General features: G+C 66.0%; 57 protein-coding genes and 1 riboswitch. Of the genes, 32 read left to right on the top strand and 25 right to left on the bottom strand.

Annotated elements, in window-relative coordinates:
- Nucleotides 1-104: 104 nt before the first annotated feature.
- Nucleotides 105-947, bottom strand: coding sequence for a phosphotransferase (locus tag ACPEES_RS15865; RefSeq protein ID WP_435104523.1), 843 nt, complete (start codon nt 945-947; stop codon nt 105-107).
- 27 nt (nt 948-974) lie between these two features.
- Nucleotides 975-1,070: riboswitch (TPP riboswitch) on the top strand.
- Nucleotides 1,071-1,116: 46 nt separating this feature from the next.
- Here ACPEES_RS15865 and thiB point away from each other — a divergent pair.
- Genes thiB through ACPEES_RS15880 form a run of 3 tightly spaced genes read left to right on the top strand, consistent with a single transcriptional unit; the run spans nt 1,117 to nt 4,272 of the window.
- Nucleotides 1,117-2,094 carry a thiamine ABC transporter substrate binding subunit gene (gene thiB / locus ACPEES_RS15870; RefSeq protein ID WP_435104524.1) on the top strand — a complete coding sequence of 326 codons (978 nt, stop codon included), beginning with the start codon at nt 1,117-1,119 and terminating at the stop codon, nt 2,092-2,094.
- Nucleotides 2,070-3,647: an ABC transporter permease subunit gene (locus tag ACPEES_RS15875; protein WP_435104525.1), complete on the top strand. Its 1,578-nt coding sequence runs from the start codon at nt 2,070-2,072 to the stop codon at nt 3,645-3,647. Before thiB ends, ACPEES_RS15875 begins: the two co-directional genes overlap by 25 nt.
- Nucleotides 3,640-4,272 carry an ATP-binding cassette domain-containing protein gene (locus ACPEES_RS15880; RefSeq protein WP_435104526.1) on the top strand — a complete coding sequence of 211 codons (633 nt, stop codon included), beginning with the start codon at nt 3,640-3,642 and terminating at the stop codon, nt 4,270-4,272. Before ACPEES_RS15875 ends, ACPEES_RS15880 begins: the two co-directional genes overlap by 8 nt.
- Nucleotides 4,273-4,675: 403 nt before the next feature.
- Here ACPEES_RS15880 and ACPEES_RS15885 read toward each other — a convergent pair whose 3' ends face one another.
- Both ACPEES_RS15885 and ACPEES_RS15890 read right to left on the bottom strand, forming a co-directional pair.
- Nucleotides 4,676-4,828 carry an entericidin A/B family lipoprotein gene (locus ACPEES_RS15885; RefSeq protein WP_435104527.1) on the bottom strand — a complete coding sequence of 51 codons (153 nt, stop codon included), beginning with the start codon at nt 4,826-4,828 and terminating at the stop codon, nt 4,676-4,678.
- A gap of 816 nt (nt 4,829-5,644) precedes the next feature.
- Nucleotides 5,645-5,851 (bottom strand): hypothetical protein, encoded by a 207-nt coding sequence (locus ACPEES_RS15890; protein ID WP_435104528.1) that lies wholly within the window; start codon nt 5,849-5,851, stop codon nt 5,645-5,647.
- Between the two features lie 223 nt (nt 5,852-6,074).
- Between ACPEES_RS15890 and ACPEES_RS15895 the strand changes: the two genes are divergently transcribed.
- Genes ACPEES_RS15895 through ACPEES_RS15905 form a run of 3 tightly spaced genes read left to right on the top strand, consistent with a single transcriptional unit; the run spans nt 6,075 to nt 8,569 of the window.
- Nucleotides 6,075-7,085, top strand: a complete 1,011-nt coding sequence (locus ACPEES_RS15895) for a methionine ABC transporter ATP-binding protein (RefSeq protein ID WP_435104529.1) — start codon at nt 6,075-6,077, stop codon at nt 7,083-7,085.
- Nucleotides 7,082-7,744 carry a methionine ABC transporter permease gene (locus tag ACPEES_RS15900; RefSeq protein WP_435104530.1) on the top strand — a complete coding sequence of 221 codons (663 nt, stop codon included), beginning with the start codon at nt 7,082-7,084 and terminating at the stop codon, nt 7,742-7,744. Before ACPEES_RS15895 ends, ACPEES_RS15900 begins: the two co-directional genes overlap by 4 nt.
- Nucleotides 7,745-7,783: 39 nt before the next feature.
- A complete protein-coding gene (locus ACPEES_RS15905; RefSeq protein WP_435104531.1) occupies nt 7,784-8,569 on the top strand; it encodes a MetQ/NlpA family ABC transporter substrate-binding protein in 786 nt (261 codons plus the stop codon).
- A 56-nt stretch (nt 8,570-8,625) separates the two neighbouring features.
- Here ACPEES_RS15905 and ACPEES_RS15910 read toward each other — a convergent pair whose 3' ends face one another.
- From ACPEES_RS15910 to ACPEES_RS15925, 4 genes are all read right to left on the bottom strand, one after another.
- A complete protein-coding gene (locus tag ACPEES_RS15910; protein WP_435104532.1) occupies nt 8,626-9,498 on the bottom strand; it encodes a class I SAM-dependent methyltransferase in 873 nt (290 codons plus the stop codon).
- A 741-nt stretch (nt 9,499-10,239) separates the two neighbouring features.
- Nucleotides 10,240-11,622 carry a uracil-xanthine permease family protein gene (locus ACPEES_RS15915; RefSeq protein ID WP_435104533.1) on the bottom strand — a complete coding sequence of 461 codons (1,383 nt, stop codon included), beginning with the start codon at nt 11,620-11,622 and terminating at the stop codon, nt 10,240-10,242.
- 536 nt (nt 11,623-12,158) lie between these two features.
- Nucleotides 12,159-12,845, bottom strand: coding sequence for a tRNA (N6-threonylcarbamoyladenosine(37)-N6)-methyltransferase TrmO (tsaA, locus tag ACPEES_RS15920; protein ID WP_435104534.1), 687 nt, complete (start codon nt 12,843-12,845; stop codon nt 12,159-12,161).
- Between the two features lie 44 nt (nt 12,846-12,889).
- Nucleotides 12,890-13,651, bottom strand: a complete 762-nt coding sequence (locus ACPEES_RS15925; protein ID WP_435104535.1) for a dienelactone hydrolase family protein — start codon at nt 13,649-13,651, stop codon at nt 12,890-12,892.
- A gap of 216 nt (nt 13,652-13,867) precedes the next feature.
- Here ACPEES_RS15925 and ACPEES_RS15930 point away from each other — a divergent pair, with 216 nt between their 5' ends.
- On the top strand, nt 13,868-14,230 hold the full coding sequence (locus tag ACPEES_RS15930; RefSeq protein WP_435104536.1) for a hypothetical protein: 363 nt from the start codon (nt 13,868-13,870) through the stop codon (nt 14,228-14,230).
- 25 nt (nt 14,231-14,255) lie between these two features.
- Here ACPEES_RS15930 and ACPEES_RS15935 read toward each other — a convergent pair whose 3' ends face one another.
- The gene (locus ACPEES_RS15935; protein WP_435104537.1) at nt 14,256-14,465 is read right to left on the bottom strand and encodes a hypothetical protein; all 210 of its coding nucleotides are present in this window, start codon (nt 14,463-14,465) and stop codon (nt 14,256-14,258) included.
- Nucleotides 14,466-14,646: 181 nt separating this feature from the next.
- On the opposite strand from ACPEES_RS15935, the gene ACPEES_RS15940 reads away from it, so the two are divergent.
- Nucleotides 14,647-14,988, top strand: a complete 342-nt coding sequence (locus ACPEES_RS15940) for a hypothetical protein (protein ID WP_435104538.1) — start codon at nt 14,647-14,649, stop codon at nt 14,986-14,988.
- 145 nt (nt 14,989-15,133) lie between these two features.
- On the opposite strand, the gene ACPEES_RS15945 is transcribed toward ACPEES_RS15940, so the two are convergent.
- Entirely contained in the window at nt 15,134-16,081 is a 948-nt protein-coding gene (locus ACPEES_RS15945; RefSeq protein WP_435104539.1) for an esterase-like activity of phytase family protein, read from the bottom strand.
- Nucleotides 16,082-16,285: 204 nt separating this feature from the next.
- Between ACPEES_RS15945 and pdhA the strand changes: the two genes are divergently transcribed.
- The 8 genes from pdhA (at nt 16,286) to ACPEES_RS15985 (ending at nt 23,934) form a co-directional block, all read left to right on the top strand.
- Nucleotides 16,286-17,365: a pyruvate dehydrogenase (acetyl-transferring) E1 component subunit alpha gene (gene pdhA, locus ACPEES_RS15950; RefSeq protein ID WP_435104540.1), complete on the top strand. Its 1,080-nt coding sequence runs from the start codon at nt 16,286-16,288 to the stop codon at nt 17,363-17,365.
- Nucleotides 17,358-18,338 carry an alpha-ketoacid dehydrogenase subunit beta gene (locus tag ACPEES_RS15955; RefSeq protein ID WP_435104541.1) on the top strand — a complete coding sequence of 327 codons (981 nt, stop codon included), beginning with the start codon at nt 17,358-17,360 and terminating at the stop codon, nt 18,336-18,338. The genes pdhA and ACPEES_RS15955 overlap by 8 nt, the downstream gene beginning before the upstream one ends.
- Nucleotides 18,335-19,549: a dihydrolipoamide acetyltransferase family protein gene (locus ACPEES_RS15960; protein WP_435104542.1), complete on the top strand. Its 1,215-nt coding sequence runs from the start codon at nt 18,335-18,337 to the stop codon at nt 19,547-19,549. Before ACPEES_RS15955 ends, ACPEES_RS15960 begins: the two co-directional genes overlap by 4 nt.
- A gap of 131 nt (nt 19,550-19,680) precedes the next feature.
- Nucleotides 19,681-20,715 (top strand): sodium:calcium antiporter, encoded by a 1,035-nt coding sequence (locus tag ACPEES_RS15965; protein ID WP_435104543.1) that lies wholly within the window; start codon nt 19,681-19,683, stop codon nt 20,713-20,715.
- A gap of 101 nt (nt 20,716-20,816) precedes the next feature.
- Nucleotides 20,817-21,341 carry a type 1 glutamine amidotransferase domain-containing protein gene (locus ACPEES_RS15970; protein ID WP_435104544.1) on the top strand — a complete coding sequence of 175 codons (525 nt, stop codon included), beginning with the start codon at nt 20,817-20,819 and terminating at the stop codon, nt 21,339-21,341.
- 138 nt (nt 21,342-21,479) lie between these two features.
- On the top strand, nt 21,480-22,142 hold the full coding sequence (locus ACPEES_RS15975; protein WP_435104545.1) for a LysE family translocator: 663 nt from the start codon (nt 21,480-21,482) through the stop codon (nt 22,140-22,142).
- Between the two features lie 28 nt (nt 22,143-22,170).
- Nucleotides 22,171-22,962: a transporter substrate-binding domain-containing protein gene (locus ACPEES_RS15980; protein WP_435104546.1), complete on the top strand. Its 792-nt coding sequence runs from the start codon at nt 22,171-22,173 to the stop codon at nt 22,960-22,962.
- Between the two features lie 87 nt (nt 22,963-23,049).
- Entirely contained in the window at nt 23,050-23,934 is an 885-nt protein-coding gene (locus tag ACPEES_RS15985) for a LysR family transcriptional regulator (RefSeq protein ID WP_435104547.1), read from the top strand.
- 5 nt (nt 23,935-23,939) lie between these two features.
- Here the strand turns inward: ACPEES_RS15985 and ACPEES_RS15990 are convergent, their stop codons facing one another.
- Both ACPEES_RS15990 and ACPEES_RS15995 read right to left on the bottom strand, forming a co-directional pair.
- Nucleotides 23,940-24,542 (bottom strand): LysE family translocator, encoded by a 603-nt coding sequence (locus ACPEES_RS15990; protein ID WP_435104548.1) that lies wholly within the window; start codon nt 24,540-24,542, stop codon nt 23,940-23,942.
- A 44-nt stretch (nt 24,543-24,586) separates the two neighbouring features.
- Entirely contained in the window at nt 24,587-25,000 is a 414-nt protein-coding gene (locus tag ACPEES_RS15995; protein WP_435104549.1) for a DUF2000 domain-containing protein, read from the bottom strand.
- A gap of 294 nt (nt 25,001-25,294) precedes the next feature.
- On the opposite strand from ACPEES_RS15995, the gene ACPEES_RS16000 reads away from it, so the two are divergent.
- The 3 genes from ACPEES_RS16000 to ACPEES_RS16010 are packed head-to-tail and all read left to right on the top strand — an operon-like array spanning nt 25,295 to nt 27,008.
- Nucleotides 25,295-25,732, top strand: a complete 438-nt coding sequence (locus tag ACPEES_RS16000) for a YbjQ family protein (protein ID WP_435104550.1) — start codon at nt 25,295-25,297, stop codon at nt 25,730-25,732.
- Between the two features lie 8 nt (nt 25,733-25,740).
- Nucleotides 25,741-26,190, top strand: coding sequence for a YbjQ family protein (locus tag ACPEES_RS16005; protein WP_435104551.1), 450 nt, complete (start codon nt 25,741-25,743; stop codon nt 26,188-26,190).
- Entirely contained in the window at nt 26,187-27,008 is an 822-nt protein-coding gene (locus ACPEES_RS16010) for a M48 family metallopeptidase (protein WP_435104552.1), read from the top strand. The genes ACPEES_RS16005 and ACPEES_RS16010 overlap by 4 nt, the downstream gene beginning before the upstream one ends.
- Nucleotides 27,009-27,018: 10 nt before the next feature.
- Here the strand turns inward: ACPEES_RS16010 and ACPEES_RS16015 are convergent, their stop codons facing one another.
- Entirely contained in the window at nt 27,019-28,428 is a 1,410-nt protein-coding gene (locus ACPEES_RS16015) for an MATE family efflux transporter (protein ID WP_435104553.1), read from the bottom strand.
- A gap of 116 nt (nt 28,429-28,544) precedes the next feature.
- On the opposite strand from ACPEES_RS16015, the gene ACPEES_RS16020 reads away from it, so the two are divergent.
- The gene (locus ACPEES_RS16020) at nt 28,545-29,102 is read left to right on the top strand and encodes an NUDIX domain-containing protein (protein WP_435104554.1); all 558 of its coding nucleotides are present in this window, start codon (nt 28,545-28,547) and stop codon (nt 29,100-29,102) included.
- A 4-nt stretch (nt 29,103-29,106) separates the two neighbouring features.
- On the opposite strand, the gene ACPEES_RS16025 is transcribed toward ACPEES_RS16020, so the two are convergent.
- Entirely contained in the window at nt 29,107-29,466 is a 360-nt protein-coding gene (locus ACPEES_RS16025; RefSeq protein WP_435104555.1) for a DUF4332 domain-containing protein, read from the bottom strand.
- 251 nt (nt 29,467-29,717) lie between these two features.
- On the opposite strand from ACPEES_RS16025, the gene ACPEES_RS16030 reads away from it, so the two are divergent.
- The 3 genes from ACPEES_RS16030 (at nt 29,718) to ACPEES_RS16040 (ending at nt 31,803) form a co-directional block, all read left to right on the top strand.
- Nucleotides 29,718-30,086, top strand: a complete 369-nt coding sequence (locus ACPEES_RS16030; RefSeq protein WP_435104556.1) for a DUF6164 family protein — start codon at nt 29,718-29,720, stop codon at nt 30,084-30,086.
- 81 nt (nt 30,087-30,167) lie between these two features.
- Nucleotides 30,168-30,746, top strand: coding sequence for an NADPH-dependent FMN reductase (locus tag ACPEES_RS16035; protein WP_435104557.1), 579 nt, complete (start codon nt 30,168-30,170; stop codon nt 30,744-30,746).
- A 55-nt stretch (nt 30,747-30,801) separates the two neighbouring features.
- A complete protein-coding gene (locus tag ACPEES_RS16040) occupies nt 30,802-31,803 on the top strand; it encodes a cysteine synthase A (RefSeq protein ID WP_435104558.1) in 1,002 nt (333 codons plus the stop codon).
- 93 nt (nt 31,804-31,896) lie between these two features.
- Here ACPEES_RS16040 and ACPEES_RS16045 read toward each other — a convergent pair whose 3' ends face one another.
- The 8 genes from ACPEES_RS16045 to ACPEES_RS16080 form a co-directional block, all read right to left on the bottom strand.
- Nucleotides 31,897-32,376, bottom strand: coding sequence for a YbhB/YbcL family Raf kinase inhibitor-like protein (locus tag ACPEES_RS16045; protein ID WP_435104560.1), 480 nt, complete (start codon nt 32,374-32,376; stop codon nt 31,897-31,899).
- A 154-nt stretch (nt 32,377-32,530) separates the two neighbouring features.
- On the bottom strand, nt 32,531-33,391 hold the full coding sequence (locus tag ACPEES_RS16050; RefSeq protein ID WP_435104562.1) for a class I SAM-dependent methyltransferase: 861 nt from the start codon (nt 33,389-33,391) through the stop codon (nt 32,531-32,533).
- A gap of 182 nt (nt 33,392-33,573) precedes the next feature.
- Entirely contained in the window at nt 33,574-34,557 is a 984-nt protein-coding gene (locus tag ACPEES_RS16055) for a LuxR C-terminal-related transcriptional regulator (protein ID WP_435104564.1), read from the bottom strand.
- A gap of 1,092 nt (nt 34,558-35,649) precedes the next feature.
- Nucleotides 35,650-37,740, bottom strand: coding sequence for a bifunctional metallophosphatase/5'-nucleotidase (locus tag ACPEES_RS16060; RefSeq protein ID WP_435104565.1), 2,091 nt, complete (start codon nt 37,738-37,740; stop codon nt 35,650-35,652).
- A 219-nt stretch (nt 37,741-37,959) separates the two neighbouring features.
- A complete protein-coding gene (locus tag ACPEES_RS16065) occupies nt 37,960-39,153 on the bottom strand; it encodes a branched-chain amino acid ABC transporter permease (protein ID WP_435104567.1) in 1,194 nt (397 codons plus the stop codon).
- Nucleotides 39,154-39,157: 4 nt separating this feature from the next.
- Nucleotides 39,158-40,222 carry a branched-chain amino acid ABC transporter permease gene (locus ACPEES_RS16070; RefSeq protein WP_435104568.1) on the bottom strand — a complete coding sequence of 355 codons (1,065 nt, stop codon included), beginning with the start codon at nt 40,220-40,222 and terminating at the stop codon, nt 39,158-39,160.
- A gap of 1 nt (nt 40,223) precedes the next feature.
- Complete coding sequence (locus ACPEES_RS16075; protein ID WP_435104569.1) at nt 40,224-40,931, bottom strand: ABC transporter ATP-binding protein; 708 nt, start codon at nt 40,929-40,931, stop codon at nt 40,224-40,226.
- Nucleotides 40,912-41,751 (bottom strand): ABC transporter ATP-binding protein, encoded by an 840-nt coding sequence (locus tag ACPEES_RS16080; RefSeq protein WP_435104570.1) that lies wholly within the window; start codon nt 41,749-41,751, stop codon nt 40,912-40,914. Before ACPEES_RS16080 ends, ACPEES_RS16075 begins: the two co-directional genes overlap by 20 nt.
- A 196-nt stretch (nt 41,752-41,947) precedes the next feature.
- Here ACPEES_RS16080 and ACPEES_RS16085 point away from each other — a divergent pair, with 196 nt between their 5' ends.
- The 4 genes from ACPEES_RS16085 (at nt 41,948) to ACPEES_RS16100 (ending at nt 45,040) form a co-directional block, all read left to right on the top strand.
- Nucleotides 41,948-43,291: an ABC transporter substrate-binding protein gene (locus ACPEES_RS16085; RefSeq protein WP_435104571.1), complete on the top strand. Its 1,344-nt coding sequence runs from the start codon at nt 41,948-41,950 to the stop codon at nt 43,289-43,291.
- Nucleotides 43,292-43,446: 155 nt separating this feature from the next.
- Nucleotides 43,447-44,382, top strand: coding sequence for a hypothetical protein (locus ACPEES_RS16090; protein WP_435104572.1), 936 nt, complete (start codon nt 43,447-43,449; stop codon nt 44,380-44,382).
- A 78-nt stretch (nt 44,383-44,460) separates the two neighbouring features.
- Complete coding sequence (locus ACPEES_RS16095; protein WP_435104573.1) at nt 44,461-44,796, top strand: cupin; 336 nt, start codon at nt 44,461-44,463, stop codon at nt 44,794-44,796.
- Between the two features lie 37 nt (nt 44,797-44,833).
- Nucleotides 44,834-45,040, top strand: coding sequence for a dodecin (locus tag ACPEES_RS16100; RefSeq protein WP_435104574.1), 207 nt, complete (start codon nt 44,834-44,836; stop codon nt 45,038-45,040).
- 42 nt (nt 45,041-45,082) lie between these two features.
- Here ACPEES_RS16100 and ACPEES_RS16105 read toward each other — a convergent pair whose 3' ends face one another.
- On the bottom strand, nt 45,083-45,667 hold the full coding sequence (locus tag ACPEES_RS16105) for an NYN domain-containing protein (RefSeq protein WP_435104575.1): 585 nt from the start codon (nt 45,665-45,667) through the stop codon (nt 45,083-45,085).
- Nucleotides 45,668-45,821: 154 nt separating this feature from the next.
- Nucleotides 45,822-46,616: an SDR family NAD(P)-dependent oxidoreductase gene (locus tag ACPEES_RS16110; protein WP_435104576.1), complete on the bottom strand. Its 795-nt coding sequence runs from the start codon at nt 46,614-46,616 to the stop codon at nt 45,822-45,824.
- A gap of 173 nt (nt 46,617-46,789) precedes the next feature.
- On the opposite strand from ACPEES_RS16110, the gene ACPEES_RS16115 reads away from it, so the two are divergent.
- Both ACPEES_RS16115 and ACPEES_RS16120 read left to right on the top strand, forming a co-directional pair.
- Nucleotides 46,790-47,893 carry a lipocalin-like domain-containing protein gene (locus ACPEES_RS16115; protein WP_435104577.1) on the top strand — a complete coding sequence of 368 codons (1,104 nt, stop codon included), beginning with the start codon at nt 46,790-46,792 and terminating at the stop codon, nt 47,891-47,893.
- 26 nt (nt 47,894-47,919) lie between these two features.
- Nucleotides 47,920-49,335 carry a hypothetical protein gene (locus ACPEES_RS16120; protein WP_435104578.1) on the top strand — a complete coding sequence of 472 codons (1,416 nt, stop codon included), beginning with the start codon at nt 47,920-47,922 and terminating at the stop codon, nt 49,333-49,335.
- A 39-nt stretch (nt 49,336-49,374) separates the two neighbouring features.
- Here the strand turns inward: ACPEES_RS16120 and ACPEES_RS16125 are convergent, their stop codons facing one another.
- The gene (locus ACPEES_RS16125; RefSeq protein WP_435104579.1) at nt 49,375-49,770 is read right to left on the bottom strand and encodes a hypothetical protein; all 396 of its coding nucleotides are present in this window, start codon (nt 49,768-49,770) and stop codon (nt 49,375-49,377) included.
- A 54-nt stretch (nt 49,771-49,824) separates the two neighbouring features.
- Nucleotides 49,825-50,649, bottom strand: a complete 825-nt coding sequence (locus tag ACPEES_RS16130; RefSeq protein WP_435104580.1) for a uroporphyrinogen-III synthase — start codon at nt 50,647-50,649, stop codon at nt 49,825-49,827.
- A gap of 283 nt (nt 50,650-50,932) precedes the next feature.
- Between ACPEES_RS16130 and ACPEES_RS16135 the strand changes: the two genes are divergently transcribed.
- From ACPEES_RS16135 to ACPEES_RS16145, 3 genes are all read left to right on the top strand, one after another.
- Nucleotides 50,933-52,381, top strand: coding sequence for an NCS1 family nucleobase:cation symporter-1 (locus ACPEES_RS16135; protein WP_435104581.1), 1,449 nt, complete (start codon nt 50,933-50,935; stop codon nt 52,379-52,381).
- 135 nt (nt 52,382-52,516) lie between these two features.
- The gene (locus ACPEES_RS16140; protein ID WP_435104582.1) at nt 52,517-53,479 is read left to right on the top strand and encodes a radical SAM protein; all 963 of its coding nucleotides are present in this window, start codon (nt 52,517-52,519) and stop codon (nt 53,477-53,479) included.
- Between the two features lie 30 nt (nt 53,480-53,509).
- Entirely contained in the window at nt 53,510-54,565 is a 1,056-nt protein-coding gene (locus tag ACPEES_RS16145; RefSeq protein ID WP_435104583.1) for a methyltransferase domain-containing protein, read from the top strand.
- Nucleotides 54,566-54,746 lie beyond the last annotated feature (181 nt).

The following is a 54,746-nucleotide window of genomic DNA, read 5'->3' on the forward strand; positions in this document are numbered from 1 at the left end:
GCCGGCGCGAACGCGTCTTGCCCCCGGGCCGCTGTGGTGCTCTGACGTATGACAATACTTCTGAGAAGATTAGTAACCTGCACTATAAGGGCCTGGCACCACGGTCACCGCTGCCGGCGTCCGACACGCTGCTCGCCGGGGACACCGGCGAGCAGCCGTCTGGCCCGGACCTGCAAGCGACGGTCGGCCCCCGCCTCGCGCACACCCCACCACAGGCACTCCAACGCCCTGGCACACCACCGCGCGCGCCCGAGTCCCTCGTCCACGCGGCCGGCGTCCAGGGCCTCGAACGCCGGCAACCCCCGGATGGCCGACGCATTCACGCCGAATTCGTCGTGCAGGGCTATCGCGTCGAACCAGGGAATGCCGCCCCCCGCATACTCCCAATCGAGCACAGTGAGCGCGCCGTCATCGCCGACACACAAGTTGCCCGCATGGAGGTCGTGGTGGCAGAGACAACGCGGCACGGCGGGCAACGCGGCGAGCTCGTCGTGCAGACGTGCCAGCAGCGGCTGCATCGCGTCATCGAGTCGGGCAGCATAGGCACTAAAGAGCGCATTGTAATCGAACGCGGGGGGATCGGACAGGCGCTGCCACGACGCGACCGCGTCCATCAGGGCGTTCATCAGCGTTCGTGACAGCTCCGCCGGCTCGCCGTGCCAGGCGAACAGGCACCAACCGGTCATGGGCCGATTGTCGATGACGCGCGGCGCCCATGGCGCCTCCGCGATCCCGTCCAGAACCGCCGCCTCCCGCAACCGATTCACGCCGAAGGCACGTTCCGGCGGGGCATTGACCCGCAGCACCCAGCGCGGCGTGCCGGCACGGTCCTCGCCCAGCAGCAACCGGTTGCTCGTTCCGCCATGATCCAACGGCAACCACCGGCTCACGGCGCCCGCCAGCACTTCCGTGGCTTCCCGCGTTGCCCGTGCCATGTCGGTAGTCACACCCAATATGCTCCGATATCATCAAGCGTTGGCCCATCGGGGTGCTGCGACACCGCGGCTGAGAGTTTACCCGTTGAACCTGACCCGGATCATACCGGCGTAGGGAATGAGGCCGCGGGAGGCAGCATGGCACCTCCGGCGCGGCGCCCGCGCCGTGAGGAGATGCGACATGCGCCGAGCGCTCGCCTTCGCGACTACCGCCCTGCTCGCCACCTCGGCCGCCGCGGCCGATCTCACCGTCTACACCTATGATTCGTTCGTCTCCGAGTGGGGGCCCGGACCCAAGCTCGAGGACGCCTTCGAGCAACGCTGCGATTGCGACCTCGCGTTCGAAACGGCCGCCGACGGCGTGAGCATCCTCAATCGCCTGCGCATGGAAGGCGAGACCACGGACGCCGATGTTGTCCTCGGGCTGGACAACGCGCTGATGACCGTCACCCGCGAGGCGGGACTCGTCGCCGAGCACGGCATCGACCTCTCGGGGCTGGACGATACCCTCGCCTGGTCGGACGACACCTTTGTGCCCTTCGACTACGGTTATTTCGCGTTCGTCTACGACAGCGAACGCGTCGCCGAGCCTGTGACCTCCCTCGAGGCACTGGTCGACTCGCAGGCCCGCGTGATCTACCAGGATCCACGCACCAGCACACCGGGTCAGGGCCTGCTGCTGTGGATGAAGCGGGTGTACGGTGACGACGCCGCGGATGCCTGGGCACGTCTCGCCGGGCACACCGTCACCGTGACCAGCGGCTGGTGGGAGGCGTACAGTCTGTTTCTCGAAGGCGATGCGGACTACGTGCTGAGCTATCACACCTCACCCGCTTACCACCGGGTCACCGAAGACGAAGATCGCTACCGCGCCGCGCGCTTCACCGAGGGACACGTAGCGCAAATCGAGGTCGCCGCACTCAGCGCCTACACGCGGAACACCGCACTGGGGCGGGATTTCCTGCGTTTTCTCGTTTCCCCCGAAGCCCAGCGCATCATCCCGGTGACCAACTGGATGCTGCCGGTGATCGACGGCGTCGACCTGCCACCGGCGTTCGATACGCTCATCGAACCGGAACGTCTCGACGTGGATCCGCAGACCGTCGCCGACCGACGCCGCGCCTGGTTGCGCGAATGGCGTCGGGCCGCCGCACGTTGAACCGCCCCCGACACCGTGGCGCGACGGCAGGTTACGCCGCGCTCGCCGCCGTAACGGGGGTAACCATCGCCGCCTTCGCGGGACTGGCGGGCTTCGCCGGCCAGGGGCCGGAATGGTCGCTGCTCACCGACCCGTATCTGCTCGCGGTGCTCGCGTTCTCGCTGAAGCAGGCGGGCATCAGCGCGGCGGTATCGGTAGCGCTCGCCTGGCCGGTGGCGCGGGCGCTTTACTATCACCCCGCTCTACCGGCACGTGGCGCATTCCTCGCGCTGTGCCTACTGTGCTTCGTGATGCCGTCGCTGGTCCTGGTAACCGGGTTGGTGGCGTTACTCGGTCATTCGGGATGGCTGTCGCCCTGGCTCGGTGAGCACTGGAACCTCTACGGACTGAACGGCATCGTCATCGCTCACGTCTATCTCAACCTGCCGTTCGCGACACGCATACTCCATCAACAGCTGGAAGGCACGCCACCGCGGGCCTGGCGGCTGGCTCGACAGCTCGGTCTCGGGCCCTGGCAGCGCCTGCGCGTCGTCGAATGGCCTGCGCTGCGCCCGGCGTTGCTGCCACTCACCGGCTTCATCGCCGTGCTCTGCTTCAACAGCTTCTCGGTCGTGCTCGCGCTCGGCGGTGGCCCCCGGGCGACGACGTTGGAGGTCGCGCTCTATCAGGCGTTGAAATACGACTTCAATGTGCCCGAAGCACTGACCCTGGCCTGGATCCAGCTCGTCATCGCCGGCAGCGCGTTTCTCGCCCTGACCCGGCTGGGTGAGTTGCGGCTGCTGAGCCGCGCCGGGGGGGATACCCCGCGACCGCAACCGAAGCGGGCCATGCGTACCCTGCACGCACTCGTCTACGCGGGAACGTGTACCGTGCTGCTGGCACCACCGCTCGCGATCGCGCTACGCATCCGCCCGGACACCCTGATGAGAACGGACTGGAGCAGTCTGCTGATCCCGACCGGCTACACCCTGGGCCTCGGCCTTGCCGCGGCAACCGCCGGCATGGCGCTCGCCTATCTCGTCGTGTTACCGGTACGCGGTGCAGCATCGCCACGCGCGCGGACACTGCTCGACTGGCTGGCGAGCCATACCCTGATCGCCCCGGCGATGGTGCTCTCCGTCGGTGTCTACGTGTTGCTGATCCGCCGCGTGTCCATGGACCTCTGGGGGCTGCCCTTGCTCGCCGGCCTCAACGCCCTCGTCGTCCTGCCCTACGCCGTTCAACGGTTGCGTCCACGACTGCTGCAGTACGACCGGGAGTACCGCCACCTTGTACGTTCGCTCGATCTCGACCGAATCACCGCCTGCCGGGTGCAGTGGCCGTACATTCGCCCGGTGGTACGGGCCACATTCGCACTGGTGCTGGTCCTGGCCATGGGGGATGTAGCCGTGTTCGCCATCTTCGGCCAGCCGGAGTGGACCACGCTGCCCTGGCTCATCTACCGCTACGCAAGTACCTACCGGCTGGACAGCGCTGCGCTTGCCTCGCTGCTGCTGCTGGCGCTGTGCGCGCTCGCCGTAGCGTTGCTGGAACGAGGGAGCTCGCGTGCTTGAAATCGACGACGTCGCGGTCGAACGCGACGGCTATGTGCTTCGCTACACGCTCTCCGTCGCCCCCGGTGAGGTCGTCGCCCTGCGCGGGCGCAGCGGCATCGGCAAGACCACACTGCTCGACACCGTCGCCGGGTTCATCCAGCCCGTGCACGGCGACATCCGGTGGCAGGGTCAGTCACTGCTCCAGCACCCTCCCGAACGCCGCCCGGTGAGCCAGCTCTTCCAGGACCACAATCTCTTCGAGCACCTCACCGCCTGGCGCAACCTGCAACTCGGCTTCACCCGTCCGCGCCCGGACCGTGATCTGCGCGATGCCGCTCGCGCGCTCGACATCGCGGACCAGCTCCACAAGTTGCCGCCGATGCTCTCCGGCGGCCAGCGCCAGCGCCTGGCCCTCGTACGTACGCTGTTGCGCGAGCGTCCTCTGGTGCTGCTGGACGAACCCTTCGCCGAGCTGGACCCGGAAACGCGGCGCCAGACTCTGGCATGGACCCACAAGACAGCCCGGGACCGCGGCAAGACAGTGCTATTGGTCACGCATCAAGACGAGGATGTCTCCGACATGGCCGACAGGGAAATTCGGCTGGGGGAATCCGGTGAGCGACCTGCGTCACGTTCATGTTGACAACCCGGTACACCGCAGCCGCATGCGGGTGTCATGGGTTTTTCACAGAAGCTGTGGATAACTCTGTGTAAATCTCGTAGAGACTATCCCCAAGTCCCTGCCAGCAGTGGCTTGGCGTCAAATTGGCGAAACTTTGCACAAGGATCGATAAAAAACGACAAAACAAGGAGTTACGATGTTTTCCTCCATGTTTTCGCGGACACGCAGCGTCAGCAACTTAGCCACATGGCCGGAGGCAGGCGCTTGTGAACAAGTCTCTCCCCAAAGGCCTTGACATCGCTTCTGTCAAGGGTCGAAACGCTCCGGGTCGGTCCCGACGAGAGGCCATCACCTGCCCTCCGGACAAGCGATGGCCGTAGGCTCGAAACAGACGCGCTCATCGTCGCGTCTGCGGCAGCTACTCCTACTCGTCGTCTCCCTGGGCCTTTTCTTCAATGGCTTCTCCGGCGCTTTCCACGTCCTTTCCCACGCCTTCCATGGTATTGCAACCCGCGAGGCCCAATAGAAACAGCGTAGCCAGCGCGACACCGAATGTCCGACGCAGGTTCGTGAACATAGCCTTACTCCGATTGCGGTTCTCCGGCTCGTCCACACGGCCTTGATAGCACCCTGTGGACCCCAAGATGCCCTGATCCACAGGGGGCATATCGCCCCGGAAGACACAGAGCCGGTGCGAAGAGAATGAAACAAGACACCCTGTATATGATTCAATTTGCCGCGCATGACAAGGGACGGGCTGCAAGTTTTCCACGATGCCTGGGGGCAGAGCTGTGGATAAACCGTATACAGGCGCCCTAACTGGATGACCTGAAGCGGGATTCCGAGGTTGCTCAATAGTTGATCAAACGTTCACCTGCCCGTGCGGCGGCCAAGACTCGAAGACTCAGGCAACGGTCGCGGTGGCAACGCCACTGGGCGCTACATCGCACGGCCTACCAGAGCGAACAGGCGGTGTCGGATAGGTGGTAGCCAGTACGGCCCAACGGGTGACGGAGGTCGACGCCGTCAAAGCGCTCGGGAAGGACGTTGGTGGCCACGTCGCAGCGACTGTCGCGGGCCTGTCATTCACTGTGGATGGGGGCGGGAAAGCCCAAGAACTCCAGAACTCCGGGGTTGTCGCCGGCGGTACCAGTCAGGCTGCAAGGAGTGAGTTTGGTGATTCCGGATGAACGACGAGTAACACGACCCAGGCGACTGGCAGGCCTGACCCGAAGAGCCGGCGCCGTGTTGGCGCGGCGTGCCACAGCCCTGGACCGTGTGGAGTTTTCCACGGTCATTGGGGGCAGATCTGTGGATAACCCGTATATATGGCCACTAAACGCATGACTCGGGACGTGTTTCAGAAATCGATCATTTTCTGACCGACGGTGGATCAGATCTGATCCACCGTTCCGCCCTCGAGCAGCACGCGCAGCGCATGCGCCTCCGCTTCCGAGCCTTCGTCATAGCGGCGACCGGCACGACGCAGTGCCCGGCGTGCCTCGGCGAGGCGGGCGCGATCTCCGTGGGGGTCGCGCAGCATGCCGAAGGCGGCCACGACGGTGACGACAGCGGCGATCAGGAACGAGAAAACAGCCATGATTGGGACTCCCTGGATATCTGCTGCGAGTTTGATGACATGCTATCGTGCAGCGCAGCATAGGCCCGAATCGCGGCGTGCACATTTGCTGTGACCGCCCGGCACAAGCGCTCCGACGGCCCCGGTGTGACCGCTGTCAGGCATTCGTCTGCGAAATCGTTCCGCTATCGGTATAATCCCGCGTCCGGCCATTCGACCCCACCCGCACCCAGAAGGATGGCAAGTGATCGAATTCGAGAACGTCCACAAGGCGTATCACGTAGAAGGCCGCGACGTGCCGGCCCTTCAACGCATCGACCTCACCGTCGAGGCTGGCGAAGTCTATGGCGTAATCGGGCACTCCGGTGCCGGCAAATCCACGCTGCTGCGGCTGATCAACCTGCTGGAGCGCCCGAGCGGTGGTCGCATCCGCGTCGATGGCGAGGACGTCACCGACTACCGCGGCGCCGACCTGATGGCCCTGCGCCGGCGCATCGGTATGATCTTCCAGCACTTCAACCTGCTCTCGTCGAAGAGCGTCGCCGACAACGTCGCGTTTCCCATGCGGCTTGCGGGAACGTACAGCCGCTCCCAGATCCAGCGCCGTGTCGACGACCTCCTCGCCCGTGTCGGCCTGAGCGACCAGGCGCGCAAGTACCCGGCACAGCTCTCCGGCGGCCAGAAGCAGCGCGTGGGCATCGCCCGGGCGCTGGCCTGCGAGCCACGGATACTGCTGTGCGATGAAGCCACGAGCGCGCTCGATCCACAGACCACGCAGTCGGTACTGCGGCTGCTCGGTGATATCAATCGCGAGCTCGGCCTCACCGTGGTGCTGATCACCCACGAGATGGGTGCCATTCGCACGATCTGCGACCGTGTCGCCGTACTCGACGGCGGTGTCGTGGTCGAGCAGGGCAACGCCGCGGATGTCTTCCTCCACCCGAAGCATCCGACCACCCAGCGCTTCGTGCTGGAGACCGAACATCTCGACGAGGAGGAGCAGAACGAGGACTTCGCCAAGGTCCCGGGACGCATCCTGCGCCTGACCTTCCGCGGCGAGGCGACCTACCGGCCTCTGCTCGGCACCGTCGCACAGCGGACCGGCGTGGATTACAGCATCCTCAACGGCCGCATCGACCACATCAAGGACACGCCCTACGGCCAGCTCACCCTGTCGCTGGTCGGCGGCGACGTGGACGCAGCGGTCAGGGAGCTGAACGCCCCCGACGTGGACGTGGAGGTGCTGCGCCGATGAGTCTTTTCGAGAACGTGAACTGGGGCGACATCGCACTGGCGAGCTGGGATACCCTGCTCATGGTCGGCGGCTCGCTCGCCTTCATCGTGCTCTTCGGCCTGCCGCTGGGGGTACTGCTGTTTCTCACCGGCCGGCACCAGCTCCTGGAGCAACCGGCGCTCTACGGCGTGACGTCGTTCGTCGTGAACGTCCTGCGCTCCATCCCCTTCATCATCCTGTTGATCGTGATGATCCCGATCACCGTGATCCTCGTCGGCACATCGCTCGGGGTTCTCGGTGTCATCCCGCCGCTGGTCGCGGCCGGAACGCCGTTCTTCGCCCGGCTGGTCGAAACCTCGTTGCGGGAAGTCGACCGCGGCATCATCGAGGCCACCCAGGCCATGGGCGCCTCCACCCGGCAGATCGTGCTGGGTGCACTACTGCCGGAAGCCCTACCGGGCATCATTGCCGGGGTCACCGTTACCGCCATTACGCTCGTCTCCTATGCGGCGATGGCCGGCGTCGTGGGCGGCGGCGGCCTCGGTGATCTCGCGATCCGCTACGGCTACCAGCGCTTCCAGACAGACGTCATGGTCGTCACCGTGGTGCTGCTGGTCGTGTTCGTGCAGCTGCTGCAGATGCTCGGCGACCGCCTGGTGCTGTATTTCAGCCGGCGCTGAGCCGGCTTCGACACAATCACAAAGCCAAGGAGACTCACTATGCGGCTCAAACATATCGTCGCCACGATCGCCGCCGCCGGCGCGATCGCCACTTCCGCCCACGCCGAGGAAACGCTCAGCGTCGCGGCGACCCCCGTGCCCCACGCCGAGATCCTGGAGTTCATCGCCCCCAGGCTCGCCGAGCAGGGCGTGGAGTTGGACGTGAAAGTCTTCACCGACTACGTCCAACCCAACCTGCAAGTGGACCAGGAGCGCCTGGACGCCAACTTCTTCCAGCACAAGCCCTATCTGGAGGAGTTCAACGACGGGCGCGGCACCGAGCTCGTGCCGGTGGTGGGCGTGCACATCGAGCCCTTCGGCGCCTACTCCGAGAGCGTGGACAGCCTGGATGCGCTGCCCGAGGGCGGGAGCGTCGCGATCCCCAATGACCCCACCAACGGCGGGCGTGCGCTACTGCTGCTCCACGAGGCGGGGGTGATCACGCTGAAGGACGCGGACAACATCCTGGCGACGCCGGATGACATCGCCGACAATCCCAAGGGCCTGGAATTCCGCGCGCTGGAAGCAGCCATGCTGCCGCGCGTACTCGGCCAGGTGGATCTCGCGCTGATCAACACCAACTACGCGCTCGAAGCAAGCCTGAATCCCCAGGAGGACGCGCTCGCCATCGAGGGCTCGGAGTCGCCCTACGTCAATTATCTGGTGGCGCGGCCGGACAACCGCGACAGCGAAGCCATGCAGAAGCTCGCCGACGCGCTGACCAGCGAGGCGGTACGCGAGTTCATCGACGAGGAGTATGAAGGCGCCGTCGTCCCTGCATTCTGACGGTCGTCGCGAACGCCCGGCGGCGGTATCCGCCGCCGGCACGTGTCCAGCCCGGTTCAGGTCGTCTCCGGCCGCCGCGCGGTCACGGTCCAGGAGCTCGAGTCCATCACAATGCGGCCGTCCTGCTCATAGGGTGCGAGCACATCCCGCAATGCCTGCTCGATCTCTTCGCGGCGTCGCTCCGCCTCGTCACCGGCTTCGCGGAAGACCTCCCCGGCCGGCCCGAGCGCGAGCTGGAAGCGCATCGCCTCCTCCACCGAATCGCCGACGGTCACCGGGCCATCGATGCGTTCGAACGCGATGTCCTCGAATCCCGCGATCTCCAGTTGCTTGCCCACCACCTCCGGATTGGCCATGGAGAACGGCCCGGGTCCGCAAGTGCGGGCGTCCTCCCCCGGCGGCGGCAGAAAGTCCAGCACGACCTGCTTGGGCAGTCCCAGCCAGGGGTTGTCCTCGATATCCCGCCAGACGATGAACATGAGCTCCCCGCCCGGACGCAACGCCTTGCGGATGTTCCGCATCGCGGCGACGGGATTCTCGAAGAACATCATCCCGAACCGCGAGAAGCACAGATCGAACTCCGGCTCGAAGGGATAACGCTCGACGTCGGCGGCGACGAACTCGACATTGGTCAGGCCTGCGTCGGCGACATCCGTCCGCCCTTTCTCGAGGAAGCTGTCGACGCAGTCGAGCCCCAACACGAAGCCTTCCGGCCCGGTCATCTCCGCCAACCGGATGCTGGTGTCGCCCCAGCCGCAACCGACGTCGACGATGCGCGAGCCCGGTGCGACCGTGAGTTTCCCCAACGGCACCTCGCTGTGATAACTCAACCCACGCATGAGGATATGGCGGAATCGTTCGAACTTCTCCGCGAGGGTATCGTTCCAGAACTCGACGTATTCGCTCATCGGCGTCGATGTTTCCGCCATGCTGCGTCCTCCTCAATTCGACCGGCACACCCGCAGCCACCGCGGCATCCGCACCGACACATGCCGACGCGAGGCCGCGGCCTCACCCTGCACCCGCGCTGGGCAGTATAGCCACACGTGTGCCACCTGCCCGTCCACCCATCGTTCGCCGGCCGTCGAGGTCATCGTGGGGTCGGCACATTGTTCACAGAAACTGTGGATAACGATGTGGGTAATTCGTAGATACGCCTCGCAAGCCCCTATCAGCGCACACTCATTGTCAGATTGGCGAAATATTGACCATCAACATCAAGCAATCAGAAAAACAATAAGTTACTAATCCGATCATGGGTAATGCCACGTGTCAGAGCGCTTGTGCGATTCGGCTGCCAGGCGCGCGAGCGAAGGCGTGGCAACGCTCACGTCGAGTGAGCGCAACGCCGCAGCCGAATCGCACAAGCGCTCCCTTCGGGCGAGGCTGTCGGGCGCTCTCGCGGCGTTGCTCGTCGCTCATGTAGCGCTTGCTACACCACGCGCCTCGCGCCTTGCGAGAACGCCCGACAGCCTCGCTGACATGTGGCATTACCCATGATCGGATTAGTAAGAACACCTCTTGACAACAAGCTCTGGCTCGAAGCCCATCTGGCCGACCGGCAGTCGCACACGCCCCGCCTGTGCACAAACCGGCCGATACCCAAACTAAAGGCCGGCTCCCGCCATGCGGGGCCGGCCTTGTATACACGCGCACCGAATCGCGCCGGGTCAGTCCGGCTGCACGCTTTCCTCGATGGCCGCCTCGGTCGCGCTCTCTTCGTGGTCGCCGGGCTCAGCGCTCGGAAGGACAAGATTCAGGATGATGGCCGTCAGAGCACCGGGGATGAGCCCCGACTCCAGCATGGACTGCACATTCTCCGGCAGCCCCGCGTAGATGTCAGGGTGCTCCGGCAGGCCCAGCGCCACGGCGAGCGTCATGCCGATAATCACCATATTGCGCTTGGTAAAGCCGATGTGGCTCAGCATCTTGATACCGGCACTGGCGATCATGCCGAACATGATGAGCACGGCACCGCCCAGAACGGCGTTGGGAATCGCGCCGACAAGCGCCCCCAGCTTGGGAAAGAGCCCGGCGAGAATCAGGAAGCCACCGCCGAGGGCGACCACGAAACGGCTCACCACCCCGGTGAGGGCCACCATGCCGACGTTCTGGGAAAAGCTGATCTGCGGAAACGCGTTGAACACCGACGCCAGCACGGTACTCAGGCCGTCGGCCATCACGCCGCCGGTGAGCTCCCGGTGGGTGGGCTCGCGGTCGGCGCCGCCCACGGTAGTCCCCACGATATCGCCGATGGACTCGGAGACGGTGACCAGGGACAGCAGCACCACGGGGATGATCGCGCTCAAGTGGAACTCGATGCCCACCTCCAGCGGCATGGGCACAGCGAACCAGCCGGCGCCGGCCACATCGGAGAAATCCACGACCCCGGTCGCCGCGGCGACCACGAAGCCGACCACCAGTCCGGCCAGCGGCCCGATCTCCGACCAGAAGCCACGCGCGTACTGATGCAGGCCGATGGTGATGGCGAACACCAGGGCGGCGAGGCCGAGGTGGTAGGCGGCACCGAAATCCGGCGCACCGAAGCCACCGCCAACGTAAGCGAATCCCACGGGGAGCAGCAGAACACCGATCATGATCACGAAGCACCCGGTGACCACCGGTGGGAACAGGAACCGTACCCATCGCAGACACAAGCCCACCAGCGCCATCGCGATACCACCGGCAAGTGCTGCGCCGAACACCGCAGGGATGCCGAGATTGCTCGCGATGGGGATCATGACCGGCACGAACCCGAAGCTCGTGCCCATGACAATGGGCAGGCGCGCACCGATGGGGCCAACGCCGAGAGACTGAATAAGCGTCGCGATGCCGGCAATGAACATCGCCGCCTGGATCAAGGCCGTGGTCTCCGCCGGCGGCAGATCGGCAGCGCCGGCGATAATCACCGGAACGGTGACGTTACCCACGAACATCGCGAGCACATGCTGGATGCTCAGGGGAACCGCCCGCCGCAGCGGCGGCATGTAATTGACGTCTTTGCGCTCGTCCGGCGCGTTCGCGGGAGCTGTCTGGCTATCGGTTTGGGTCATGGACTCTCTCTCCTCGGCAAGATCTCGAACCCACGGTGAGCCGCGCCCGATATGCGTTGCTTGTAATTGTCTCTCACCGGTGTATACCCGCCGGTGCCATTCCGGCTTCTCGGCACACGTAGCAACATCCTTTCTGACCCCCGAGTTATTGTCAACAGACTTGTATTCAGAATTGTTGCCATTCGTCTACGAGAAAAGTAAACCCTGAGTACAATTGTAAAACAATCGGCAACCGACATTGGCGACACTGACCGCGAACGGAGGTGATCACACCGGCGGGTGATTGACGGCACGGGCTTGGCTTCGCGGGCCAGGATCGGGGCCCGGTGCGCCTGAGACCGGCGCTATGAGGGGCGGTCGCGACTGATGGTCCACGGGGCGGCGAGCGGCGGCAGAGGCGTCGAGGGTTACCGAAACGGTCTTGGCGAATCCGGCCCGGCAGGTTGGGCACACCACCGAGTGCCGCCACCGTCGGCACCGCACGAAAACCTGTGGATACTAATCCGATCACACGTAATGCTGGGGACGCACGGGCACTAGCCCGGCCAGACTTCCTCGACCACGAAGCTTCCGGAGCGCGCATACCAGCGTACATTGTGTCCGGCAAGCGTCACGCCGTGCATGCGGCCTTCCTCGTCTCGCCGGTACGCCGGCCGCGGGTCGAGGGAGAGGACGTCGACGATCAACCGGCGCAACTCCGCCGGTGCCTGGCGCAAAGCCCGTTCGGCCGCATCGCTGAAGCACACCGGTGCGCGCCCCGGGGCCTGGTCGAACCCGGAGGGCGGCCTGGCCGCCGGCAAGGCATCGGAATAAGGCACGTACGGCTTGACGTCGTAGACTGGCGTGCCGTCCACCAGGTCATGATTGCCGAGCAGCAGGCCGCGCCGCGTGCCATCGTCCAGGATCCCCTCCAGGGTCACAGCGGATAGCCCGACGGGATTGGGCCGGAACGGCGACCGCGTGGCGAACACGCCCAGGCGCCGATTGCCACCCAGCCGTGGCGGACGGACAGTCGGCGACCAGCCCTTGGCGACATTGAGGTGAAAGCCGAACAACAGCCACACGTGGCTGCACCCCTCGAGACCGCGCAACATCTCCGGGACATCGAACGGCGGCGCCAGTACGAGCGCGGCCGCGGTAGCCGGCGCCAGCCCGGGCTGGCGCGGCGTTCCGAACTTTTCGTCGAAACAGCTGTGAATGCGGCCGATCTCCGCAAGCTCCATGGGTACTCACCACGTTTCGTTCGACCTGAGTCCCGGTCGGGTTTCTACAGGCGTTCGCCGAGGAAGTCCATCAATGCCCGCCATGACGCGAGATCCGCATCAGGGCGGTATCGGTCTCCGGACCACTCGGTAAACGCATGCGGCGCGCCGCCATAGATTTCCATGCGGTATGCCACCCCGGCCCGATCGAGCGCGCTGGCCAACGCGGTGACCTGCGCCATGGGCGCGGCGTTGTCAGCGGAACCGTGGAGCACCAGCAGCGGGGCCTGAACATTGTCATAGCTCTGCCCCTCCGGGGTATCCAGGCCACCGTGGAAAGTCACGAATCCCTGCAGCGGGGCGCCGGCACGCGCCAGCTCCAGCACCGCGGACCCGCCGAAGCAGTATCCGATCGCCACGGCGCGGCCCGGCTCCACACCCTCGAGCTCGCTCAGCTGCGCAACACCGGCATCGAGACGCTCGCGCATCAACGCGCGGTCGCCACGCAGCGCGCCGCTGCGTGCGCGCATTTGCTCCACAGTCTCCGGCCGCACGCCCTTGCCATAGAGGTCAATGGCAAAAGCGGCATACCCCTGCCGGGCGAGCATTCGCGCCCGGGTGCGTTCGTAGTCGTTCAGCCCGTCCCAGTCGTGGACGATGACCACCGCCGGCTGTGGCGAAGCGATCGCCGTATTGCGGGCGAAATAGCCCACGAACGTCTCCTCACCGATGCGGTAAGTCACACTCTCGGTGGCAATCTCCGCGTGGGCGACGCCGAGTGTCGCCATCGCAGCCAGCGCCCAACCGACCATGCCGTAACGCGTCATGCCTACCTCCCTGCCAGGCGTTGCACTACAACTCGTTGCGCTTGAGTATAGTGCCCGGTGGATACCCACACTCATCAGCACTTACTCGCACCGCCAGGGCAAGGGCACTACCCTGTCGGGGTAGCGGTGCCGGACAACCGGTAATCGCCATACCCCGGGCCATGAACACGCTGGCGCCGCGGACACGGCGTTACCCTTCACCCAGCGAGGTCGGGCATGGATCTGCACTCGCGCATTGGCTGCTGGCTGTTCGCCAGCTGGCACCTCAACCGCATGCCGCCGCCGACCACGTCGGAATTGCTCGCGCGTCGCCGGCGCTGGTGCCGTGACCACTGCGGCGAATTCGCCGCCCGATGGTTCGCCCTGGGCGCCGGCTTCTGGCTGTTTTTCATGTTTCCCCTGCGCCCGGCGTTACCGGGCGAGGCGGCTTACGCGTGGCCGGGCATCGCGGCGCTCGTGGCCTTCGTCATCGGCATCTGGTACATCGTTCGCCAGATCTATGCACAGTCGAAAGTGGGCCCGCCGCCCATCGACCCGCCGGTGAACCTGCACGACGACGACCACGACCGCCGGCGCTGACCGTCACCGCCGGCGCGGCCGCAGCCTATTCGGCCTCGCGCGTTCGCATATCGAGATACCCCTCGAGCACCTCCAGCAACCGCCGCGCCTCGGCGAGGTGATGCGGCTCACCGGTATCCTCGAAGGCCTTCACGTGCTCGCGCGCGTGTCGGGCGTAGTCCGCCGCGGCCTCCAGGGTGGTCGGGCCCTCCTCCCAGCTATCGGGAGGTGCCCCCTCGTCCTCCGAATCCGCCATGGCACCGTCTCCCATCGCGATTGCCTTCTACTCAGCCACGCCCGTGCCAGAAGCGCAAGCACCGATTCATTGTCACCGGGTTGAAAAAAATCGTCCCGCCTCCATCTGTCCATGTACGGACAATTTGCACGAGACTCAATTGCCCGTGTATCAACTAACGACCAACGTTGGAGATCTGGTCATGAAGGCACTGAGCATTGCAGCCACTGTCACCGTCGGGCTCCTGGCCGGTACCGCGGCACATGCAGCGGACGTGTACGACCACCTCGTGTCAGGGCAGTCGTTCCACGAGACTGCGGCGGTCGCTGACGTCGCCACGCCCGCGGCAACGCGCTATGGAGCGGCAGGCCCCGACACGGCAGAAGCCCTGATCCTCGGCCTCAGTCACGCCGAGGCAGTCACAAAGGGCGTGCCCCGCCTGAAAGCGGCGGCGCTGCAGGGCGAACGCTCCTCGACCCCGGTCGCCGAGTTCGGCGCGTTCGAACGGGCACGTCGCGGCGTGAGCTTCAGCGAAGGCACTTAAGCCACGCGCGCGTAAAGGTTGTTGAGGAATCCGCAGGTGGGTGAATCGACGCCGGGACTCCCCGGCGTCGTCGACGGCCTGATGCGACACTGCCGCTCACGCACGGAGCCTCCTCGCCATCGCCTCAGTCGGTGTCGGCGCGTGCTCAGGTGCCGCCGGCGCCGGCTTCTGTCCGGAAGCACGCCAGCAACGTACGCTGAAGCGTGCTGAAATTGTCGTCGCTCACCATGAGATAACGACCCGCACCGAGCGCGGCCAGCCCCTCGAAGTTGTCGAGGTGCCACCCTTCCCCGCCCGAGAGTCGCGCTAGCGGCGTAACCGAGATCCCCTCCGATGCGCGCCAGCGAATAGACTTGAGTGTTATCACGATGGGGCGAAGCGGCGAGTACGCACGCTCCAGCGCCAGATAGCGCCCGGGACCCGCGGGCGCAAGCGCGGTCAGGGCGCTGTTGGCCTCCGCCGCAAGCGGATACGCGTGGACGCGGCCGCCGGGTTCCGACCAGATGGGTGTCGTCGCGCCGTCGCCCGCGGGTCCACGCTCCAGCCCGACGAGCCGTTGCCGCCCGGCGCCGGCGAGCGCCTCCATGCCCGTGTTGTAGCCCGCATCCCGCACCGGCTCCGGAACACGCGGAGCACCCAGCAACCGCCCCTGGGTATCGTAGGGCGCAATACGGTGCTCGCGCTCGAAACTGATCCACAGTCGCCTTCCCTCGCTGGACGCCTCCAGCGCTACGCCCTCGGCATCCGCCGAATCTCCCTGCAGCGGCCGACCGGCACGGTCGTGCAACGGAAAGCTCGCCCGCAGCTCCACACCGACGAGGCGTCCGGCGGCGAAGCGCGGCCGCCAGTGATGCACACGCCCGCGGTCGGAAACCGCGTACACAGTGGCGGTGTCCGCGTCCCAGGCGAGACCGGAGATGCCGCCCAGCGGCGCGCCGGCGGGCGTTGTTCGCGGCAGCCACAGCGCTCCGCACCAGCGGATGCCCCGCAGCCGCTCGATGGCATCGGGTGTGGCGAGCGTTACCGGCCGCACCGGTGCGCAGCCAGCCAGGTACACGCACAGCACCACGAGACACGCGAGCTTCCACACCACTGAATCCTGCACCTCTGTTCGTCGGATCAATGCGTTGCGCCCGCGGCGATTCGGTCACGATCGATGACGTGGAATCATCGATCCGTTCTTCCCGGCTTTCCCGTCGCTCCTCACGAACGCAGTGCCGACAGGCAGACCCGCCTCTTCTACGCTACAGATAAAGGCGAGACGCCCGACGGCGCCAGCACAACGGAGGGAGGCGACGTGCGTACCATCGCCCAGTTCGAGATCGGCTACACCGGCTACCTGAGCCACGAGCTCGAAGTCACCGAACCGCTCCCGGATTTCGCCCGCGATCCCCAGCAGCTGCTCCGTGGCTACCGCGCAATGGTCGCCGCCCGTGCCTTCGACCGCAAGGCGGTGAGCCTGCAGCGCACCGGCCGCCTCGGCACGTTCGCCTCGTGTCTCGGTGAAGAAGCGGTAGCGGTCGCCGTGGGCCTCGCCATGCACAGCGAGGACGTACTCGTGCCCATGTACCGCCATCACGGCGCCCACCTCAATCGTGGCGGCCGTATGGAGGAGCTTTTCCTCTACTGGGGCGGCGACGAGCGTGGCATGGACTTCGAAGGGCCACGCGAGGACCTGCCCATCGCGGTCCCCATCGCCAGCCAGGCGCCCCACGCCGTGGGCGTCGCCTACAAGTTCAAGTATCGGCACGAGCCGCGTGTCGCGGTCTGTGTGATCGGAGACGGCGGGACCTCCAAAGGCGACTTCTACGAAGCGCTCAACGCCGCCGGAACCTGGCAGCTACCCCTGGTTTTCGTGATCTGCAACAACCAGTGGGCGATATCGGTGCCCCGCAGCCGCCAGAGCCACGCCGAGACCCTGGCACAGAAAGCGGTCGCCGCGGGCATTCACGGCGAACAGGTCGACGGCAACGACTATATCGCCGTACGCGACCGGATGAACACGGCACTCGAGCGCGCACGCCAGGGCAACGGCCCGTCCGTGATCGAGGCGCTGACCTACCGCATGAGCGATCACACAACCGCGGACGACGCGCGGCGTTATCGCCCCGAGGAGGAGCGCACCGCCTGGGAGGCGCGTGATCCGATCGAGCGAATGCGCCGTTACCTCCACGAGATCGGCGCGTGGAGTGACGACGACGAGCAGGGCCTGGATGCCGAGTGTCGCGAATCCGTGGACGCGGCGGCGGAACGCTATCTGGCCACGGAAGCGCAACCCGCCGAGGCGATGTTCGACTATCTCTACGCCGAGCTGCCGCGCGCGCTGACTGCGCAGCGCAATGCGCTCATGGACGAGGAGGATGGCGGCGATGACTGACATGACCCTGGTGGGCGCGGTGAACGCCGCCCTCGCCCACGAGCTGGCGGCCGATGACCGCGTGCTTCTCCTCGGCGAGGACATCGGCGTCAACGGCGGTGTCTTCCGAGCCACCGAGGGACTTCTCGAGCGCTTCGGCGAGGCGCGGGTGCTAGACACGCCTCTGGCAGAAAACCTGATCGCCGGCATGGCCATCGGCATGGCCAGTCAGGGGCTACGCCCGGTCGCCGAAATTCAGTTCATGGGCTTCAGCTACCCCACCGTGGATCAGATGATCAGTCACGCGAGCCGCATGCGTAACCGCACCCGCGGACGACTGTCCTGCCCCATGGTGATGCGCGCGCCCTTCGGCGGCGGCATTCACGCGCCGGAACACCACTCGGAGAGCACCGAGGCGCTGTACGCCCACATGCCGGGGTTACGGGTAGTCATTCCCTCCTCACCCGGACGCGCATACGGGTTGCTGCTGGCCGCCATCCGCGATCCCGACCCGGTGGTGTTCCTGGAGCCCAAACGGATTTACCGGCTGGTCAAGGAAGACGTCAGCGACGACGGCGAAGCACTGCCCCTGGACGTATGCTACGTGCTGCGCGACGGCACGGACCTGACGCTGATCTCCTGGGGCGCCATGGTCCACGAGACCCTGCAGGCGGCAGCGCAGCTCGCCGAGGAAGGCATCAGCGCCGAGGTGATCGACGTGGCCACGGTCAAGCCGGTGGACATGGAAACGATCCTGGAATCCGTGGGCCGAACCGGCCGCTGCGTGATCGTTCACGAGGCGCCGCGTACCGGCGGCATTGGTGCCGACATCGCCGCCGGTCTCGCCGAGGAGGGGTTGATGAGCCTGCTGGCCCCGGTTCGTCGGGTCACCGGTTACGACACCATCATGCCGCTGCTGCGGCTCGAGCAGCGGTACATGCCATCGGTGGCGCGCATCCTGCGCGCCGCGCGGGAGGTCATGGAGTTCGCATGAGTACGTTCAAACTGCCGGATCTGGGGGAAGGGCTTATCGAGGCGGAGATCGTGGAATGGTTCGTTCAGCCCGGGCAGACCATCGAGCGCGACGTCCCCCTGGTCTCCGTGGAGACGGACAAGGCGATCGTGGAAATCCCGAGCCCGCAGGCGGGCGTGGTCAGCGAACGCCTCGGCGAGCCCGGCGACGTGATCCAGGTTGGCGACCCGCTGGTGGTCTTCGGCGACACCGCGGAAGCGGGTACCGGGACCCCGGAATCGTCACGAGCAGCAAGCGAGAAACCGCGTGCGCCGGCACGTGCAGCGACGGTCGACTCGGCCACCGACGAGGCGACGTCCTCGGCATCGGGGCGGGAGACGAAGGACAGCGGTACCGTCGTGGGTGAAGTCCGTTCCGGCACCGAACGCATCGAGGAGCGTGCGAGCGTGGTCGGGGAAAGTGCCCGTGCCACGCCGGCGGTTCGCGCACTCGCGCGGCGGCTCGACGTGAACCTGGCGCTGGTCACGCCCACGGGGCCCGAGAACACCATCACCAGCGCCGACGTGCAACGCGCTGCGCAGGATCACGACGACGGCGGCAGCATGGAACCATTGCGCGGGGTTCGCCGGGCCATGGCCCGCACGATGACCCGCGCTCACGAGTCGGTCGTTCCCGTGACCGTCTCCGACGACGTGGACATCGACGCCTGGCCCGACGGCACGGACATAACGCTGCGCCTGGTACGCGCCATCCGTGCCGGCTGCCGTGCCGAACCGGACCTCAATGCCTGGTACGACGGGCGCACGATCGCCCGCCGTGTGATGGACCACATCGACCTCGGCATCGCGGTGGACACCGAGGAGGGCCTGTTCGTGCCGGTGTTGCGCGACGTCGGCAATCGCGATGACGCCGACCTCCGCCGCGGGCTCGACGCCCTGGTGGCGGACGTGCGCGCCCGCAGCATTCCCCCGGAGGAGATGCGCGGCTCCACCATCACGCTGTCCAACTTCGGCACCATTGCCGGGCGGTATGCGGACCCCGTGGTGGTACCACCGACGGTGGCGATCATCGGCGCCGGCCGCATCCGCCCCGAGGTCATCGCCGTCAAAGGCGAGCCGGTCGTGCACCGCGTAATGCCGCTATCACTGTCGTTCGATCATCGCTGTGTCACCGGCGGCGAAGCCTCGCGTTTTCTGCGCGCGATGATGGACGACCTCTCGCAGGCGGAGTGACCGATACGAGACGCGAAGGCGAGACACGGACACGACGAGCGCCGGACGACGTGACCACCGTCCGAGGTCAACGGTAACGCCTGCGAATCCTCGCCTGATATCCTGCCGGTTTTTGCGCAGGGGCCGCTGTCATGCCGACCGAGGATCCTCCGCTGCTGCTGTCGGGCGGTGTGTTCGTCCTCGCCGCCGCGATCATTGCGCTGCTGGGCACGCGCCTGAGCGACCGCGCCGACCGCTTCGCCGACCGCACCGGCCTCGGCGAAGCGGTGGTGGGGGCGGTCATGCTCGGGGCCATGACGTCACTGCCGGGTATCGTCGCCTGCGTGACACTCGCGCTCGACGGTCGCGCGGCATTCGCGGTCTCCGCCGCGACCGGGGGGATCGCGGTGCAGACCGCCTTCCTGGCCATCGCCGACGCCGTCTACCAGCGAGCCAACCTGGAACACGCTGCGGCATCCGTGCCCAACATGCTATTCGGCGCCCTTCTGGTCGGACTGCTGTCGCTGCTGCTGCTCGGCATCAACGTGCCCGACGTCGCCATCGGCCACATCCATCCCGCGAGCCTCGCCCTGCCAATTGCCTACATCGGAGGAATGCATTGGGTTCATCAGGCGCATCAACGGCCAATGTGGCATCCACGGATAACCCATGTCACCGAACGTGACGTGCCCGACGAAGCCGCCCGCCACGAACCGCTCGGGCCGCTGGCGTTGGACATGCTGCTCACCGGCTTGGGCGTGGCGGCCGCCGGGTGGGCCGTCGCATGGTCCGGCGAGGCCGTCGCCGACGCCACCGGCCTCAACGACAGCCTCATCGGCGGCACGCTGGTGGCGATCAGCACTTCGCTCCCCGAGCTCGTCACCACCGTCGCCGCCGTACGCCAGGGGGCGCTCACCCTGGCCGTCAGCGGTATCCTCGGCGGCAACGCATTCGACACTCTGTTCGTCGCGGTGGCCGACGTCGCCTACCGGCCGGGTCCGATTTTCGCGGATATAAGCCAGCGCGAACCACAGCTCATCGCCGCGAGCGCGGTCATGAGCAGCATCCTGCTGCTGGGGCTCATGCGGCGCGAGCGTTCGGGTCCGGCGAACGTCGGCGTGGAAACGCTGCTCATCGCCGCCGTCTACGCGCTGGTGCTGCTACTGCTGGCACGCGGCGGCGGATGAACGCCGGCACCCGATCACTTGTACTTGATTACCGCTGCGGTCGCTCCCATACCCACCCAGGACAGCCACACGGGTCCTCCACACCTTTCGAGGAGGTGACCATGAGCGGGCGACTGACCGGCAAACGAGTTTGCATACTCGCCGAGAACCAGTTCGAGGACATCGAGCTGCTCTACCCGCTGCACCGGTTTCGCGAGGAAGGCGCACAGGTAGTGGTGATCGGTCCGGAGAAGACGCGCTACACCGGCAAGCACGGCTGCACCGTGGACGCCGATCTCGCCGCCGCGGAAGGCGCCACCCACGAGTTCGATGCGGTCATCGTCCCCGGGGGCTACGCCCCGGACCACATGCGCCGCAACCGCGACCTCCTGGAAATCGTGCGCCGCGCCGACGGCGCCGGACACCCGGTCGCCGCCATCTGCCATGCGGCCTGGGTACTGATTTCCGCACGCGTCGTCCAGGGCCGGCGAATGACCTGCTTCTGGTCGATACGCGACGACGTGATCAACGCCGGCGGCGAATACGTGGACGAGCCCGTGGTGATCGACGGCCACCTGATCACCTCGCGGTACCCGCCGGATCTTGGCGACTTCTGCCGGGCGATCATCGAAGCCAGCGAGGATTAGCGCCCGGTACTCGGCTGTCGGCGCCTCTGGCAAGGCGCTCTGCCCGGCCAGCGCTCGGGGCGGGCCTGATGGACCGTCACGGCGTCGGGCATTAGCCCGGCACCGCTTGCCAGGACACGATTGCGTGGGCAACAATCCGTGCATGCACGAAGCACGATTCGCCCGGTGACCGGCGTGATCAACCCCAACCTGCTCTACGCATTCATCCCGACCTTCTTTCTGGTCTCGGTAACGCCCGGCATGTGCATGACGCTCGCGCTCTCCCTTGGCATCACCATCGGCGTGCGACGGGCGCTGTGGATGATGCTCGGCGAGCTCGCCGGCGTCGCGTTGGTCGCCGTGCTCGCGGTTGTCGGGGTCGCGACGCTGATGCTTCGCTATCCCCTTGCCTTCGCCACCCTGAAGTACGCCGGTGGCGCCTACCTGATGTGGCTGGGGCTCCAGATGTGGCGCTCCCGGGGCCGGCTATCCCTTCAGGTCGAACCCGACGCCGATGAGCGGGCCCCGAGCGCCGCCGGCCTGGCCGCCCAGGGCTTCGTCACCGCCGTTGCCAATCCCAAGGGATGGGCATTCGTGATCGCCCTGCTGCCACCGTTCATCGATACCAGCCTGCCCCTGACACCGCAGCTCGCCGTGCTCGTGGCCGTCATTCTGGTCCTGGAGTTCGCGGCCCTGCTGCTCTACGCCAATGGCGGTCGCGCGCTCAGCCGGATTCTGGAACGCCGCGGCAGCGTCCAGACGCTCAATCGCATCGCCGGCACGTTAATGGTCGGCGTCGGCATATGGCTCGCCCTGGGGTGAGCACGCAATCCCACGGAGGAGAGTAACGTTGCACAACAACAAGCTGATCACCGCAGTCTCTCTCAGCCTCGTCGTCACCGGCGTTGCACATGCAGCGAGCGCCGACGAGACATCCACCCTCGATGACGTTCAAGCCGCCGGCGAGGTGAGAGTCTGCACCACCGGCGACTACAAGCCGTTCACCTACTGGAACGCCGAGACCGAGTCCTTCGAGGGCATCGACATCGACATGGCCGAGAATCTCGCCAGCGCTCTCGGCGTGGAGACGCGCTTCGTGAAAACTTCCTGGCCAACGCTGATGGAGGACTTCACCGCCGGCAAGTGTGACATCGCCATGGGCGGCATCTCGGTGAAGCTCGACCGCCAAGCGCAAGCGTACTTCAGCGATCCCTACCTGGCCGGTGGCAAGACCCCCATTGCCCGCTGCGACGACGTGGAGCGCTTCCAGCGCGTCGAGCAGATCAATCAGCCGGACGTGGACGTGGTGGTGAACCCGGGCGGCACCAACGAGCGCTTCGCCCGGCGCGAGCTCGCCGACGCCAACATCATGGTCCACGACGACAACACGACCATCTTCGGCAAGATCGTCGACGGCACCGCCGACGTCATGGTGACCGACGCCATCGAGACCGAGCTGCAGGCCAATCTCAACGCGGAGCTCTGTGCCGTCCATCCGGACGCGCCGTTCACCTACTCGGAGAAGGGTTACCTTCTACCCCGCGGTGACGACGTCTGGAAGGCCTGGGTCGATCAGTGGCTGCACCTGGTGCGCAAGACCGGCGAATTCGAGTCGATCTACGCGAAATGGGTGGAGGGCTGACGGCGGCGCCGGCGCCCGACGCTCACCTGCATCCGCCGGCCCGGCACGCTCCCGGGCCGCCGCTCCACTCCGGGAAACACGCTCGCAGTGCTGGACGACGTCAAACACCTGCTCGCATTCGCCACCGTGGTGGACAATGGCTCCTTCGGTCGCGCGGCCGAAGAGCTCGGCCTCTCGCCCGCTTCCGTGAGCCTCTACGTCGCCCGGCTGGAGAAACGCCTCGGCGTCGCACTGCTCTACCGCAATACCCGGCGATTCTCGCTGACCGAGGATGGCGAAAGAACCTATGCCAGCGCCAAGGAAATGCTCGCCCTGTACGCGAACACCGTCGGCGATGGGGGTGAAGAGCATTCGGCCCGACTCAAGATATCGGTACCCGCGACCTTCGCGGACAGTCCTTACATGGACGCCATCTCCGCGTTCTCCCATCAGCATCCGGACATTTCACTGACCGTGCTCTGCAGCGACCGGCGCGCCGACCTGGTGGCCGACAGCGTCGACGTCGCCATCCGCGTCGGCTCACTACCCGACAGCAGCCTGAAAGCGAAGCGCATCACCGCGCTGGCACGTACCGTCATCGCCAGCCCGAACCTGCTGCAGCGATATGCCTCGATTTCGCATCCCGGCGAACTCCAGGCCATGCCCTGGATCGGGCTGCTCATGCGCCCGGACCGGCGGACGTTCACGCACACCGACGGCGAGCAGGTAACCATCCGGTATCGCCCCCGCATCAATGTCGACAACGTCAACGCTGCCTACGCGCTTACGAAAAACGGCGTTGGGCTGTCGGCGCCCCCCACGTACCTCGCCCGCGAAGGCATTGCGCGCGGGCTCGTCACCGAAGTTCTGCCCGAGTGGTCGCTGGAACCGCTGGAAGTCTTCGCGGTCTGGCCCGCTAACCTGCCCCGTAGCAGCGTCGCCCACCGCCTCATCGAGCACTTGTGTCGCGAGATGACCCCGGACGCGCAATGAGCAACTCACCCAAGCACGAAGCGCTCGTATAACAGGTAGCAAGCCGTCACCATCAACAGGCCGCCCATGACGGCGTTGAACACCCGCAAGCGCGCTGCCCGGCCTGCCAGTACACCCGACAGCGCACCGCCGAGCAGCGCCCATGCGAAAAGCGAGGCGTAACACACGAAAAAATACATCACGACAAAAATCGTGAGACGCGAGGCACCGGCGGCACCGGTGAAAAGCGACACACCGGAGACACATGCCATCCACGCCTTCGGATTCAGCCATTGCAACATGAACCCGTCCGCGAACCGGGGAACGGCGTCTCTTTCCGTGTCCAGATCCGGCGTCGCGAGCATGATCTTGCCACCCAAATACATCATGAACGCGAAGCCCGCGACCGAAAGCGCATCGAGCACGCCAGCGTGGTTTGTCACCAGCGTCGCCAGACCGAATGCGGACACCACGAGCAGCATCGTGAACCCGACAGTCGCCCCGGAGACGAATCGAAATGCCCGCCAGGCCCCGTAGGTGGCGCCGGTTGATACGCTGATCATATTGACCGGCCCGGGCGAAATGGACATCACCAATGAAAACGTGAACATTGCCAGCAAAACCGCCATACTCATTCACCCCTGCCTGTTTCGGGAACGCGAACCGCGGCGTGTCACCGAAGCAGCGGCAGACTGCCGGTCAGGCCGGTCACAAGCCGTCTTTCGCCGTGCAGGGCGATGCCGGCGTAGTCGATCTCGGCCGCATCCGTGGCCTTCAGGGTCGCGGCGTAATCCTGGTAGGAACCCGTATGGCGGGTGGCGGTCGTGACGTCCACGACCGAAAGTGCCGGCTCATGGGTACCGGCCCGCCTCCGTAACGCTCGCAGCCCCGCCCCATTCGACTTGAGAACCGGCAATGCGACGGTGGTAATGCCACCGTGAAGTTGTCCCGATCCGTCCCGTAGATCCTCACCGATCAATTCGGGATGCAAACGCCCCATACTCATGGCGAGAATCGCTGCGGCATTGGCCAGTATTCCCGGTGCCTGGTCGCCGTCGAGCACGAATACGCATTTTGTCTCCGCCACGGTGCCTCCCGCATCGATGTTTTTCATCGGTAAGTCGATGCAGAAAGCTACCGGGTGGGTGAGCGGGCCTCAATGCAACCGGTTAAAATGCACTTTTCAAAATTGGCGATGCCGGCGCGTCACTGCCGTGAAGCCGGCGGCAGAGCGGGTCCTGCTGGCTTGTCGGGATCACGTTTCCCGGCGCGGACATCGGCCCGGGCGGCGGTAGTTGGCGGCCCGACGTCGCCTGCCTCATCAGTCGCGCCACACGAGCGCCAACCCGGACCGACACGACATCCACGGAACGTGCCTTGGTTGAATCGTCGCCCCGGCGACGGACTGCGGGAAACGCTGAACGTGGAGCACTGGCATTTCGTGACGTCGACAGTTACGCTTTTTGCGCTAAATAACCACAACCTGGGGGTGACAGGGATGCTCATCAGCAATATGGAGCTCGTGCCGGGCAAGCGGGTGGTGCGCCACCTCGGCCTCGTGCAGGGCAGCACCGTGCGGGCCAAGCACGCGGGCCGGGACATCATGGCCGGGTTCAAGAATCTGGTCGGCGGCGAGCTCAAGGGTTATACCGACCTGCTTCAGGATGCACGGGAGAGCGCGCTCGAGCGCCTCAAGGAACAGGCCGAGGAGCTGGGCGCCAACGCCGTGATCAACGTGCGCTTCGCGACGTCGGCGATTACTGCCGGCGCTTCCGAGATCCTCGCCTACGGCAGTGCCGTGGTCGTCGAAGAGCGCTGACGGCGGCCATGATCGACCTGATCATATTCGTCACGCTGCTGGCGATCGGCTTCGGATTCGGCACACTCGCCGAACGCCGTCACTACCGCTCCATCCGTCGTCGCGAGCGCGACTACGGCCACCTGCTCGTGCTGACGGGCATGAACCTGCCGCCAGCGTACATCAACCACGACAGCGAGCTGGTCAAAGGCAACGTGGTCGTCTCCACCGACTACTTCAAGGTCGTCGCAGCGGGGCTGAAACAGCTCATCGGCGGGCGTCTCGGCATGTACGAATCCCTGCTCGACCGCGGCCGGCGTGAAGCGATTCTGCGCATGCAGACGGAAGCGGCGGCACGGGGCGCCGTTGCCGTGGTGAACATGAAGTTCGAGACGAGCCGGCTGTCGGGCAATGCCAAGCGCGGCCTCGGCGCGGTGGAAGTACTCGCCTACGGCACCGCCCTCATGCCACCGCGATGACGCAATGGCCAAGCCATAACCCGCAGCCCTCCGAGGGCATCAACAACCCACGGCGCAGCGCGCTCGGCGAGTTCGCGGTGCTGGCCCTCGGCATCGCCGTGGGCGCTGCCCTCCTCGCGGGACTGCTGGCATTGCTCGCCGGCTGGCTCGCACCCTATATCCCGTTCTCGTGGGAAGAACGGGCGACACGGGCCTTCGCGAGCGACAGCGCCGCCGACAGCGAGGCCGAGACGGCATTGCGCCGCCTCGGCAATCGCCTGGCTGCGGATGCGGAGCTACCCGAAGAGATCCGTCCACGCTTTCACCTGATCGAAAGCCCCATGGCCAACGCCTTCGCCACCTTCGGCGGCCACATCGTGGTCACCTCGGAACTGGTCCGGCAGGTGTCATCGGAGAACGCGCTATCGATGGTCGTGGCCCACGAGATCGCCCACGTGGCGAAGCGCCATCCCATCGCCACCCTCACCCGCACCGCGGTGTTCCAGCTCGTGTGGACAACGGTGGTCGGTGGAGGCAATGCCGACATTGCCGGCATAACCGGGCGGGCCGGGCATGTCACGGGCCTGAGCTTCAATCGCGACATGGAGCGCGCCGCCGACCGCGCCGCGCTCGCCACGCTCCACCGACACTATGGCCATGCCCGTGGTGCCAACGAATTCTTCAAGCACATGGCCGAGCGGCGTGACGAGACCGAATGGCAGTCGTTCTTCGCAAGCCATCCCGCCACACAGGAACGCATTGCCGCCATCGACGAAGCGACGGACGGCGCACGGGAACGCCCGCTCACGCCACTCCCGCCGGCGCTCGAAGACCTGTAACAGGACCCGGTCACGACGCCGCGGTGCCGGTCACCTGCACGGCATGCCCCGCATCCTCGCCACCGGCGACGAGATTGCGCCGCCAGGCTCCACTGCGATAACGGCGCAGCCCCACGGCCGCCTTCACCGCCTCCTCCACGAACGAGGCCAGGAAAACCACCGGCAACGGCCATTGCCACCACAGCCCCATGGCCGCGGCGAGCGGAATGCCCACCCCCCACATGGCCGAGCACTCGGCGATGAGCACGAAGCGGTTGTCACCGCCCGCGCGAAGAATGCCCATGATCAGCGCCATGTTGAGCACTTTGCTCCAGAGGATCAGCCCCAGAACGATCAGCACCCACTCGCCCTGCTCCAGCACGGGAGCAGGCACGCCAGGATAGAACCAGGCCAGCGCGTCGTGAGACAAGGCCATCGCCGCGCCGATGACGATCGCCGCGCCGGGCATCGCCCGTAGCAGCCAGCGCGCGATGGCGTCCGCGGTGTCGAAGCGTTCGGCCCCCAACTCGTTGCCCACCAGAATGGAGCTCGCAATCGCCACGCCAACGAACAGCGCCAGCAATACGCCTTCCAATGGCGCGAGCATGTTGACGACCGCCAGCTCGGTGGTGCCCATGCGTCCGTAGACCACGTTATAGGCGTAGATACCGAAGACCCACAGCGCCTCGTTGATCGCCAGCGGCCATGTGAGCGCCGTGAACCGCCGCCACGAGTCGTGCTCCCCCAACACGGCGTAATCGGCACGCCGGAGCGCCAGCCGCGGGTAAAGCCGGTAGATCACCCACAGGCACAGGGCCAGGTGGACGAAGCGGCCGATCACCGTCGCCCACGCCGCCCCCACGATGCCGAGCGCCGGCAGGCCCCAATGGCCGAAGATCAACAACCAGTTGAAGAACACATTGACGCCGATGGCGCCGGCGCTGATCCAGGTCGGTGCGGAGGTGGCGTGAATGGCCCGCAGTGCCGATTCGAACGGAATGACGATCGCCGAGAGCAACACCGTCGGCCCGACGATACGCAGATAGTCCCCAGCGTGGCGGAGCAGCTCGGGATCGCTGGAGGCAAGCGACGGCAATGCCGCCGGCCAGAGCAGGAAAGCCAGTGCCACCGGCGCCATGACGGCGGTGCCCACCGTAATGGCCAGCGCGAACGCGCGGCGCAGGCCGGTGTCGTTGCTGGCACCGACATACTGGGCGCCCAGAATCGTCGCCCCCGTGGCGACACTCACCAGCACGATCACGGTGATGAACATCACCCGCGTGCCCAGCCCCGCCGCCGCCACCTGCAGCGCCCCGATATGGCCGAGCATCAGCACATCGACCAGCCCGAGGAGATTGAACAGCACCATCTGAACGCAGACCGGCAGCGCCAGGCGCAACAAACGCCCCACGAACGTGGCGTCGACGATGACTTCCGACATTCCGCCCTCCATAGCGAACCTGACAAAGCCGGTCCGATACCGTGCAGGTCTCACGCGACAGCGACACCAACCTGACCTACAATCGGCCCGGTATTCCAGAATCAGCCGGAGCGCCCATGCCGGAACCCCCGCTGCTTTTCGTCGACCACCATGGCCGTATCCGCGAACGCCCCGCCCACCGGCCACCGCAATCACGCTCGGGTATCCACGTGGTGCTCACCTGCCATGGGAATCTACTGCTCACGCGACCGCCCGGGGGCACCTGGCTGGAGCTGCCGGGCGGCGGCATCGAAGCCGGCGAGAGCGTGGAAGAAGCGCTGCGACGGGAGCTGCGCGAGGAAGCCGGCGTACACCTGCCCCGGGACTGGCTCGTGGCCGCCGGGGAAACCCGGTTCGCATCGCGCTACTACGCGAGCAGTCGCGACGCCTACTGGCTCTACGACCAGCGCTTCCGCCTGGTACACCTATCGCAGCGCCCGCAACTCGGCACACCCGAGGAAGACGGTCACCAACCCGAATGGGTAGCGATTGCAGCGCTTCACGAGCGCCGCATCCATCACGTTCACCGCCTCGGCGTGGATCGACTGCTGGGCTTGCATGCCGTCGGCGACACCCCCGCGGCAGCCGATGGCGGCGAGGGCACCGCGCGCATGCACGCGCTGAACACCGAGTGAGTGCTCAGCACCGCTCCCGGGCCGCCTCGATCCAGCCGTCCACGCGCTCCCGGGAAATCACGATCTGCCGAGCCTTGAGCTCATGGGTAAGGCGGTCCGGATCGGCCGTGGCCAGATCCTCGAATGAGTGGACCCCCAGGTTCTGAAGCCGCTCCTGCATGGTCTCACCGATGCCCTTGATCACGGTGAGATCGTCCCTGCGCACCACACGCTCGGGATCCAGGCGCTGGGCATCCGCCTCCGTCGGCGGCCGTGGCGGTGCGCTCGCGGGGCGGGCCGACTGCGACTCCGACCTCGGGGTGTCCTCCCGCGGCAACCACCAGAACAGCATATCCACCCAACGCTTGAACATTTCCGCCCACATGGCGACCTCCTTGGGCAACTCCGGAGCCTGTTGATGCAATTCTAATGTCAGATTCAGGCAGTGTCGCGCATCATCAATAACCGTTGCACATGACCGCCGCCTTACAAAGCCCCGACTTTCCGTGTCCGCCGGATTCACCGGCTGCAGCTGGTGTCCTGGAACAAACGTCTGTTCCGGGCTCCCCAATCATCACGACTCGCGTATCCTTGGGGCATCAACGCCCAAAGACGCGAGGCAAGCGTAGACACCCCATGGCCCGCCTGCTGCTCAATCTCCGCCACGTGCCCGACGACGAGCTCGAGGAGATTCGTGAGCTCCTCGACGAGCACCACATCGACTACTACGAGACCGCGCCCAACCGCTGGGGTATCTCCATGGGCGCGATCTGGCTGAAGGACGAGGAACAGTATCCCCAGGCCCGGACACTGCTCACACGCTACGAACATGAACGCCACCAACGCATGCGCGCCGCCCACGACGCCGAACGCGCCCGCGGCGAAGCGGAGACGCTGTGGCACCGGGTACGCCGCCGGCCAGTGGAGACGCTGGTCTACATCGCGGTCGCCGCGCTGGTGATCTATCTCTCCACGAAACCGTTTCTCGACCTGGCCGGCGACTAACCACCGCACAACGGGTCTATCCTGCAGGGAAGCGACGGGCCCGCAATCGCATACCCGCATTAGCGCCAGGGAGACGACGACATGACCCGAATCGTGGCCCTGCCCGGCAGTCTACGCCGGCACTCGTTCAACGCCGCGCTCCTGCGCGCCGCCGCCGAGCTCGTTCCCGATGGCACCGAGCTGGACATCGCCTCGATCGCGGCGATTCCACTCTACGACGGGGACCTGGAAGCCGAACACGGCATCCCCGGACCGGTTGCCGAGCTCAAGGAACGGATCCGCAACGCCGATGGCCTGCTGCTCGCCACGCCTGAATACAACAACGCCATGCCCGGTGTGCTCAAGAACGCCATCGACTGGCTGTCCCGCCCGCCTGCGGACATCCCGGCGGTCTTCGGCAACCGCCCCGTGGCAGTTCTGGGCGCCACGCCCGGCCGCGCCGGCACCATCCTCGCCCAGACCGCCTGGCTGCCGGTGCTGCGCACGCTGCGCATGCGTCCGTGGTTCGGCGGCCGTCTGCAGGTATCACGGGCGGGGGACGTTTTCGACGACGACGGCCGCCTGGTGGACGACGACGTTCGCGAGCAGCTACGCACGTTCGTACGCGGCTTCGCCGAGTTCGCCGGGGCCAGCGGGCCTGCACCAGCGGCAGGGGGCTGATTGCCGCCGGTTCGCATCCGCGCGGCGCGAGGGCCCGAGTACTCCGGAGGCAGCGATGGATATCCGTGAAGGCTTCGTCGGCACGATTGGCGACACGCCCCTGATTCGCCTCGGATGCGCCTCTGACCGTACCGGCTGCGAGATCCTCGCAAAGGCGGAATTTCTCAACCCGGGCGGGTCGGTGAAGGATCGCGCCGCGCTCGGCATCATCCGGGACGCCGAGGCCCGCGGCGTACTTCGCCCCGGCGGCGTGGTCGTCGAAGGCACTGCCGGCAATACCGGCATCGGCCTGGCCCTGGTCGGGAACGCTCGCGGCTACCGCACCGTCATCGTCATCCCGGAAACACAGAGCCAGGAGAAAATCGACATGCTCCGGCTCTGCGGCGCGGAGGTCCGGACCGTGCCCGCCGTGCCGTACAGCGACCCCGGAAACTACGTGCACGTCTCCGAGCGTCTGGCCGACGAAGTCGCCGCCAGCGAGCCCGACGGCGCCATATGGGCGAACCAATTCGACAACACCGCCAACCGCGACATTCACGCGGAAACCACCGGCGCAGAGATCTGGGAGCAGACCGACGGCTGGGTCGACGGCTTCGTCTGCTCCGTGGGCACTGGCGGCACCCTCGCCGGCGTGGCGCAGACGCTGAAGGCCCGCCGGCCCGATGTCGTCACCGCCCTCGCCGATCCCGAGGGATCGGCCCTGTATCACTACGTCAAGCACGGCGAGTGCAAGAGCGAAGGCACCTCGATCACCGAGGGCATCGGCAACAGCCGGGTGACGAGGAACCTCGAGGGTTCCCCCATCGACGAGGCCTACTCCATTCCCGACAGCGAGTCGGTACCGCTGGTCTTCGAGCTGCTTCAGTACGAAGGGCTCTGTGTGGGGGGCTCCAGCGGCGTAAACCTGGCCGGAGCGATTCGCCTAGGCGAGCAGCTGGGTCCCGGTCACGTGATCGTCACGGCACTGTGCGATTCCGGGGTTCGCTACGCTGCCAAGCTCTTCAACCCCCGGTTCCTGCAGGAAAAAGGACTGCCGACGCCCCCGTGGCTCACATAGCCAGCCGGACGCTGCGGCTGCGGAATAATAACCCCGGTACCGCGGGGGGCGGCGTTATCCCGTGCGACACCGCCCCCGCGGCACGCCAAAAGATCAAGAGCGCTCGTAGGCCCCGACGAGCCGGTTCATACCGATGACGTTGGCCTCGATCCGCTCGAGCAATTGCCAAAGCGTAAGGCCCGACGCCAGGTTCGTCTCCACGTCCAGCGCGAGTATCCAGAAATAGTACTGATGCAAGCCGTGACCAGTGGGTGGCATCGGCCCCGAGTACCCGAGATTGCCGGTATCGTTCCAGCCGGTGGTGAACTCGTCGGTACCCTCGGGCAGGCTCGTCACGGACGCCGGCAAGTTGTACAGGACCCAGTGCACGAAGCCATAGGTACCGTTGGGGGACACCAACGGTGCATCCGGATCGTGGCAGATCACCGCATAGCCGCGCGTCCCCCCTGGCGGATTACGCCACTCCATAGGCGGCGAGATATTGTCGCCCTCCCCGGAGAATCGTCTGGGAATGCCGCCGTGGGGCCTGAACGCCGTGCTGGTGAGCTCGATGTCCGACAGTGCGAAACCCATGGGATGCCTCCCGATCCGCTGTTCTCGATGACAACGCGGTCCGTCGGCGCTCCCTCGCCAGCGATGAGCCGGGCCGGTACCTTCAAAGTGTAGTGCCCTCAACTTGGGAAAGGCACTCATCGCCACGCTGTAACAAGCAGCGGCGTCACGCCACCTAGGGAAGCGCTTGCTGATCTTTGCTCGCGGTAACCAGCAGATACTCGTAGATGTATCTGGCCGGCCCACCTGGCTCGCCGCGATTCTCTCGGACCGCGAAGTCGACGAACGCGCGATCGAGCGCGTCGACTTCGTCCGGCCGCCCGGCAAGCTGGCTGTACACCGAGGCGACAGGCCCGAACGTCTCCTTGAAGAAGGCACAGTATGCCTGGGGACTGGCGGCGTACTCGGAGTACTCCCGCCGCACCATCGTCACACGGCGAACCCGGTCGCCGAATAGCTCGCGCACATGGGCCTCACTCCCCCATAGCAGCGGAGGCTCACCGTCCGCCGGCGGTACCGGCAGGTATGGCGCGAAAACCGGAAAGAACTCGCCTGCCAATCCCTCGGGGGTAAAGTTTATCATTCCGATGGTTCCACCGGAGCGGCACACCCGCAGCATCTCATCGGCGACCGCCCGGTGATGGGGCGCGAACATCGCACCTACCGAAGAGGTCACGACGTCGAACTCCCCGTCAGCGAATGGCAATGCCTCGGCGTCGGCCTCGACCCATTCGAGGCTCACGCCACGGGCACGTGCCTCGCGTCGGCCGGCATCGAAGTTCTCCGGCGTGAGATCCGATGCGACCACGTCCGCTCCCGCCTCGGCTGCGCGTATGGCCGTGTTGCCGGTTCCGGCGGCAACGTCCAGCACACGCTGGCCCGGGCCTATGCGGCAGGCGGCGGTCAATACCTCGCCCAGCTCCCAAACCGTACCGGTAGCAAAGCGATGGTAGTCACCTGCCGCCCACATCCCGCGGTGAGCGCGTTTGATCGGGCTCGTATTCAATGCGGCATTCGATTGTGTGGGTGTGACCATGGCAGTCCTCCGCGATGATCGCCGGGTCGCGACGTCACGAATGACGGCGATCGCCGCAGCCCGAATCAGCCCTTCTTTCGCCGTCGTCGGAAGGCGCATGCCCCCAAACTAGCCCGCCAGAAGCTGCGCCGCTTCGCCACGACGGACCATACGGATAACCACAAGGCGATGATCACAATGGGCTATAGGCCCTGCCGCACGGCATAGGCTGCCGCCGCCGAACGAGAAGAAAGGTCGAGTTTGCGCAGGATATTGGTCACGTGACGATGCACGGTATGCGTGCTCACCTCGAGCCGCTCCGCGATCGCGCGGTTGGTCAGTCCCTCGGCGAGAAGGCGCAACACCTCGGTCTCCCTGGGGGTCAGCGCGTGTCTTCCATGCTTGCCATGACTGACGTCACTGGTAACGAGCATGGCCCGGGCCCGCCGTTCGGCGACCACCGCGCCAAGGGGCTTCAGTCTTCCCAACGCTGCCCGGATCTCGACTTCCGCCGCAGCACGACGCCCGAGCGCCGAGAGTACTTCAGCAAGCTCCAGACGCGCTTCCGCGCTCTCGTACGGGGCACCACTGCGCTCGAAACCGTCGACCGCATCCTCGAGCGGCGGCCTCGCCTGGTCGAAAACGCCCATTGCGGCAAGCCGCATGCCCTCGAGGAGCGTGAGCGCGGCGCGCAACGGCGTCGTGTCGACGATACGCGTCACCTCCGCGAGCGCAGTGACCGCCTCACCTGCCGCCTCGTGTGCGCCCTGGCGAATACGCGCACGCGCCAGAACCTGCAATGCCGGCGTTCGCTGCAACCGCCGATGCGCGGGCAGGTTGCGCAGGCAACGTTCAGCGAGCTCCGCGGCCCGGAGCGCATCGCTGCTATCGAGGGCGAGACGGGCGCGAACGAGCTGCGCTGCCGAGTCGCTGCCCGCGCGTTGCAGTAAAGCCTCCGCTTCGTCGACACACCCCTGCCGCCGGCGCAGCTCGGCCAGCAACGCAAGCGTACCTCCCGACATGGCCGGCCTCGAGAGGCGAAAATCTTCCACGGCTGCCTCGAGCAGCATTCCCGCCTCCCGCCAGTCACCACGCCAGAGGCTGATGGTCGCGTACTCGCTGCGGCAGAAAGCGAGCATGTAGCGACTGCCAAAGCGATCGGCGAACGGGCGATGCGATCGCACCATTGGAACGCGCGGGCATAGTCCTGCACGGCGGTACAGGCCGACACCAGAAAGCAGCACGCCCATGCATTGGCGATGGGGATTTCGGCAGTTTCCTCGACGGCGGTGGCGGTCGCCTCGTCCAGTAGACGCATCCCCTCTTGCACGCGGGCACAGGCAACCAACGCCGAACCCGCCAACGCGAGTCCCAGCATCTGGAGATCCGGCACATCGAGACGCCTGCCGAGGGTCACTGCCGTGTCGGCACGCTCGACCACCGTGTCGGTATCGCCATCGCCGTAAGCGATATAGCCTTCCATGAAGGCGAGCCAACCGTGCTCCGCGCGCGTCTCGGTCGTCTCCAGAAGGCGCCGCGCCTTGGCCAACCATCCATTGGCCACCGCGGGGGCACCCCGAAAGTCGAGACTATCCACAGCGAGCCAGATCGCCATACGCGCGGCGTCCACGTCGGCCCCGTGGCATCGGTACAGGCGGTACGCGTTTGCGCGTGCTTCGAAGACCGTATCGGCGTCATCCAGCCACCAGGCCGCCCAGCTCAAACCCTCCTGGCGCTCGGCACTCGGCTCGCCGGTCAACGCCGTCTCGAAGTGTTCTCGTGCCGCTTGCCACTGGCCGCGGGCGAGAGAATCCCAACCCGCTTCAATGGCATTGGGCACTGAAGCCCGGGGCACGTCGGGGAATTCGTTCATGGCGACCTGTCCACCATAGGAAAGCGCCTGAATCATACTAATCTTCTCGGAGGCATTGTCATGCGTCAGAGCGCCAGAGCGGCTCGGGGCAAGGCGCGCTCGCGCCGGCGTGGCTGGGGCGCAACGCCGCGCCGAGCCGCCCTGACGCTCCCTTCGGGCCGGTCTGTGCGCCGCTCGCCGCTTATGTAGCCCAGCTACACCGCGCGCCTCGCGCCTTTCCCCGTCGGCGCATAGACCGGCTGACGCATGACAATCCCTCTGAGAAGATTAGTAAGTATTGCCGCGCCTGACGCACCTGTCAGCCGACCTGACGGGCCATCTTCGGCGCACCCCGGACCGCGGACAAAGCGCGGGATGGCGCCCGCCGGACGCCATCCCCTACCCGAATCCCGGTCCCCGTCGGCGCTCAGTCGAGCCCGACCGGCGCCACGTTCGCGATACGCTCATCGTCACCAGGCGCCTGTTCGGCTCGGCCGAAACCGGTCCCGCCATCAGCCGGGGAGAAGAAACCACGCAGATACTCGGCAAGCGCATCCTGTTCCGTGCCTGTCGGCGCGAAATCCGCCTGCATCGGGTCGTACGCCGGGGCCACATCGTCGGCTGCATTCAAGTCCGTACGATCCGGTGCCGTAAGCCCCTTGAACGGGTAGCCGTCGCCGCAGCTGTCACTGGGCTCGGTGACCGTGGCACTCGGCACGCAACCCGCCAGGAACTGCAGCGTGACCATCCGGAAGCGGCGCGTCGGATCGCCCTGGAGCACTCCGCCGCTCACCACGGTATCGGCGACCATATCGTCGCTCGGGTCCGCGGGCGTGCCGTTGCTATCGAGGATCACAAGCTCTCGGACGCGGCTGCCGCTCGTCGAGGTCGAACGGGTGGTATCGCCGTCGCTGCTGTTGCGCGGAGTGCCATGGGGATCGAAGGTAAAGCGCATCCCCGCGACCTGGGGGAACTGCCCCGGCGTTGCACCGTCAGCCGTGGCCGCCACCGCGTGCTCGAGAATGTCCCGCAGCTCGGCGGCGGTGACGGTGATCAGTGTGAGGCTGTTATTGAAGCGCAGGCTGCCCTCGATGTCGAACTGGGAGATATCCCCCTCGGACTTGCCCGCCGACGGGTTCGCCTGCGGCGGCAGGAACCGGGTGTCGTCGGGATCGTTGCTGCCGGGCGGCACGACCACCTCGCCGATATCCGCACGGATACCGCCACCGTTCTTCAGCGAAATGTTCACGCCCGCTTCCGCTTGGTTCGCATACCAGAGGTTGGCGTCGGCGGTGAGGTTGCCCAGATTGGTCTCCTCGGTGCGCATCTCGCTGCGGCGCCCGTCGAGATACACGCCGGTGCGTCCCATGATATTGCCATCGCGGGCGACGAGAACCTCTCGCAGAGCCTCGGCGATCTCGGAGACGCGGGCGATCGGCGCCCCGCCGACATCCGCGACAACAGCGTCCGTGGACGCCCAAGCACCGTTGTCGGCGGATTCCAGGCTGTCGGTGTCGATGACACCGTCGGCGTCGAAGTCGACGACGAGCCGGCCCAGATAACGATAGTCACCGTCGACGTTGACCACCAGCACCGGCTCCCGGGTCGCGGAGCTGAACACCAGCGGGTAACTGTCCACCGCCGTATCACCCGCACGCAGGACGTCGTTACCGTCGGCGAGCAGTGTGTTCGAGCCGCCGGCGACGATGATATCCACGTCCTCCAGCAAAGGCGCGAGGGCTTTCTCCACCGAGATCTGTTGCATATGCGCCAGCAGCACGACCTTGTCGATCCCCTTGGCAGTCAGCTCATCCACCGACTGCTGGATGACCGCGGCCAAATCCTGCACCGCGCCGGAGTCCGGCTGCACGCCGATATCTCCGGTATTCGTGATGCTCGCCAACTGCGGGGTCGACGCACCCACGATGCCGATGGTCTCACCACCGAGGTCCACCACCGCGCTACCGGCAAGTGCGTTCACTCCATTCTCCGCGGGCTTGCCGTCGGCCTGCACCAGCGGTGCGAGCGCCTCGTCGCCGGAGAAATCGAGATTGGCGGACAGGTAGGGAAACCGCGCGCCGGGATACCCGCCTTCGGCGGTGACGATACCGGCGAATGCCGTGGTTCCTTCGTCGAGGTCATGATTGCCCACGGCCGCGGCATCGAGTCCCATGCCGTTCAGCAATGCGATATCACCTCGGCCGTTGCCAGGTACACCGAGCACGTCCGTGACAGCTCCGTCGGCAGCGGCGAAGTAGCGTGGGCCGGGGATGTAGTTGTCCCCCGAGCTCACGAACAGCGTGTTCTCCGGCATCTGCGAACGGAATTGCGCGAGCAGTGCCGAGAAATTCTCGACGTTATCCAGCGCTTCGGGGGCGCCGTCCATATCCGCCACGTGCAGGAGCTGCAGCGTGTAGCGCTCCTCGGCCGATTCATCGTCATTGTCGCCGTCACCGCTACAAGCAGTGAGCCCCGCTGCGAGTGCCAGGCCAGCCAACCACAGTGGCAGTTTGCGCATGTCGTGCTCCGTCGCGTTGTCATGGATTGAGGGTCACGAAACGCGCGGGAGCTTAGTGGTATCAGGAGAAAGGTTGATTAGGACGAGATGACGGCTGCGTGACGGATCGCTGACCCGCTGCCCGCAAGCGCGCTGACGAGCGGCGCCCGGAGGGCGTCGTTGTGCGCCTCTGAGGCATTGCAAACCTTGTCGCACGGTTAGTACGCCTCTCTGAGAGGGTCAATGGTTCCGCAGATACCGCGAGACGATTTTCTCCTCCCGAATCAATCCTTGTGGCCGGAACAGCACGATGGCAGCGAGCATCAGCGCCACAAGCATCCAGCGGAAATAGGCCGCCCGCCGCGGCAAATCGTCGGAGATCAGCGCAAGCAGCGGCTCGATCGCGCTGGTGAGAAATGCGGTGCCGCTCCACACGCCCCAGACGATGAAACCGCCGATGATGGCGCCCCGGTTGTTACCGCTACCGCCAAGCATGAGCATCACCCAGACGAGGAACGTGGCGAACAGCGCGTGGAAGTGGCTGTAATCGATGGTCACGACATAGTGCGCGTAGAGTGCGCCCGCAATGCCCATGATCACCGCGCCCACCACGAAGGACTGGATGCGCACGTAGGTGATCGGCTTCCCGTTCATGGCCGCGGATGCCTCCTCGTCGCGTACCGCCCGCAACATCCGTCCCCAGGGCGAACGGCACGCGCGTTCGATGACGAAGTACACCACCGCCAGGAACAGCGAGATGATCACCAGGTAGAACAGCGTATAGTCCCGCGGCGTCAGCGGCGACAGCACCGCGGTGGCCCACTGCGGCAGCCAGGCACAACCCTGGGCCTCCACCAGGCAGTGCAGCGGTTGCGGAATGCCACGCAACGGCTGCGGGCCGTTGGCCAGCCAGCGCTCGTTCTGGAAGATCAGGCGTATGATCTCCGCGACGCCGATGGTGGCGATGGCGAGAAAATCCATGCGCAGCCGCAGCACCGGCACGGCGACCAGGAACGCGACCACTGCGCTGATGATCGCGGCGGTGGCCACGCCAACGAGGAACGGCATATCCAGCCCGAAGGCCATCTGCGTGTACTGTGCCGCGACGCCGGTCGGCGCCTCGATGGTCATCAGCGCGGAAGTGAACGCGCCGATGGCGAAAAACCCGGCGACACCGAAGTTCAGGTGCCCCGTGTAGCCCCATTGCGTGTTCAGGCCGAGGCTCAGCAGCGCGTACACACACCCCATGGTGGCGAACGAAGCGACGTAGGCGAGTATACCGCTCGGAAGCCAGGCAGTCGCGGCGAAGGCGACTGCGACGCCACCCACCACCGCCACCGGCAGCCGCCACCTGCGTGCGGGCAGCAGCAGCATGAGCAGCAGAATGGCAGGAATGATCAGCAGCACGGCCTTGATGACGCTCAGCTCGTTCATGGCGTCAGCCTCCCCGCCCGAACAGGCCTTGTGGACGCACCAGCAGCACGATCACCATGAGCACGAACGCCACCGCGGGCCCGTAGGTGGGGTCGAGAAACGCCGTGGAGACCTGGTGGGCGATGCCGATGATCAACGCCCCCGCAAGCGCTCCGTAGGGGTTGCCGATTCCGCCCATGATGGCCGCGGCAAACATGGGCAACAGCAGCCAGAACCCCATTTCCGGCCGCAACTGGGAGGAAAGCCCGTACATGGTACCGGCCGCGGCGGCCAGCGCTCCGCCGATGAGCCAGGTCCACGCGATTACGCGCTCGGTGTTGATACCGCGTACCTGGGCGAGCTCCGGGTTGTCCGCCGTGGCGCGCATCGCCTTGCCGATACGCGTTCGCTCCAGCAGCACGTAAACGCCGAGCATGAACGCGAACGCGAGCACGAGAATGAACAGCTGATCGGCGCGCACGCGGATATTCAGCGGCAGCGCCAGCGCCGGATTCGCCCGCCCGGGGTAGTAGAAATGGAAATCCGGCCCCCACGCGATGTAGATGACGCTGCGCAGAAAGAAGGCCATCGCCAGCGAGGCCATGGCGAAGAGCACCAAGTGGGCATTCTGCCGGCGCAGCCGGCGGTAGACGACCCGGTCCACCGCCAGGCCCACTAGCCCCACCAGCGGCATGGAAAGCACGAGCGCTAGTGGAAACTCCCAGCCGAACGACAGCGGGCGCAACGGCTCTCCCTGTGGCAGCCAGGCGAGAAACGCGAAGGTGAAGTAGGCGCCGAAGGTCACCAGCGCGCCATGGGAGAAGTTGGGGAACTTGAGCACGCCATAGACCAGGGTAAGGCCGATGCTGCCGAGGCCGATGATCCCGCCGAGCATGATCCCCCAGGCAGCCAGCGACAGCAGCCGCGAACCGCCGACGCCCTGGACGCGGGCGAGCACGAACAGCGCCACCAGAACGACAGCGACGGAGACGAGCAGGAAGGTGCGTGTCTGCACCACGTCGCGTACGTGCTCGCCAAACCGTTTGTCGCGCTTGACCGGTGGCCGCTCGATGCCGTCGCTCACGCTCATGCTACCCCCCCAGGTACAGCCGGCCCACTTCGGGATCGTTGAGCAATCGCTCGCCGGGTCCGTCCACCCGGTTCTGTCCGCTCGCCAGCACATAGCCACGCGTGGCCATCTGCAGCGACTTGCGCGCGTTTTGCTCCACCATCAGCACCGCCAGGCCGGTCTCGTTGATGCGGCGGATGTTGTCGAATATCTCGTCGACGAGCTTCGGGGACAGCCCTGCGGAGGGCTCGTCGAGCAGCAGCAGCTCGGGCTCGAGCATCAAGGCGCTGCCGATGGCCACCATCTGGCGCTCGCCGCCGGACATCTTCCCGGCGCGCTGGCGCCGGCGTTCGCGCAGCTTGGGGAATAGCTCATAGACGCGCTCCTTGCGCTCGGGCAGCTCGCGCTCGTCGAGCAGGTAGCCGCCCATCTCCAGGTTCTCCTCCACGGTCAGCTGCACGAAGACATTGGCCACCTGGGGCACGTAGCACATGCCTTCCTTGACGATCTCGTAGGGCGAACGCCTCGCGATGTCGCGTCCACGGAACTGGATGGTCCCCGCCTTCGGATGCACCAGCCCGAAGACCGTTTTCATCAACGTGGACTTGCCCGCGCCATTGGGTCCGATCAGGGAGACGATCTCGCCGTCGTTCACTTCCAGACGCACATCGTGGAGGATCTCGGTGTCGCCGTAGCCGGCGGTCACGCCCTCAGCCTTCAGCAACGGCATACTGCCCACCCAGATACGCTTCGAGCACCCTCGGATCGTTGCGCACCTCGTCCGGGGAACCACTCATGAGCTGACGCCCCTCGCTCATCACGATCACCGGATCGCACAGCGACATGATCATGTCCATGTCATGCTCGATAACGAGGAACGTAATGCCGCGCTCGCGATTGAGGTAGCGGATATTGTCGGTCAGCCGATGCATGAGCGTCGGATTCACCCCGGCACCCGGCTCGTCGAGCAACACCAGCGTCGGGTCCGTCATGAGCGTACGCGCGAGCTCCAGCAGCTTCTTCTGTCCGCCGGAGAGATTGCGGGCGTACTCGTCGCGCAGGTGCGCGAGCTCCACGAACTCGAGCACTTCCAGCGCCTTCGCGCGGTTCTCCTGCTCCTGGCGGCGTACCGCACCGGGACGCAACCACGCACTCATCAACCGCTCGCCCTGCTGCCCGCCGGGCACGAGCATGAGGTTCTCGAGCACCGACATGCTGGCGTGCTCCCGGGGAATCTGGAAGGTCCTGCAGAGCCCATGACGGAAAATACGGTGCGGCGGAAGGTTGGTGATATCCCGGCCATTGAAGACCACGCGCCCACCCTGGGCGAGATAGAAACCGGTCACCACGTTGAACAGCGTCGTCTTGCCGGCGCCGTTGGGACCAATCAGGCCAGTGATCGTGTCCTCCCTGACCACCAGATCCGCGCCGTCGAGCGCCCGGAGACTGTCGAACTCGCGCACGAGGCCCTGGACCTCGAGCAGGATCCGGCCTCCGGGGGGGGCCGCCCCCCGGCCGGCGTCGTCCATCTCGTTTTCCGTGCTCACCATGCCCTCTCCCAACAAGCCACCGTCTCTGAACGTAGCAACCGGTTCGCACCCTGTCGACGAATGGCGCGCATTTGCCTTTGCGATTGTCGGTGAACGCGTAGCGTCTACACTGCTTTTTGGGCACCACGACTGAAATCCGTATCGCGTTGGGTACACGAGGTGTCCGCACGGCAGCCGAAAGACGCAGGAGGGAACAATGACAACCACCCCAACACGCGGCTCCCGACGCACGCCCGCGGTGGCTTCGGCCGCCCTCGGCCTATGCGCCCTGGGGGCATTGCTGCTCCCGCTGGGCGCGAGCGCACAGGACGCTCCACCGGCCATCAAGGTCGGCCAGATCGCACCGTTCACCGGCGCCGGCGCGGAGTTCGGCGAGTTCTACCGTGACGGCGCCGCACTCGGTGTCGAGCACATCAATGCCGCCACCGAGGAGGTACTCGGTGGGCCGGTGATCGCCGAACACCTGAGCGAGGATTCCAATACGCTGCCCACCCCGGCGATCGAGGCGGCACGCCAGCTTGTGGAAGTCGAGGGTGTCTCCGCGATCATCGGTGGCTGGTCCAGCGGCGTGACGGTCGCCGTCGCCACTTCCGTGACGATTCCCTCGGAGGTGCTGCAGATCTCCAACGGATCCACATCGCCGCTGATCTCCATTCTGCCCGAGGACCGGGACTCGGACATGCTCTTCCGCACCACCGCCTCCGATGCCCTGCAGGGCGTGGTGGCCGCCCAGCTCGCCCGCGGCGAGATCTTCGATGACTACAGCTTCGACACCGCGTCGACGATCTTCGTCAACAACCCTTACGGGCAAGGCCTCTCGAACGCTTTCTCGCGGGCATTCCAGGAGCGCGGCGGTACGGTGTACGCGCAGGTGCCGCACCCCGAGGAACCGCAGCCGACTTACACGTCACAACTCGCCCAGGCCTTCCAGGGCGACCCGGAGCTGCTGTTCGCCTCGAGCTATCCCGGCCACAGCGCCACGTTCCTGCAGGAGGCCCGTGACATTTTCGATCACACCGGCTGGCAGTTCGTCGATGGTAACCGCTCCCGGGAGGTGATCGACGCCGTCGGCGCCGACGACCTGGAGGGCATGATCGGCACCGCTCCCGGGCAGGATCCCAGCATTCCCGGATTCAAGAACTTCTCCAGCGCCTTCAAGGACGCCTACGGCCACGACCGGATCCCGCCGTTCACGGAATCGGCTTACGATGCCGCGATGCTGATCGGGCTCGCTGCGGTGAAAGCGATCGCCGACGGTCAGGAAAGCGCCGACGCTATCACCGGCACCGTGCTTCGCGACCGGCTGCGCGATGTGGCCAATCCGCCCGGCAAGGAGATCATCGCCGGCGACGCCGATAGCATCGCCGCCGGTGTCGAGGCGATCATGGACGGCGAGGACGTCGCCTACTCGGGCGCCGCCGGCCCCGCCGACTTCGACGACAACGGCGACGTGATCACGCCCATCGCCATCTGGAAATACACCGGTGGCGACACCGAGACCATACAGATCCAGGCACCAAGCGATATTCCCGCAGAATAAGTACGGGACATAGCGACCGCCATTTCAGCACAGAGCCCGGACGGGACCTTACCCGTCCGGGTTTTCCCGTCGATCACCCCGACTATGGTTATGGGAAGGAATGCACTAATGGGGTGACGCCCGATGGCGCCGCATCGGTATCGGCTGATTCGCGCATGAACCGCCGTGATCGACTCTGGCGTTGGTATCTCGCCGCGCAGGCAGTGATCGCACCGACGGGTGTGGCCGTGCTGGTCTACCTGCTCGTGCAGGCTCTACCGTTCGTGCGCGTCAGCGACGTGGCCGCCCCCCTGCTCCTGTCCTGCCTCGTGGCGGCAGCGGGTTACGCGGCATTCGGTCTGCGCCTCGGCTGGGTGCTGGACGCATTCTCACTCAAGATGCCCTGGCCGAGCGTGTGGCGCATCCACCTGACGTCGCTGTTCTACTATTTCTTCCTGCCCGCGGGGGTCGGCTACGATCTCTCCAAAGGTGCGAAAATAGCTGCCCGGACACGTCAGGTGCGTAAACGCCGCATCGCCAGCGCCGTGCTCGGCGAACGCCTGGTAGGCGGAGCCGGCGTTTACGTGCTGTTGCTCGGTGCCTGGCCGTTCATCGAGTTCGGCGACGGCTCGCGCGTTCAGGCATTCATGCCCGCTCGCTGGGTCTGGCCGAGCCTGGTCGCCGCTACTGTCATCGGGGTCATCGCGCTCGTTCACTGGGCCCGGCGACGTGGTGCCACCGCGATCCGGCCGCTGCTCATCGCCGTGAGCGTCTCTGCCGGTGCGCATCTGATCGTTGCAACCGCCGTGTGGCTCGTCGCCTCCGCCCTCGTGCTGCCGATCAGCCTGGCCGATGTGGTCGCCGCCATGGCCGCCACGCTGCTATTCCAGCTGGTGCCGGTAAATCTCGTGGGGGTGAGCCTGGGCGAAGTCGCGGCCGTGGCCGTCTACCTCGCGCTCGGTCTGGAACGCCCGGAAGCACTGCTGCTGGCGACCGTCGCCTACGCCCACCGCCTGGTGATCGCGGTAGTGGGTGGCTTTCTCGAGGGCATCGGTGCCGCGCGGGGACTGCTCCACGGACGCCTCTCCCGTCCGCGCCTGGGGCACGACTGACGCCAGCGGCCCCGGATCGCCAGCCCGGGCCGTGCCGGTTTATGGTCGGATCCGGCGAATCACGACCGGAGCACCCGCATGAACCAAGGCAACCTCTTCGACGACGTATCCAACGAGCTCGCGGAAGAGCGCTTCGATGCCCTGGCCAGTGGCACCGGTGCACACATCGAGCGCATCGTCTCCACGGGGCAGACGACACCGGCCGGCCAATGGTACGACCAGAATCGGGCCGAGTGGGTGGTGCTGCTTCAGGGCGCCGCACACCTGCTCTTCGAGGGCGACACCGCCCCCGTCGAGCTGGCTCCGGGTGACTGGGTGGAAATTCCCGCCCATTGCCGTCATCGCGTCGTTTGGACGCCGCCGGACCGGACCAGCGTCTGGCTCGCCGTGCACTACGACAGCACTCACCTATAGTGAGCGGTAGGCCTGCCCGCAGCCGAAGGAGGCGACCATGACGACTGACGTGTTCAAGGTCATCGAGCTCGCCGGCCAGTCCGGCACCGGTATCGAGGACGCGATTCAGAATGCGCTCAAACGGGCGAATACGAGCATTCATCACATCCGGTGGTTCGAAGTGGTCGAGACACGGGGCCACGTGGAGAACGGCAACGTCTCGCAATGGCAGGTTGTGCTGAAAGTGGGATTCGGCCTTGAATGAGTGACCACGGCGCCGCCCGTTACGGCGGCGCCCCGGCAAACGTCAGCCCACCACCTCGTCCATGTGATCGTCGATCCACAACACGCGGTCGGAGCGCGCCTGCAAGTCCGTGGATACACCCGCGGAGAAGACCGCGAGCTCGATTTCCTTGCCGCTCTCCGCCAGGTGATCCACCGCATCCACCAGATCACCGTCCCCCGAAGACAGCACCAGGGTGTCGTAGCGCTCCTTGTGCACCAGGGCGAGCGTCGCTAGGCCGACGTCCACGCCCATCTGGCGCTGGTTGATCAGGTTGTGATCGCCCCCGCCGTGAGGACACTGCAAATCGACCTTGGCGCCGCAGTCCACGCAATAAGCATTGCGCACGCGCTCGTTTTTCAATCCGTAGAGCTTGACCATCAGATTGGGGCCGATCGGTGCGGCGCTCTGCAGCCATCCGTGAAAGCGATCGCGCGCTTCGTGGGCCTCGTTCTGCACACTGTTGAGATAATAGCCGCGCCATATGTCACCGAACCGCTGCTCGATGAGATGGCGGAGCTTGAGGTAGTCGACCCGTCGATTGGGCCCGAAAAGCTGCAGATTGATGGCGTGGATGTAGCTTGCGTCAATCAGCCAAAGGCGTTTCAAGTTATAAACCAATGTCGGAAATGGATTACGTAGCCTACCGCAACCGGGCCGGACGGGGCAGCCGGTGGTATCGGAATCCGTGAAACAAGTCCGACGGCCGAGGCGCCGCCGGCACTCATGTACCGCCGCTGTACCGGTGTCCGGTTCCCGGACACTAGGCGATGCTGTCGACCACCCCGCCGTCGACGCGGAGAGCAGCACCGGTAGTCGCGGATGACAGCGGCGAGGCGACATAGACCGCCAGGTTGGCCACCTCGTCCACGGTCGCGGCCCGGCGGATGATCGAGCTCGGGCGCTTCGCCTTGACGAAGTCCGCTGCCACTTCCTCCAACGACCGGCCGGTCCGCTCCTGTTCCGCCTGCAGCATTCCCGCGACACCCTCGGACAGCGTCGGCCCCGGCAGGATCGCGTTCACCGTCACGCCGGTGCCGGCCATCCGTTTCGCCAGCCCCCGCGAAAGCGCGAGATCGGCGGTCTTGGTGACACCGTAGTGCACCATGTCCTCGGGTATGTTGAGACCCGATTCCGAGGACAGGAAGAGCACTCGCCCCCACCCGCGTGCCTCCATGCCCGGCAGATAGGCCCGGGCCAGGCGCACGCCGGACATGACGTTCACGTCGAAGTAACGTTCCCAGACATCGTCCGGCGTCTCGAAGAAATCCTGTGGCCCGAAAATGCCCGCGTTGTTCACGAGAACGTCGGCGTCCGGCTGGGCGTCCACGAGCGCCGCACAGCCCTCGGCGGTCCCCACATCCGCGGCGACGCCCGCCACGTTGGCCCCCGGCACGCGTTCGCTCAGGCGCGACACCGCCTCGTCCACGCGGCCCCGGTCCCGCCCGTTCAGCACCACGTGCGCGCCGACCTCCGCGAGCCCCATGGCGATGGCGAAGCCGATGCCACCGGTGGATCCGGTCACGACGGCGGTTCTAGCGGTCAGATCGATCTGCATGGTCAAACTCCCTGGTAGCCAGTGCCCACCAACAGGGCACACGATACACCGATGTACGACATGCAAGGCGTTGGGGTGAATATTGCGCAGACAAGGGTCTCACTTCCCGGCGGCGGTCACGCTATGCTGACGGACGAGTCGCTGCCCGATCGCTCCGCGGACGTAGCGCCCCGATGACAGGACGATTCTTGCGCCAGCACCCATTGACGATCGCCGCGGCCATCGCCATGGCATCTGTGCTGGGTTCGGTGGCGTGGCTGTGGCTGCGCGACGAGGAGAAGCCCCCGGCCCGGCCGGTGAGGGCTTCGATTCTGCTGGAAACGCTTCAGCCTGTCGCCGAGGCGTTTCCGCCTCCGGACAACGCACCGCTGGCCTGGCCACGCGACCACGGCCCGCACTTCGACCAGTTCACCGAGTACTGGCTGGTCGCCGGTCGAGTGACCGATGGGGAACAACGTGAGTACGGTCTTCAGCTCCTGCTCTCCAGGGCAGCCCTGCAGCGCGGGCCGGTCGAGCGCAAGTCGGCCTGGGCCCCACGCGCCGTCTATGCGGCGCAGATGGGGGTGACCAGCGCGAGCGGTGCCCAACACGCCAGCCAGCGCCTGAGCCGGGACGCACTCGGTCTCAGTGGCGCCGGTGCCCGGCCACCACGGGTATGGCTGAACGACTGGCACATCACGTTCGCACCGGCGGGCACGGCAACCCTTCTCGCCGGTGATGATGCGGCAGAGCTCGATCTGGAATTGCGACTGCCGCCGGCGGTGCCGGTGGCCGTCGAAGGCCCGGGTTATCGAGGCTACTGGCAACCCGGGATCGCGGCAACCGGGGAGATCACGATCTCCGGTACGACGCATGCCGTGAGCGGCAACGTGTTCCTCGACCATCTCTGGGGCCGCAGCCTGCCGTTCGGCCGCGGGCAACTCCGACTCACCAGGCTATGGCTGGAGCGTGACGACGGCGACGCCCTGCGATGCCGCCAGCTTCGGCGGCGCGCCGGCACCGGTACGCCGCTCGGTCAATGCCTGGTCAGGCGCGCCGATGGCTCGGTCACGGTACTGGAGCGGAATGCATTCGATCTGACGCCCGCCCCGGATGCCGATGACGGGGGCGGCTATCCACTGAGCTGGCGGTTACGCTTAGGCGACGACGATCCGCCGCTCACCCTGCGACCGCTGGCGGGCGCATCCGGTCTGCCACCCTGGCCACCTTGGCGTGGCACCATGCAGGCGAGAGGCGGCAACGAGGTTTGGGGCGTGCTGGAGATGAGCAACTTCTGAGGATGCCACGCAAGGGGTGATACGCAATGACGCACACGACGCGCGCAACGCGAGCCGCCGCCGGCACGGCGCTCGCCGCCGCGGTGGCGACGGCCGGTTGCGACGACCCGGATTCCACCCCCGCCCGCCTGGGCGAGGCCGGCCCGGTACCGGCCACCCAACAGGGCGACGGCGATCCGCGGAAAGGCTACGAGATCATCGTCAATCGTGGCTATGTCACCTGCGGCATGCCCTATGACGCCTACGCCGCGAGCCGGGACACGAGCCCAGTGGAACAACGGCTGCCCGGACGCACCGGGCGCAACGCACAGCTTCCCTACCACCTCAACGCCACCGAGAGAGACGGGGCGGAGCTGGTGGTCACCAACTGTCTCACCTGCCACGGTGCCACCTTCGACGGGGAACTGATCGTGGGGCTCGGCAACGAATTTCGCGACTTCACGTCTGACCCCGCCGCCCAGGCGGAAAGCCTGGGCCTGTACGTCGAGAACGGCCCGGGGGCGCAGGCCTGGCAACGCTGGGCGGACCGCATTGCCGCCATCGCCCCGTACATGCGTACCGACACCATCGGCGTCAATCCGGCCCCCAACGTCACCATGGCGCTCATGGCCCATCGCGACCCGGAGACACTGCAATGGCACGAGGAGCCGCGTCTGGAACCGCCCCCGCAAGACCCATTGCCAGTGAGTGTGCCGCCCTGGTGGCGCATGCAGAAAAAGCACGCCATGTTCTACCACGGTGCCGGCCGTGGCGATCACGCCGCCTATATGATGCTGAAGTCGCTGGTGTGCACCGACGACGTGGAGCAAGCGCGCGAGATCCGTGAGTGGTTCACCCACGTGCGTGCCTACATCGCGAGCCTGGAACCGCCGGACTATCCGTACACCATCGATCCCGCGCTGGCGACGCGCGGCAAAGCGGTGTTCCAGCGTGCATGCGCCGGCTGCCACGGCCGCTACGACGGGGATGAACCTTATCCCAACCTCATCATTCCCCTGGAGGAAATCGGCACCGACCCCGCCTACGCCCGGCAGGCGGTGAAGGCCGAGCGGTTCATCCGGTGGTTCAACCGTTCCTACTACGGCCAGCACGCAGAAGCCCGGCCCGCACCGGGTTACGTGGCGCCACCGCTCGACGGTGTCTGGGCGACCGCGCCGTACCTTCACAACGGCTCCGTGCCGACCATCGCGGCACTACTCGACAGCGACCGCCGCCCCACCTACTGGCGCCACCACCTGGCACCGCGTGAGTACGATCCCGACACGCTCGGCTGGCGACACGAGCGCCTGGGCCACGGCAAGGACGGCGCCGCCGACGAGCAGGCGGCAAAGCGCATCTACGACACAACCCGCCACGGCTACGGCAACGCGGGCCATACCTATGGTGACGGTCTCGCCGACGGCGAGCGGCGCGCCGTTGTGGAATACCTCAAGACGCTCTGAGCACGATGCCGGCATCCGCCCGGCGAACCGCTTCCCGCGTCAATCGGCCGCCTGCCGGGAGAGACGGCTGATCTGTGCCGACCAGCTCGCGTGAGCGACGACGGCGCCGACGCCGAAGACGATCAACGGTGCCGGACCGCCCGATTGCGGGCTGGCGAGGCCATCGCGTATGAGCCAGATGGTCAGAGCGCCGACGGTCATTACCACGACGCTCACCACGGCCCGACTCAACGCCGGCCTCGCAGGAACCGCGAGGGGACCGGCGACCATGATGAACGCGGCGAGCGTACCTACCCAGACACCAGTGAGGAAGTCGCCCACCAGACCGCCTGCGGTCAGCCACATGATCGGGGTTATCAGCGCCGCCGCGCACAAAGTCGCCCCCGCCAGGCGTTTTCGCATCTCCCTGCTGTCGATTTCACTGCGGCTCGCCATGTCCTCTCCTCCTCGTGGCGGTCAGGCTGCCCCCGAGCCCATCCGCGACAATGATTATCCGGTGGTATCGCCACCGACATGGGCGACGATTTCGCGCACCAGCGGCTTCATGAAATAACTGTTCTCCGGCATGAGCGCCGGCGGAAAACCGTATTCACGCAGTGTTTGCGCAACCACCGGCCCCACTGCCGCGATGACCGTTCGCCCGAGCCCCGCCTCCAGCGCGTCACGGCGGGCCGTGGCGGTGGCGCAATCGAACAGGCGCGTCACCTGTGTCTTGCTCGTGAAGGCCATGACATGGACGCGCGCCTCCGCGATGCCATCGATGAGCGCGGCAACGTCCGAATCCTCCGCCGCCGGGGTGTAGACGTAAGGGGCGACCGTGAGCGCTGTCGCACCGCGGCGTTGCAGATACTCGACCAGCCTGGGATTGGGGTCGCCGTAGAGCTGAACGCCCACGCGCCGTCCGTCGAGGGTCTCGCGGTCGAGGGTCGCCATCACACCGTCGGTGGTGGGCTCGTCGGCCAGGACGTCCGGGCGGAGATCCAGCTCGCGCAGTGCGCGCCCGGGCTTCGGCCCACGGGTGAGCTTGCGCGTTTGAGCGAGCAGGGTGACGAAGTCATCGCGCCGGCCGGCATGCTCGGCGAATCCAACGAGCCGCCGCAGCCCCTCGCCGGTGAGCAGCACGAGCCAGTCCAGACCGTTGTCGATCGCCTCGTCGAGCCAGTGCTCGACCCCGGCCCGATCCGACGTATCCGCAATCCCCACCAGCGGACAACGCCACGCCCGCGCCCCCCTTTCCTCGAGCATACGAGCGAACAAATCGAGCTGTCGCGTCTCCGGCAACGCTACCGTGACACCATCCAAAGGGGCATCCATCCACCCACCTCACCGTTTCGATCAGTCGTCGATCATGGTAACCCGGGCACGGGCGTTGTCACTTCCCGGCGTCGTTGCCGCGAATGCGCGGTCGGGCATTGCAGGGCAGAGCGCATGGACTACGTTTGGAAGAGAATCTTTGCCAGCCGGGCAAAGGCCCGTCCACGCCTGGCAGGCAGCCGACCACAACCACAACAAGGACCGGTCAGGCACGGATCGCCCTCCTCGATAGCGCGGCCACAACAACAATTCCCGCGACGGTCTCAGAGCCCGGGAGGGACGCATGGCCAACGATAACCTCGAGCTGAACAATCCGGACCCGAGCCTCTACAACGCCGACCTGGCGCCAACCCGGAAGGACGCACGAACCTGGGGCTGGTTCGAGATCTTCAACGTCTGGGCAAACGACATCCAGAGTCTGTTCGGCTACACGCTGGCGGCGTCGCTGTTCATCACCTACGGCCTGAACGGCTGGGCGGTGATGGCGGCGATCATCCTCGCCGGCTTCGTGATCATGGTGCTGGTCAATCTCTCCGGCAGCCCCAGCGTACGCTACGGCATTCCGTTCCCCGTCATGGCGCGTGTGAGCATGGGCGTGCGCGGCGCCAACTTCCCCGCCATGCTGCGGGCGATCGTGGCGATCTTCTGGTACGGGGTGCAGACCTACTTCGCCTCCACGGCGGTGGCGCTGCTCATCAATTCCGTGTTCGGCACCGGCGGCGGCGCGACGTTTCTCGGGATGACCGGTATCGACTGGTTGTCATTCGTGGTCGTGTGGCTGATCCAGATCGCGATCTTCTGGCGCGGCATCGAATGGGTGCGGCGTTTTCTCAACTGGGCCGGCCCGCTGGTCTACGCCGTAATGCTCGTGCTCATGGGGATAATCTGGTATCAGGCGGGTAACGAGCTCCTGCCGGCCGTAGGCGAGATCTTCAGCGGCACCGGCACTTACGAGGGCGGACCGGTGTCGGCATTTCTCGCGATCACCGGCACCATGATCGCCTACTTTGCCGCGGTGGTGATCAACTACGGCGACTTCTCCCGCTTTGTGCGTAGCGAGAAGGAAATGGTCATCGGCAATTTCCTCGGACTGCCGCTCAACGTGGCGTTCTTTTCGTTCATCGCGCTGTTCATCACCGCTGGCACCGTGGTGCTGTTCGGCGAGCGGCTCACGAACCCCACGGACATCATCGAGCGCGTGGACAACGTCGCGCTGACGGTGATCGCGGCGATCATCTTCTTCGCCGCGACGGTGGGCATCAATCTGGTGGCGAATTTCGTGCCCCCGGCCTATGACCTCGCGAACCTCATTCCCAGCAAAATCGACTTCCGCATCGGCGGGTTGATCACCGCCATCATCGCATTCTTCATTGGCGGCCTGTGGGTGGCGGTCATCAGCCGCATCGGGATCGCCGGCTTCGTGAATACGCTCGGGGCGGTGCTCGCCCCGTTCTACGGCATCATCGTCGCCGACTACTACGTGGTTAAGCGGCGCCGGGTGGACGTTCAGGCACTCTTCTCCGCCGATCCGGACGATATCTATCACTACGTCAGAGGCTGGAACCGCAACGCACTGATCGCGTTCGCGCTGTCGGCGGTCTTCTCCATCGCCTCCGTGTGGGTGCCGGCACTGGAGGCGCTTGCCGGCTATGCGTGGGTGATCGGTGCCGCACTCGGTGCGGTGATCTACTACGCGCTCATGGGCCGGCAACCGGCACCGGCCACGGCCTAGCGGTGGCTTCCGGGCGATCGTCCACGGGGCGTCCTGCCGGCGCCTCCGTGGCATAGCGGTTGCCACGTATAGCGGGGCGCTCACGGCGTCTGGTTAGTTAGACTACGAGTCGACAGCCGAGCGCAAGGAGCCACGATGGCAGACGCCGCCTCCACGAAGAAGCCCCTGCTGGACCCGCGCAAGTTCCGTCACCCCGATGCCACGGCGGACGGCGAAGCACGTGCCGGGGTGACGCTCACCCGGCTCGAGACCCTGTGGTTCAACACGGGCACACTGTGCAACCTCACCTGCCGCAACTGCTACATCGAGTCCTCGCCCCGCAACGACAGCCTCGTTTACATAACGCTGGAGGAGGTCTGCGACTATCTCGACGAGATCGAACGCGAACGCCTTGGCACCCGCGAGATCGGTTTCACCGGCGGCGAGCCTTTCATGAACCCGGATATGCCGGCCGTGCTCGAGGCCGTGCTGTCGAGGGGATTCGAAGCCCTGGTGCTCACCAACGCCATGAAGCCGATGATGAAGGTGCGCTCGCGGCTACTGGCCCTTCGCGAGCGCTACGGCAACCGGCTCACCGTACGCGTGTCCATCGATCACTATTCCAGGGGCGTGCACGAGCTCGAACGCGGCCGCAAGTCCTGGCAGCCGACGATCGAAGGCCTTCACTGGCTCACCCGCAATGGCTTCAACGTGGACATCGCCGGGCGGCTTTTCTCCGGCGAAGCCGAGACGACCGTGCGTGACGGCTTCGCCCGGCTTTTCGATCGCGAGGCCATCGACCTCGATGCCCATGACCCCGTCACCCTCGTGCTTTTCCCGGAGATGGACGCAAGCCTCGACGTTCCCGAAATCAGCGAAGGGTGTTGGGAGAAGGTGGGCACCACGCCGAACGCGATGATGTGCGCGAGCTCGCGCATGGTGGTCAAGCGCAAGGGCGAGGAACGGCCGGTGATCGTTGCGTGCACGCTGTTGCCCTACGATCCCCAGTTCGAGGTCGGCCACACCCTCGCGGAAACCTTTCGCGAGGTGAAACTCAACCACCCACACTGCGCGAAGTTCTGCGTCCTCGGCGGGGCGAGTTGCAGCGCGAGAGAGTAAGTGACGCCAACACCAACGGGATCGATCCGAATGAAGCAAGAGGACGTCAAGCACTACTACGGACAGGTGCTCGAGAGCAGCGACGACCTGCAGACCGACGCCTGCTGCACGCCCGAGGACATCCCGGCACTGGTCAAGCAAGCGCTTGCGCGCATCCATCCGGAAGTCCTGAACCGCTACTACGGCTGTGGGCTCGTGGTGCCGGAGGCGCTGGAGGGCGCCCGCGTGCTGGACCTCGGTTGCGGCGCCGGGCGCGACTGCTTTGCCCTCTCGCAGCTGGTGGGCGCCGACGGCGAGGTGGTCGGCGTGGACATGACCGACGAGCAGCTCGCCGTCGCCCGCGACCATGTGGCCAACCACACCGAGCGCTACGGCTACGCCCGGCCCAATGTCACGTTCCTGAAAGGCTACATCGAATGCCTCGACGAGCTGGCGCTGGCTCCCGGCAGCTTCGATCTGATCGTCTCCAACTGCGTCATCAACCTCTCGCCGGACAAGGCCGCCGTACTGCGCGGGGCGAAGCGGCTGCTCAAGCCCGGCGGTGAGATGTACTTCGCCGATGTCTACAGCGATCGTCGGATACCGCAGGCGTTGACCGATGATCCGGTGCTCCACGGCGAATGCCTCAGTGGCGCCCTGTACTGGAACGACTTCCTCACCCTGGCGCGGGACGCCGGTTTCCGCGACCCGCGGCTGGTCACCGACCGCCCCCTGCAGCTCAACAACCCGGCGATCGAGGCGAAGATCGGCCACATCGGCTTCTATTCGGCCACGTTCCGCCTGTTCAACATCGACGAGCTGGAGCCGGCCTGCGAGGACTACGGCCAGGCCGTGATCTACAAGGGCACCCTGCCCGGCCAGCCCCGACGCTTCGTGCTCGACAAGCACCATGTCATGGACACCGGCCGGGTATTCCCGGTGTGCGGCAACACCTACCGCATGCTCGCCGACAGCCGCCTCGCCGCCCACTTCGAGTTCGTCGGCGAGGGCACCACCCACTACGGCATTTTTCCCGGCTGCGGCACCGACATACCCTTCGATCGCGATGCCGGCTCGTCGGGGGCAAACGGCAGCGGTTGCTGCTGACAGGCAGTCCAGCACGCACAGCGGCCTCGACGTCAAAACGATGTTGGCTGCCAATAGCAGTCAACCTCCTCGAGATGGCCAACATGTAGCCGCCGAGGCGGTAGGGGCGGATGGAGCGCAGCGCAATCCGCCATTTGCATGATGATGGACTTCGCTGCGGCTATGTCCACCCTACGCGAGC

Origin of the sequence: Arhodomonas sp. AD133 (assembly GCF_051195215.1) — a bacterium.
Classification (GTDB): domain Bacteria; phylum Pseudomonadota; class Gammaproteobacteria; order Nitrococcales; family Nitrococcaceae; genus Arhodomonas.

What these genes read in the sequence shown, in the direction of transcription:
- ACPEES_RS16010 (WP_435104552.1), top strand. Translation starts at nt 26,187, where the DNA reads ATGACGCAATGGCCAAGCCATAACCCGCAGCCCTCCGAGGGCATCAAC.
- ACPEES_RS16050 (WP_435104562.1), bottom strand. Translation starts at nt 33,391, where the DNA reads ATGGTCACACCCACACAATCGAATGCCGCATTGAATACGAGCCCGATC.
- ACPEES_RS16025 (WP_435104555.1), bottom strand. Translation starts at nt 29,466, where the DNA reads ATGTGGGCGGAAATGTTCAAGCGTTGGGTGGATATGCTGTTCTGGTGG.
- ACPEES_RS15990 (WP_435104548.1), bottom strand. Translation starts at nt 24,542, where the DNA reads ATGGCGGTTTTGCTGGCAATGTTCACGTTTTCATTGGTGATGTCCATT.
- ACPEES_RS15885 (WP_435104527.1), bottom strand. Translation starts at nt 4,828, where the DNA reads ATGTTCACGAACCTGCGTCGGACATTCGGTGTCGCGCTGGCTACGCTG.
- thiB (WP_435104524.1), top strand. Translation starts at nt 1,117, where the DNA reads ATGCGCCGAGCGCTCGCCTTCGCGACTACCGCCCTGCTCGCCACCTCG.
- ACPEES_RS16125 (WP_435104579.1), bottom strand. Translation starts at nt 49,770, where the DNA reads ATGGCGAGCCGCAGTGAAATCGACAGCAGGGAGATGCGAAAACGCCTG.
- ACPEES_RS15900 (WP_435104530.1), top strand. Translation starts at nt 7,082, where the DNA reads ATGAGTCTTTTCGAGAACGTGAACTGGGGCGACATCGCACTGGCGAGC.
- tsaA (WP_435104534.1), bottom strand. Translation starts at nt 12,845, where the DNA reads ATGGAGCTTGCGGAGATCGGCCGCATTCACAGCTGTTTCGACGAAAAG.
- ACPEES_RS16045 (WP_435104560.1), bottom strand. Translation starts at nt 32,376, where the DNA reads ATGGGTTTCGCACTGTCGGACATCGAGCTCACCAGCACGGCGTTCAGG.
- ACPEES_RS15890 (WP_435104528.1), bottom strand. Translation starts at nt 5,851, where the DNA reads ATGGCTGTTTTCTCGTTCCTGATCGCCGCTGTCGTCACCGTCGTGGCC.
- ACPEES_RS16040 (WP_435104558.1), top strand. Translation starts at nt 30,802, where the DNA reads ATGGATATCCGTGAAGGCTTCGTCGGCACGATTGGCGACACGCCCCTG.
- ACPEES_RS16020 (WP_435104554.1), top strand. Translation starts at nt 28,545, where the DNA reads ATGCCGGAACCCCCGCTGCTTTTCGTCGACCACCATGGCCGTATCCGC.
- ACPEES_RS15915 (WP_435104533.1), bottom strand. Translation starts at nt 11,622, where the DNA reads ATGACCCAAACCGATAGCCAGACAGCTCCCGCGAACGCGCCGGACGAG.
- ACPEES_RS16145 (WP_435104583.1), top strand. Translation starts at nt 53,510, where the DNA reads ATGAAGCAAGAGGACGTCAAGCACTACTACGGACAGGTGCTCGAGAGC.
- ACPEES_RS16085 (WP_435104571.1), top strand. Translation starts at nt 41,948, where the DNA reads ATGACAACCACCCCAACACGCGGCTCCCGACGCACGCCCGCGGTGGCT.
- ACPEES_RS15875 (WP_435104525.1), top strand. Translation starts at nt 2,070, where the DNA reads ATGGCGTCGGGCCGCCGCACGTTGAACCGCCCCCGACACCGTGGCGCG.
- ACPEES_RS16055 (WP_435104564.1), bottom strand. Translation starts at nt 34,557, where the DNA reads ATGGTGCGATCGCATCGCCCGTTCGCCGATCGCTTTGGCAGTCGCTAC.
- ACPEES_RS16115 (WP_435104577.1), top strand. Translation starts at nt 46,790, where the DNA reads ATGACAGGACGATTCTTGCGCCAGCACCCATTGACGATCGCCGCGGCC.
- ACPEES_RS15965 (WP_435104543.1), top strand. Translation starts at nt 19,681, where the DNA reads ATGCCGACCGAGGATCCTCCGCTGCTGCTGTCGGGCGGTGTGTTCGTC.
- ACPEES_RS16070 (WP_435104568.1), bottom strand. Translation starts at nt 40,222, where the DNA reads ATGAGCGTGAGCGACGGCATCGAGCGGCCACCGGTCAAGCGCGACAAA.
- ACPEES_RS15925 (WP_435104535.1), bottom strand. Translation starts at nt 13,651, where the DNA reads ATGACGCGTTACGGCATGGTCGGTTGGGCGCTGGCTGCGATGGCGACA.
- ACPEES_RS16090 (WP_435104572.1), top strand. Translation starts at nt 43,447, where the DNA reads ATGAACCGCCGTGATCGACTCTGGCGTTGGTATCTCGCCGCGCAGGCA.
- ACPEES_RS15955 (WP_435104541.1), top strand. Translation starts at nt 17,358, where the DNA reads ATGACTGACATGACCCTGGTGGGCGCGGTGAACGCCGCCCTCGCCCAC.
- ACPEES_RS15905 (WP_435104531.1), top strand. Translation starts at nt 7,784, where the DNA reads ATGCGGCTCAAACATATCGTCGCCACGATCGCCGCCGCCGGCGCGATC.
- ACPEES_RS16135 (WP_435104581.1), top strand. Translation starts at nt 50,933, where the DNA reads ATGGCCAACGATAACCTCGAGCTGAACAATCCGGACCCGAGCCTCTAC.
- ACPEES_RS16100 (WP_435104574.1), top strand. Translation starts at nt 44,834, where the DNA reads ATGACGACTGACGTGTTCAAGGTCATCGAGCTCGCCGGCCAGTCCGGC.
- ACPEES_RS15910 (WP_435104532.1), bottom strand. Translation starts at nt 9,498, where the DNA reads ATGGCGGAAACATCGACGCCGATGAGCGAATACGTCGAGTTCTGGAAC.
- ACPEES_RS16110 (WP_435104576.1), bottom strand. Translation starts at nt 46,616, where the DNA reads ATGCAGATCGATCTGACCGCTAGAACCGCCGTCGTGACCGGATCCACC.
- ACPEES_RS16140 (WP_435104582.1), top strand. Translation starts at nt 52,517, where the DNA reads ATGGCAGACGCCGCCTCCACGAAGAAGCCCCTGCTGGACCCGCGCAAG.
- ACPEES_RS15935 (WP_435104537.1), bottom strand. Translation starts at nt 14,465, where the DNA reads ATGGCGGATTCGGAGGACGAGGGGGCACCTCCCGATAGCTGGGAGGAG.
- ACPEES_RS16060 (WP_435104565.1), bottom strand. Translation starts at nt 37,740, where the DNA reads ATGCGCAAACTGCCACTGTGGTTGGCTGGCCTGGCACTCGCAGCGGGG.
- ACPEES_RS16035 (WP_435104557.1), top strand. Translation starts at nt 30,168, where the DNA reads ATGACCCGAATCGTGGCCCTGCCCGGCAGTCTACGCCGGCACTCGTTC.
- ACPEES_RS16095 (WP_435104573.1), top strand. Translation starts at nt 44,461, where the DNA reads ATGAACCAAGGCAACCTCTTCGACGACGTATCCAACGAGCTCGCGGAA.
- ACPEES_RS16130 (WP_435104580.1), bottom strand. Translation starts at nt 50,649, where the DNA reads ATGGATGCCCCTTTGGATGGTGTCACGGTAGCGTTGCCGGAGACGCGA.
- ACPEES_RS16015 (WP_435104553.1), bottom strand. Translation starts at nt 28,428, where the DNA reads ATGTCGGAAGTCATCGTCGACGCCACGTTCGTGGGGCGTTTGTTGCGC.
- ACPEES_RS15960 (WP_435104542.1), top strand. Translation starts at nt 18,335, where the DNA reads ATGAGTACGTTCAAACTGCCGGATCTGGGGGAAGGGCTTATCGAGGCG.
- ACPEES_RS15970 (WP_435104544.1), top strand. Translation starts at nt 20,817, where the DNA reads ATGAGCGGGCGACTGACCGGCAAACGAGTTTGCATACTCGCCGAGAAC.
- ACPEES_RS16065 (WP_435104567.1), bottom strand. Translation starts at nt 39,153, where the DNA reads ATGAACGAGCTGAGCGTCATCAAGGCCGTGCTGCTGATCATTCCTGCC.
- ACPEES_RS16080 (WP_435104570.1), bottom strand. Translation starts at nt 41,751, where the DNA reads ATGGTGAGCACGGAAAACGAGATGGACGACGCCGGCCGGGGGGCGGCC.
- ACPEES_RS15940 (WP_435104538.1), top strand. Translation starts at nt 14,647, where the DNA reads ATGAAGGCACTGAGCATTGCAGCCACTGTCACCGTCGGGCTCCTGGCC.
- ACPEES_RS16030 (WP_435104556.1), top strand. Translation starts at nt 29,718, where the DNA reads ATGGCCCGCCTGCTGCTCAATCTCCGCCACGTGCCCGACGACGAGCTC.
- ACPEES_RS16075 (WP_435104569.1), bottom strand. Translation starts at nt 40,931, where the DNA reads ATGCCGTTGCTGAAGGCTGAGGGCGTGACCGCCGGCTACGGCGACACC.
- ACPEES_RS16005 (WP_435104551.1), top strand. Translation starts at nt 25,741, where the DNA reads ATGATCGACCTGATCATATTCGTCACGCTGCTGGCGATCGGCTTCGGA.
- ACPEES_RS15930 (WP_435104536.1), top strand. Translation starts at nt 13,868, where the DNA reads ATGGATCTGCACTCGCGCATTGGCTGCTGGCTGTTCGCCAGCTGGCAC.
- ACPEES_RS16120 (WP_435104578.1), top strand. Translation starts at nt 47,920, where the DNA reads ATGACGCACACGACGCGCGCAACGCGAGCCGCCGCCGGCACGGCGCTC.